The organism is Arthrobacter sp. PGP41 (genome assembly GCF_002953935.1).
Taxonomy (GTDB): domain Bacteria; phylum Actinomycetota; class Actinomycetes; order Actinomycetales; family Micrococcaceae; genus Arthrobacter.
The window spans coordinates 3,768,321-3,825,991 of the sequence record NZ_CP026514.1; the positions used below are offsets into that span (position 1 = coordinate 3,768,321).

The following is a 57,671-nucleotide window of genomic DNA, read 5'->3' on the forward strand; positions in this document are numbered from 1 at the left end:
AAGCACAAGGGCGGCACGTACAAGGAAGAATGCACCGGCATGCCCGCTGCCTTCGCCTACTGGTCCCTTTGGATTAAGAAGGACGCTGGCGCCTGGGAATACGCGCAGGAAGGCCTCGACACCCTGCAGGTCAGCCCGGGCCAGAGCCTGGAACTGCTCTTTACCGTCGACGGCGAACCGGCCGCCCCCGCGGCATGACCTTCCGACCCGCGCCGCTGCGCGCCGGCATTGTTCTCGCCGTCGTGTTCATCGCGGCGCGGGTCATCTACCGCGTCCTTTTCAACGGCGCGGGCCTTGGCTCGCCCGTCCTGCTCGACCTGCCGGCCATGCGGCTGCCGGCCCCCTACGCCCACGTGGTGTTCCTTGGTCCGGTCACAGGACAAGGCCTGTGGGCGGCGGTCCTGTCTGCCCTGCCGATCGCCGGGCTGTTCATTGGGTTCGGTCTGCTCAATGCGTTCGTGGACGTGGCCCGCGGCTTCGTTCACCTGGCCCGCCGCGGCCCCATGCAGGGCCTGGCCCGCACGCTGGTCGTGGCGTGGGCGGCACTCCCGGCGCTGGCCGACGCCGTGACCTCCGTACGCCTGGCGTTCCGGCTGCGGGGCGAACGCTTCGGGCCCCGCGCCCTGGTGCCCGTCCTCGAGCGCACCCTTGAACACGCGGCCCGGGTAGCCGCCGCCCTTGAGCTGCGCGGCTTCGGGAGCCGCGCCGCACACCACCCCGGGAACGACGACGGCGGCCCGCTCCTGGTGCGCGACGCCCGGTTCCGCATCGGTGACGCGCAGGTCCGTGTGGCCGGGTTCACGCCGTCGAGCGGGTCCATCACCGTCATTACGGGACCTACCGGATCCGGCAAGTCCACCATCCTGCGGGGCATCGCCGGCCTGCTCTCCCACGTGGACGGCGGAGAGATTTCCGGCACCGTTCGCGTCGCCGGAGCGGACCGTGCCCCCATGCCGCCCCGCGATACCGCCCGGCTCATCGGCGTCGTCCTGCAGAATCCCCGCGCCGCCTTCGCCAGCACGCGGGTGCGGGACGAAATCTCCCTCGCCCTTGAGCTGCGCGGCATGCCATCGGCCGCCGCCAAGGCCCGGGTGCTGGAGGTTGCCGAGCGCATCGGGGTGACGGCGCTGCTGGACCGGAATATCAGCACCCTTTCCGCCGGGGAGGCAACGCTCGTGGCCATCGCCGCCGCGGTGGTGGAACAGCCTCCCCTGCTCCTGGTGGACGAGCCGCTGGCCGACCTCGACACCACGGCCCGCAGGCACGTCATCTCCGTGCTCAACACCCTCGCGGGCGACGGTGTCTGCGTCATCGTGGCGGAGCACAGGGCGGCAGCGCTCGTCCCGGTTGCCGACTCCTGGTGGACCATTGCCGACGGCGAGCTGGTACCGGGTGCCGCGCCCTCCGCGCCGGTCCCGACGGTTGCGCACCCCACGCCTGTTCCAGATGCCGAATACGCGCCCGTGCTGACAGCGGCCAACCTCGCGGTGCACCGCAAGGGCACGCCACTGGTTCGCGACGCCTCCCTGGCCCTGCACCGCGGCGAAGTGGTGGCCCTGGTGGGGCCGAACGGGGCCGGGAAGTCGTCCCTCCTGGTGGCGCTTGCCCTCGGTGAGGGAGCGGGCGGAGTAGAAACCAACGACGGCGGAACGGCCGACGGCGGCCGCGTCGCCCTGGTGCCGGACGCCTCGGACGACCTCTTCACCAGGGATACGGTCGAGGGAGAGCTCCGCGCGGCCGAGCGGCGCCTTGGGCGCCGAAAGACCGGCGGGCAGCCCGCGCCCGGCTTTGCGGCGTCACGCCTGGCCCGTCTGCGGGGAGACGTCACGATCCCCATCGGTCATGAGCATCCCCGGGACCTTTCTGCAGGAGAACGCAGGATCCTGGCCATTGCGCTGCAGACCATGGACGATCCCCAGGTACTCCTGATCGACGAGCCCACCCGCGGGCTCGATCCGGCCGCGCGCACGGCGGTCTCGGCCGCGCTCCGGTCCGCGGCCGACTCCGGTACCGCTGTCCTGATCGCCACGCACGACCATGACTTTGCCCAGGGCCTCGGTGCCCGGATCCTCCCGATGCGGGACGGCGTCGCACCCTCTTCCGCCCCGGTCGAAGCGTCCGAACCGCCCGTTCTGCTTCCCCGGCAGGTGGGCTCCGGGCCAAAGCCAATCACCGAACCGGACACCCCCGGCGCAGCAAGAAAGCCCCGAATCCGGCTGCCGCGCGGCGTCGAACTCTCCGTCCTGGCAGCCGCAAACCTTGTGGCCCTCGCAGCGTTCTGCTGGCCGCTGCTTGCCGCGGCCCTCCCGCAGGATGCAGCCGCCGCCCTCCCCTACGCAGCGCTGGCAATCGCGCCGCTCGCCGCCGTCGCCATTGTTGTGTCCCTGGACGGTTCTGTCCGTTCGGCACACACGGTGGCGCTGCTCGGCGTCCTGGCAGCAGTCGGCACGGCTGTCCGGGTGGCGAGCACCGGCGTCGGGGGCGTTGAAGCGGTCTTTATCCTGCTGATCCTGGCCGGCCGGGCCTTCGGTGCGCGTTTCGGCATGCTGCTCGGCGCCGCCACCATCGCCCTCTCAAGTGCCCTGTGGGGCGGGATCGGGCCGTGGACTCCGTTCCAGATCTTCGCCTGTGCGTGGGTGGGTGCGGGGGCCGGCCTGCTCCCCCGGCGGGTGCGCGGCAGGGCCGAACTGTGGATGCTGGCCGGCTATGGTGTGGTGGCGTCCTACCTGTTCGGCCTGTTGACCAACCTGTGGTTCTGGCCCTTCGCGGTGGGCGCGGGCACCGGCATCTCCTATGTGCCCGGCGCGCCGCTGGGCACCAACCTGAGCAGCTTCCTGCTGTATTCGCTGGTGACGTCGACGGCGGGCTGGGACACCCTGCGCGCCGTCACCACGGTGATCGGAATCGCCGTGGTGGGGCGGGCCATCCTCGCCGCGCTCCGGCGGGTGAAGCCGGTCTCCAGCGCAGGCGGGTACGCAGGCCAGGCTTCGTCCGCCCAGGCCAGGGACCGGCTACAGCTCAGGGTTTGAACACAGCACTGGGAACCCAACCCTTTCAGCACGCCTGCCTCACGGTACGGTGCATCACGATTTTGTGGGGGCATCGCCTACGACTTCGGGATTCTTTACGAAAACCTCTGAGTGAGAGCGCTGCTGCGCTGGGCAAGGGTCCGGAAAATTCCCGTGTGGTCAAGGGCGCCGTCGCCCCGCGCCACCATATCCTCGAAAAGACCCTGGATTACCGTGCTCAGGGGTAGCTCCAGGTGCGCTGTTCCAGCCGCCCCCAGCACGAAATTGAGGTCCTTCAGCTGGTTTTGGGCGCTGCCGCCACCCGTGAAGTCGCCGTCAATCCATCTGTGCCCCTTTTGGCGCAGCACCTCGGAGTCGGCCAGCCCACCCCGAAGCAGTTCAAGCATCACCGATGGATCCAGTCCCCCGCCGCGCGCGAGAAGCATGGCTTCGGAAACTGCCGTGACCGTGCCGGCGACCACGATCTGGTTGCAGGCCTTGGCCAGTGCGCCCGAACCTCCCGGGCCCATGTACCGGATGGTGCTGCCTATGAACCCGAACACCGGCGCGACCGAGTTAAACGTGTCCTCGTCCCCGCCCACCATGATGCTCAGCGTGCCGTTTTCGGCACCCACGGTGCCGCCACTGACGGGGGCGTCCAAAACCCTGACGTTGTGCTCTCGAAGCATCCGTTCGCCAAAGGCCGCCACTGCCCCCGGCGAGACGGTCCCGTGCACGACGAGTATCGGGCTGGCAATGCCCCGGGCTGTCCATCCGGCTATCATGCCCTCTTCTCCCGGAAGCAACGATTCGACGTGGCTTAGGTCCGGCAACACCGTGAGAACGATGTCAGCGGCCGCCTCAAAAGGTGAGGCGGCAACGCGGGCGCCCAGGCCCGCCAGGGCTTCGGCCTTCGAAGCAGTCCGGTTCCAGACAGTCAGCTCGCGGTAGCCCTTCAGCAGCCGGCGCGCCATGGGTTCCCCCATCGGCCCTAATCCCATCAGGGCAAGCGCTGGGTGGTCAGGTTCAGGCATTGGGATCCTTTAGTGATAAGGGCTGTATGGGATAGCCGACTGGAGCCAGGCGTTACTGATTGGTCAGGAGATCAGACGGCCATAGGATGAGCTGCGGGAAGACGGCCAGCATGACGATGGCAACCACCATGACCACATAGAGCGGCACCGCGGCCTTCACAATCTTCTCCATCGGCAGCCCGCTGACATAGGACGCCGCGAAGAGGCAGACGCCGACAGGCGGTGTGACCAGGCCGACGGCAAGGGCGGCAACGAGGAAGACGACGAAGTGGATGGGATCCACACCGGAAGACACGGCCGCGGGCATGAGCACCGGTGTGCAAAGCAGGATGGCGGCGACTTTGTCCATCACGGTTCCGATGATGATCAGGATAAGGCCGATCAGTAGCATGACGATGGTGGGGTCAGTGCTGACGCTCAGCAGCCAACTGCTGACCTTTGCCGGCAGCCCGTCAATGGTGAAGATGTAAGAGGCGACGCCGGCGATCATGGCGATGAGCAGGATGGTGCCGGTGGTGAGGCCGGCGTCCACGATCATCTTCGGCATCTGGCGCCACTTCATGTCCCGGTAGACGTAGATTCCGACCAACAGGCTGTAGAAGACGGCGACGGCGGCCGCCTCCGTGGGCGTGACGAGCCCGCTGAACATGCCCACCAGGATGATCACCGGGCCGCCCATGGCCGGGATTCCCCCGAGGACGATCCTCAGGCCCTTCTTGAAAGGCGTCTTTGAGACCTCGCCGTAACCGTGGCGTGCCGACAGGAAGAAATTCACCAGCATCAGGACGAGGATCAGGACAATGGACGGTCCAAATCCTCCTGCGAGTGCCGCGCCTACCGAGACGTTCGCGGTCGAGGCGGCGATGATCATGAGGATGCTGGGCGGTATCAGTGAGGACAGGGTAGCGGTGACCATGGTCATCGCTGCCGCATAGGGCCGCGGGTACTTATGGTCAGTCATGGCTTTGATCTCGATCTTGCCAAGGCTGACAATGTCGGCAACCGAGGAACCGGAGATGCCGCCGAAGATCGCGCTCGATGCGATGTTCACTTGGCCAAGGCCGCCACGGAAGCGGCCGAAGATGACTTCGGCGCCACGGAAGATGCGGTCCGAAATACCCCCGCCGGCCATGAGGTTGCCGGCCAGGACGAACAGGGGGACAGCGACCAGCAGGAAGCTGTTCATGGAGCTCATCATGGACTGCGGCAACAGGTCGAGGGGGATGTCGAAGATCAGCAGCGTGGCGATGACGCCAATGCCGAGTGAGATTGAGAGCGGAACGCCCAGCAGCAGCAGGAGGAGGAAAATGCCCAGCAGGGTCAGGCTCATGCGATCATCTCTCCTTTGAGGATTCTCTTACGCATATTCGGGGAGAAGTAGACGGTGGTGATATGGGCGACGATGGCGAGTGCTGCGCTGATCACCAGCGGCAGGGTTACCAGGAACATCTTCAGTCCCAGGGCAGGACTGGACTCTCCGGCGGCGTACTGCTGCAGCATCAGTTCCCACGTCTTGTAGATCAGGACACTGAAGAACACGGTCCCGCAGATGGCGTAGAGATGCATGCTGACTTTCTTAAGCCAGGCTGGTCCCCACGCCACCGCGAAGTTCACCCGCGGGTGCACGGCGGCCCGGAAGCCTGCTGCCATCCCCAGGAAGGTGGTGTCCATGAACAGGAAACGGGTCAGTTCCTCGGTCCATGACAGCGAGGCTCCCATCTGCCGGCTGACCATCTGGGCAGCAAGGCTGAGCAGCATCGCGCAGATTCCGACGAAGAGGAGAGCATCCACGGCCTTCCAGATCAGACCATGAGGTTCCGAGACTTCGCTTACCGGAACCACCTCGATGTTGTCTTCGGCCGCCTGGTGTTCGGCACCCCGGACTGGGGTGGTTCCCTCATCATGCACAGAACTCATCTCCTGCACTGGACCCGCCACCTTACCGTCCAAGGAATTCAAGGCTTGACTGGACGAATTCCTTGCCCACCTTGCCCTCAAGCTCGGGGTAGACCTTCTGCGCTGCCGCCTGGAACTTTGCCCTAGCTTCGGGCGTCAGCTCGTTGATCTTCACGCCTTCGCCCTTCAGCTTGTCGAGGGTTTTGGCGGCTTCGTCGTTGTCGTACTTTGTCTTGAAGTCAGCGGTCAGGTCTGCCGCTTCCTGCAGGACCTTCCGGGTGTCCTCATCAAAGGAGTCCCACTTCTTCTTGCTGAACCCGAGGACGAGGCCGTCGGAGATGTGGCCCGTCAGGGAGAGGTAATCCTGGACTTCAAAGAACTTGTTGTTGACTGGAACTTCCAAAGGGTTTTCCTGGCCATCGATAGTCCCCAGCTGCAAGGCGGTGTAAACCTCTTTGAAGTCCATCGGCGTCGGGTTGGCGCCCAGCGAGCCAAAGAACTTTACCCAGAGGTCATTCTGCGGTACGCGGAGCTTCAGGTCCTTGAAGTCCTCGGGCTGGGTGATGGGACGCACCGAGTTGGTGGTGTGCCGCGGAGTACGGGTCAGCATGGACACGCCCTTAATGCCCAGCTTGTCCAGTGAGCCCAGCAGTTCCTTGCCCGGCTCGCCCTCAAAGTACTTGGTGACCTCCTCCGAGTCCTTGAAGAGGTAGGGAAGGCTGACGGCATTCATCTTCGGCTCGAAGGACGCGTACACCGAGGTGGACATAATGGTGGAGTCCAGCGTGCCGTTTCCAAGCAAGTTGACGGCGGCGTTCTGGTCTCCGCCAAAAAGGGTGCCGTCGGGGAATGTCTCGACCTTGACCTTGCCGTCGCTCAGCTCGGCAACCTTGTCGGCGAAGTGCTTTGCGCTGACGCCCATGGAAGACGTTGCAGGGTCGCCGAGGCCGAGGCGGACGGTGGTGCTAGCCCCGCCGGCGCCGCCGGCGGCGCCCCCGCCGCAACCAGTGAGGGCAGTAGTAACGGTGAGTGCAACGGCCACAGCTACGGTGGCAAGGATGCGTTTTGGCATCTGATTCTCCTTTGAATACTTGCTGGTTCCTGGCCTTTACGGACAGGGGTACTGATGCCTTATGGCGGTGGTTAAAGCGTCCTGGGCTAGGTGGCTATGGGTGAGACCAGCTGCTCTTACTGCTTTCTCATCCCGCTTGCCCAGTGCCTTGCAGACGCGGCGGTGCTGTCGTTTGCTGTCTTTCCGCCGTGAATCATCCCGAAGTGGAACCGGTACACTTTTTTACCACAGCCCGGGACGGCTGTAAACATTGAGGCGCGAATGCCAGCTTGAATTACTTCGAGAACTGGAGCCGGGCGACGCTTGACCGTTCCACTAGTTCGGCGGCTACGCGTATGACGTGGGGTTTTCCCGACGTCTTGCCCTGCGTGTTGGACAAAGCGAGCTGCACGGAGTGCCGGGCGAGCAGATCTATTGGCTGCCTGACGATTGTCAGGGGCGGGGTCACGAGTTCGGTCCAAGGTGAATCTTCGAAGACGATGACGGATAGCGTCCCTGGGATGTCGATTCCGGCGTGGGAGAGGCGCCGCAAAACTTGCGTTACCTGGGCGGTATTTGCCACTACCAAAGCTGTGGGCGGCTCTTCGAGGCCGAGCAACGCCGAGGCGGCATCTCCTCCCGCCGGCCCGCGGAACGCGGCGTGCCGTATAAGGAGCTCATCTTGCTCCAGGCCGGCTGTTTCCAGGGCTTGCCGATAGCCGGCAATCCGCTCCGTTCCGGTGGTGGAGGAAGCCGGCCCGGAGATGATTCCGATCCGGCGGTGCCCATGGGCGGCAAGGAGCGCTGTGGCGGACCGGGCGGATTCAAAGTTGTCGATGCTCACCACATCAACTTCAGGGAGCGAAGGAATTGATCGGTCGACAAAAACCACGTCAGTTCCCAGATCCTGGAGCTGCTTCCAGATTGCCAGGTTGTTGCCGGTCGGGGTCGCGATAATCCCACTGACCCTGCGTTCGATAAGCGTCGCCAGACGTTCTGACTCCAGCTGGTCATCCTCCTGCGTGGTCATCAGCAGCACCTGGATTCCGCGCGAGTGAGCCTCCTGCACCACTTGGTCGGCGAGTCGGGCGAAAAAGGGGTTGGAGACATCTGCGAGCAGCAGCCCCAGTGTTGTAGGCGGGCCATACTTGAGCTCCCTGGCTGCCGTGCGGGGGTGGTACCCGAGGCTCTTCATCACCTCGTTTACTCGGCCGCGGGTAGCTGCGGCAACTGGACCTGACCCCGGGTTTAGCACCCGGGAGACCACCGCAACGGACACCCCGGCTGCCTGGGCAACATCGCGGATGGTCGGTTGTTTCTGCACGCCTACTCCTTGCGTAGCACTTCCTGGACATCTGGAACCTTTTTCAGCCTAGGGCTTGACCTTGGGCCTTGCCCTATGACATAAAAGTGTACCGGTTCCACTTATTTTACCTTAGCTCGTTCCCGCTTGGTCTCGAGCCTCACTACCAACGGCGGCACGCCGCAAGGTCAGGAAGTAGAGCCCCAAAAGCTGCGGTCAATCCCCGACCCGCCCGCATCCCTTCCGGAACAGCGCCGTCTCCCTTGAAAGGCAACCATGAATCTGCACCATCTCCTGTCCCAGCGTGAGGCCGACGGAAAGCCCATCCGAGTCGGCCTGATCGGCGCGGGGCGCTACGGAACGATGTACCTGGCCCAGGCAAACAACATTCCGGGCATCCACGTCGTCGCCATCGCAGACATCAACGTCAAGCGCGCTGAAGGTGCCTTCGAACTCGTTGGGTGGCCCAAAGACCAGATCGCCTCCGACATAGCAACCGCTCTGAGGAACCGCTCAACCGCGATTGTGGCCAACGCTGACGAGCTTTTCGACGTCGATATCGACATCATCGTGGAAGCCACCGGCAACCCCATCGTTGGTGTCAAGCACGCTCTGCGTGCCATTGAAACGAAAAAGCACATCATCATGGTCACGGTTGAAGCCGACGCGTTGGCAGGGCCCGCTCTTGCCAAGCGGGCAGAAGCAGCCGGTGTTGTCTACTCGATGGCGTACGGCGACCAGCCGGCCCTCATCATGGAACTTGTCGATTGGGCCCGCACCAGCGGGTTCGACGTCGTGTGCGCCGGCAAAGGCGCCAAATTCCTTGAGCACTACCACGAGATGAACCCTGACAATGTCTGGGAAAACTGGGAATTCTCCAAGGAACTCACCGACTCCGGGCAGCTGAACCCCAACATGCACACCTCCTTCCGCGACGGCACCAAGGCCGCCATCGAGATGGCTGCCGTCGCCAACGGGGCAGGACTGGTTCCCTCTGACACCGGGCTGACGTTCACGCCGGGAGACGTTGAGGAAATTGCCTCAATTTGCCGGCCCGCCGACGTCGGAGGAGCCCTGGCACACGAAGGCACCGTCGACGTCATGTCCAGTGTCAAGCGCGACGGCACCTGGATCCCCCACAACACGCAGGAAGGCGTTTTCGTCGTCGTGAAGGCAACGAACGCCTACGTCTCCGGCTGCTTCAACGAATACCCCTGGCACCCGGACCCCACCGGCCAGTACGCGGCACTATACCGCCCCTACCACTACGTCGGCCTGGAACTGAACGTATCCATCGCCAACGCCGTCCTGCGCGGGATCCCCACGGGTTCACCCATCGGGTTCTTCGGCGACGTTGTCGCCACCGCCAAGAAAGACCTCAAAGCCGGTGAATTCCTTGACGGCGAAGGCGGATACACCGTCTGGGGCCAACTCGTTTCCGCGACGCACTCCGTCACTACCGGTGCGCTGCCGGTCGCGCTGGCCCACCACGTGGAACTGCGCAATGACGTCGCCAAGGGCGGGATCGTCCGCTGGGACGACGTCATCATGGACGACTCGCTCGCCCAGGCCCTCGAACTGCGTCGCGAAACCGAGGCCCTTGCCCTCGAGGAAAGCCTCACCGCTCGCAGCTAAGCCTGAAGAACACCCTGCGGATGTCCGTCGCGGACCGACAGACTTCAGCCGTCGGTCCGCGCCGCGTCCCCAGGAACCCTCCCACGCCCCTCAAGGGCACCATAAAGCAAGGAGAACCTCACCATGACCATCGTCGTCACCGCTGCTTTCAGCCCGAAGGAAGGCGCCTTCGACCAGGTCGTCGCCGCCCTCTCCCCCGCAATCAGCGAAGTACACCAGGAACCCGGCTGCCTGCTCTACGCGATCCACGAAGCCCCAAACAACCAGATTCTCATGATCGAGAAATGGGAATCAGCTGCGCTGCTCGACGCCCACGGTCAAGGTGAACCGGTCAAACGCCTGAACGCCTCCCTCGAAGGCCTGCTCGAAAAGCCTGTCGAAGTGACCCGGATGGTTCCGATTCCCGCAGGAACAGCGCAACAGGGAGCGCTGTAGTGCACAGCCCCATCGTCATCATGGGCGTATCAGGCGCAGGCAAAACAGCACTGGGCACCGCCCTGGCAGCCCGGCTCGGCGCCACCTTCAAGGATGCCGACCACCTGCACCCCTTGCCGAACGTCGAAAAAATGACAGCTGGCGTACCGCTCACTGATGAAGACAGGTGGCCCTGGCTTCGCCTGGTCGGCGCAGAACTCGCGGCCGAACACCCCCATGGGATCGTGGTTGCCTGTTCGGCCCTCAAACGCGCCTACCGTGACGCTATCCGCGCGGCCGCTCCTTCCACCAGGTTCATCCTCTTGAAGGTCGACCCTTCGGTACTGAAGGACCGGTTGGTCCAGCGTCCAGGACACTTCATGCCTCCATCTCTCCTCACCTCACAGCTGGAGACACTAGAGGCCCTGGAACCAGCCGAAGCCGGAATGACAGTGACATCCGAAGGCGGCATCGAAGCACTCACCGATCAGATTCTCGCTAATCTGCGCCAAGGACATCTCGCAGTACCGGCCGGTACCGATCAGAACGCAAGATGAGTTTCTAATCATCGGCTCGGGCTTCGGCAGCTCCGTCACCTTGCGGCGGTCCTCCATGTCCGGGCGCGCAGGGTAGCCGCGCGAGAACCGCGCACCGTGGTAGTCGAGCTTGAAATAGCCTGCAGTGTTCTTCCGCTCCCCGGTCGCTAAGCCCAGCTTCTTGCGGATGCGTGCATTTGAGCCCGGCGCCAGGTCTCCAGCGCGGGCGGAAGCACTGGCGGGCACGCCGCGCAGGCCCACTCCGACAAGGCCAGGGACCGGTGCAACTCGGGGCCTGAGGAGACCGCTAGGAAGTCAACCCGCACGCTGCGCGACACTCGAGGCGCTACTCGCGAACCTCAATGCTGGGATGGCCTGCGACTTCGGGGATGCTTCACGAAAGATCCATTATCGGCCTTTCAAAATATGCGGAGGAAACCTGCGGTGCGTCCACTAAAGGCAGCTTTACTGGCAGTCCTCAGCACAGAGAAGCCAAGCCTCCCCAAGGTCATCCCTGGTCAGGATACTGATGGGATTCCGGCGCTTTTCGATTGGTGCTTGGCCAGAGTCGATATTTCTGGCAGGGTCCCGTGCACGAACGCCTGTATTGCGAGGACGGCCGCCCCGCGGCACCATTGCACGTTATCCTTCGATGCCAGCACGATGGGAGGGGTGGTGGCTCGGGGGTCGCGGTCCAAGGCAATGCCCGCGTCGAGGGCGGGGCGGGCTACTGCTGCAAGCCGAACTCCTTCTCCGGCGATGATAATGCGCTGTGGCATTGTCAGGTTGCAGATGGCTGCGATGAGCCTGCCTAAGCCGCGTCCGGCGTCGTCGACGACTCGTCTCGCTACGGGATCGCCTTGTATGGCCAGGTCCAAGGCGCCCTCGTAGTCCACCTCACGCCCCAAGGCGTTTGAAACGTGTCGGGCGATGGAATCAGAATTCAAAACACTTGTCGCACAACCTCGATGGCCGGCAAAGCACAGCGGTCCTGTGGGGTCGAGCGGCCAGTGTCCGACGCGGCCGATGCCGATCCCGCTGATATCTTTCTCCTGCCTCAAACGTGCATCTATTCCGCATGGTTATCTTCAAAATCTTGCGCTTTTGTTGCAGCTCTTGTGACCCTAATCTCATTACAAGCTCTTCGAACCTTCAGATTCATACTTGTCCGATTAAGCGCCGGGCAGGCAGCATCGGGATGCTGTTCCACTGGACACGGCATCCCACTGACAGCCTTCGCCCTCGCGAAGGAAGAGCTGTCCCGTGTCCGTGAAGGGTGCTTCGGTGGCCTAAAACCTGGGGAGGTATCCCCATCGAAGCACCGCTTTCGGGCCACGGGGCAGCGCCTGCAACTTTGCCGGACCAGTGCAGGGCCATCCGAACGGAAGGCCTGGCACCAAATCCCTACCAAAAGGAGTGTCCATGTCAGGAAACAGAGCCGTTGCCTACAAAGAACCCGGTGTCGTGGAAATCATCAACACCGACTACCCGACGTTCGAGCTCAAAGATGGGCCCGGCGTTAATCGCGCCAATGTGGGCCGAAAAGTGCCCCACGGCGCGATCCTGCGCACGGTGACCACCAATATCTGCGGCTCGGACCAGCACATGGTTAGGGGCCGGACCACGGCCCCTAAGGACCTCGTCCTTGGCCATGAAATCACCGGCGAAGTGGTGGAGGTCGGTCCGGACGTGGAGTTCATCAAGGTGGGAGACATTGTCTCTGTACCTTTCAATATCTCCTGCGGCCGTTGCCGGAACTGCAAGGAGCGCAAGACGGGCATCTGCCTGAACGTCAACCCTGACCGCCCGGGCAGCGCCTATGGTTATGTGGATATGGGCGGATGGGTGGGCGGCCAAGCCGAATACGTGCTGGTCCCCTATGCTGACTGGAACCTGCTCAGGTTCCCGGACCGCGACCAGGCCCTGGAAAAGATCATGGACCTGACCATGCTTTCCGATATCTTCCCCACCGGCTTCCACGGCGCCGTCACTGCCGGAGTGGGCGTCGGATCCACCGTCTACATTGCCGGTGCAGGACCTGTGGGCCTCGCGGCCGCCGTCGGCGCGCAGCTGCTCGGTGCAGCCGTCGTGATTGTCGGCGACATGAACGAAGACCGCCTGGCTCAGGCCCGCTCCTTCGGCTGCGAAACGGTGAACGTCTCCAACGGCGATCCGAAAGACCAGATCGAGCAAATCCTCGGCGTCCCCGAAGTGGATTGCGGCGTGGACGCCGTAGGGTTCGAGGCCCGCGGTCACGGCAAGGACGCCTCCCACGAGGCCCCCGCCACCGTGCTGAACTCCCTCATGGACATCACCGCTGCAGGCGGGGCCCTTGGCATTCCCGGCCTGTATGTCACCGGCGACCCGGGTGGAATCGACGAGGCCGCAAAGCACGGCTCCCTGTCCCTGTCCCTGGGCACCGGATGGGCGAAGTCCCTGTCCTTCACCACCGGCCAGTGCCCCGTCATGTCGTACAACCGGCAGCTGATGATGGCGATCCTGCACGACAAGGTCCAGATCGCCAAGGCCGTAAACGCCACAGCGATCCCGCTTGAGGATGCACCGCGCGGCTACGCCGAATTCGACGCCGGTTCGGCAACGAAGTTCGTGCTGAATCCGAACGGATACGTCAAGGCATAGAACCGCAGCTGGTGGGCCCGGAGATTGCGACGCAAACACCACCTGGTGCAAGCCTCACGGTCTCTGGGCCTTCCCAGCCCGCGCCACCGGCGCGCATCCACTCTCCCTGCATCAGCAAAGGTAAAAACATGGCCCATCGCACCGACCAAGAATCAATTCTCCGCCTTAGCAGCAACGGGAAGGAGCATGTTGACATCCGGCTCGAAGCATCGAGTCCGGTGACCGTTCGGCTGCAGCTGGATGGTGGCTGCAATTGCCAGCATGGCACTGAAAATCGCCCCGGTTCGTATGTCGACAGCGACCTCGGCGTCCGCTGACACTGGCTGCACCGGCCACCGGCAACAGCCCTAAGGCCGGGACCACACCCAACTCACACCTTGAAGTACTTCGCCTCCGGGTGGTGGAACACGAACGCGTCGGTGGACTGTTCGGGGTGCAGCATCAGCTCGTCGCTGAGCACCACGCCCATCCGCTCGGGCTTCAGCAGTTCCGTTACCTTGCGGCGGTCCTCCATGTCCGGGCAGGCGGGGTAGCCGAGCGAGAACCGGGCACCGCGGTAGTCGAGCTTGAAATACCCTGCCGTGTCCTTCGGCTCCTCGGCGGCGAAACCCAGCTCCTTGCGGATCCGTGCGTGCCAGAACTCGGCCAGCGCTTCGGTGAGCTGCATGACCAGGCCGTTGAGCTCGTAGTAGTCGCGGTACTGGTTGGCGGCGAACATCTTGGAGGTGAACTCCTCGATCTTCGAGCCGGCCGTGACGAGCTGCACCGGAAGGACGTCCACCTGCCCGGATTCGCGGGACTTCACAAAGTCGGCCAGGCACAGATGCCGGTCGCGGCGCTGGCGCGGGAAGTCGAAGCGCAGCCGGTCGCTGCCGATCGGGCCGCCGGAACCACCGTCCGGGGCGAGGAGCCCCGCGGTGCCCAGGACGCCGTCGCGATCCTCCCCGTGGTGCAGCACCACCACCTGCTCCCCCTCGGAAACCACCGGGAAGTAGCCGTAGGCGACGGACGCATCGAGCATTCCCTCGCCGAGGATGCGGTCCAGCCAGTAGCGCAGGCGCGGCCGGCCCTCGCGTTCCACCAGTTCCTCGTAGGAGGCGCCGTCCTCGCCGCGGCCGGGCTTGAGGCCCCACTGCCCCATGAAGGTGGCGCGCTCGTCGAGGAACGCCGAGTAGTCGTGGAGCGAAACGCCGCGGACAATGCGCGTGCCCCAGAACGGCGGGGCGGGCACGGGATTGTCGCTAGCGACGTCGGACCGGCCGGGCATCGCTTCCGGCTCGGTCACCGTGAACTTCGCGCCTCCCTTGTGGATGCGCTTCTTCAGGGGCGGCAGGCCGACGTCGTCCGGCGATTCGCCGCGGGCCACGCGGACCAGCGGCTCCATGAGGGAAAGGCCCTCGAAGGCGTCCTTGGCGTACCGGACCACGCCGTCAAACTGCTCCGCCAGGTCCTGCTCCACGTAGGCGCGGGTCAGGGCTGCGCCACCGAGGATCACCGGCCACTTCTTGGCCAGGCCGCGGGACTGCAGCTCAGCAAGGTTTTCCTTCATCACCACGGTGGACTTCACCAGCAGCCCGGACATGCCGATCACGTCGGCGTTGTGCTGCTCGGCTGCGGCGATGATCTCGGCGATGCCCTGCTTGATGCCGATGTTGACCACTTTGTAGCCGTTGTTGGTGAGGATGATGTCCACCAGGTTCTTGCCGATGTCATGCACGTCGCCGCGGACGGTGGCGATCACCATGGTGCCCTTGCCGGAGGAATCGGACTTCTCCATGTGCGGCTCGAGCAGGGCGACGGCGTTCTTCATCACCTCGGCGGACTGCAGCACGAACGGCAGCTGCATCTCACCGGCGCCGAAGCGCTCGCCCACCACCTTCATGCCCTCGAGCAGGTGGTCGTTGATGATGCCGAGCGGGGTCATGCCCTCGCTGCGGGCCAGGTCCAGGTCATCTTCGAGGCCCTTGCCTTCGCCGTCGATGATGCGCCGCTCCAGGCGGGCGCCCGTGGGCAGCGCGGCAAGTTCGGCGGCGCGCTGGTCCTTGAGCGCTGCGGTGTCGACGCCGGCGAACATGTCCAGCATGATGGCCAGGGGGTCGTACGTGGTGTTGCCCTCGGCGTCGTATTCGCGCTTGTCCCAGACGAGGTCCAGGGCCACTTTGCGCTGCTCTTCCGGGAGGGAGGCGAGCGGCACGATCTTGGCGGCGTCGATGATGCCGCTGGTGAGGCCCGCCTGCACGGCCTCGTGCAGGAACACGGAGTTCAGGACGATGCGCGCCGCCGGGTTGAGGCCGAAGGACACGTTGGAGACGCCGAGCGTGGTGTTGATGCCGGGGTACTTGGCGGTGATCTGGCGGATGGCCTCGATGGTTTCGATGCCGTCGCGGCGGGTCTCTTCCTGGCCGGTGGCGACGGGGAAGGTCAGGGCGTCGACGATGATGTCCTCGACGCGCATCCCCCATTCGCCCACCAGGGCGTCGACGAGGCGGGAGGCGATGGCCACCTTGCCCTCGGTGGTGCGGGCCTGGCCTTCTTCATTGATGGTCAGGGCGATCACGGCGGTGCCGTGTTCCTTGACGAGCGGCATGATGCGGGCGAAGCGGCTGTCCGGGCCGTCGCCGTCCTCGTAGTTGACGGAGTTGACCACCGGGCGGCCGCCGATGAGTTCCAGGCCAGCCTGCAGCACGGGCGGTTCGGTGGAGTCGATGACGAGCGGGAGGGTGGAGGCCGACGCGAAACGCGAGACGACCTCTTTGATGTCAGCGACGCCGTCGCGCCCCACATAGTCGATGCAGACATCGAGCAGGTGCGCGCCGACGCGGATCTGCTCGCGGGCGATGTCCACGCAGTCGTCCCAGCGCTCTTCGAGCATGGCCTGGCGGAACGCCTTGGAGCCGTTGGCGTTGGTGCGCTCACCGATGGCGAGGTAGGAGGCGTCCTGGTCGAAGTTCACGTGCTGGTAGAGGGACGCGACGCCGGCTTCGCGCTCGGTGGGGACGCGGGCTGGGCCGGTGCCGGCTTTCGTCTCCCGGTTGCGGAAGGGCGCAAGGCGTTCGACGACGGCGGCCATGTGTTCCGGCGTCGTACCGCAGCAGCCGCCCACCAGGCCGAGGCCGAATTCGCGGACGAACTGCTCGTGTGCGGTGGCGAGTTCGGTGGGGGTGAGCGGGTAGTGCGCGCCGTTGGCGCCGAGGATGGGCAGGCCGGCGTTGGGCATGCAGGCGATGGCCACGGAGGACTGCTTGGAGAGGTGGCGCAGGTGCTCGCTCATCTCGTCCGGGCCGGTGGCGCAGTTCAGGCCGATGGCGTCGACGCCGAGCGGTTCCAGGGCGGTGAGCGCGGCGCCGATTTCGGAGCCCATGAGCATGGTTCCGGTGGTCTCGACCGTTACCTCGACGAAGATGGGGAGGCGGATGCCGCGGGTGACGATGGCCTGCTTGCAGCCGTTGACCGCGGCCTTGGTCTGCAGGAGGTCCTGGCTGGTTTCGATGAGGAAGGCGTCCGCGCCGCCGTCGATGAGGCCCTCGGCCTGGAGGGCGAAGGTCTGCTTGAGGTAGTCGTAGCTGGTGTGGCCGAGGCTGGGGAGCTTGGTGCCGGGGCCCATGGAGCCGAGGACCCAGCGCATGCGGCCGTCTGTTTCTTCCGCGGCCTCGGCGCGTTCGCGGGCGATCTTGGCGCCCTTGAGGGCCAGTTCTGCGATGCGGTCGTCAATGCCGTAGTCCGAGAGGTTGGACCAGTTGGCGCCGAAGGTGTTGGTTTCCACGGCGTCGATGCCGGTGGCGAAGTAGGCGTCGTGGATGTCCGCGAGGACGTCCGGGCGCGTGTCGTTGAGGATCTCGTTGCAGCCTTCGAGGCCCTGGAAGTCCTTCTCGAGCGAGAGGTCCCGGCCCTGCAGCATGGTGCCCATCGCGCCGTCGGCAATGACCACGGAGTGGTTCACGGCGTCCAGGAGCTCCTGCGAACGGGCAGGGCGGGGCACGGACTCAATATCAAGTGCAAAACGAGGCATCTAAACAGGTTACGGGCGACACGCCGAAACATTGCTTCGTATGTCAGTGTGCTACGACGGCGGGTGGGCTACCGGGTGTGGTTGGGCCGGACTGCGGCGTCGTTGCCTTTGGCGGCAAACGCCGCCCCTGCCCGGTCCGGTAACGCCGCGGCTCCGAATCCGTAGTAGACATCAGCAACGGAAGGCGGATATTGGGCGTTCGGCAGGAGCCCGCGGCGTGGCCGGCCACGCTGCGGCGGCACACCATTCCAACGGAGCTGGGCCTGTGTACCGTGCGTGTCCAAGATGGCTTCGGAAGCGGATCTCCAGCGGAGGTGTACCTGCACGGCGCCGCGGGATCCTGGACCACCTTTCGGCCGCTGCTTTCCGAAGCGTCGCCCCGCGACCGTGTCCTGATTGATCTGCCGGGCTGGGGCGAGTCCACCAGGGATGCCCGGCTGGAACACCTCAGCATCGAGACGATGGCGCGGGCAGTAGCCGACGTCCTGAACTCGCTCAACTACCGTCGTTGGAACCTCGTGGGCCACTCCATGGGAGGCTTCCTGGCTTTGCATATTGCCGCGGCGTGGCCGGAGCAAGCTGCCAGCGTCGCGGCCATTTCGCCCACGACATTCGGCGTGTCTGAGGCCGCCCGCGAGCCACTGCGCAGCGTCCCCCGATTCCCGGCTTTTGTGGGCATGATGCTGATCATGCGCTCGCTGGCGGCCGTGGGTCCAGCAGGGCCGGCACTGGTTCGTGTACTCGGTGCCACGCCCCTGATGGGACTGTTAATGGCGCCCTTCTTCGCAGATCCCCGGGCCATCTCCGCCGGGGTGATCCGTATGCTCGGCCGTGATGTCCGTCCGGGCTGCTTCTCCGCCGCTGCCAGGGCAGTGGCGCACTACGACTTTGACCAGTGGCGCGGCATCGGCTGTGCCGTGCTGGCCACGCGCGGGGAAAGTGACGTGTTCACATCACCGTCCGACTTGGACCGGCTGGCCGCCGTCATTCCAAATGTCCAGGCTGTGGCGATCCCCCGTTGCGGCCACTTCGCCAACGTCGAGCAGCCGGAAAAGGTGCGGCGGCTGCTCGAGGACCTGTGGTCACAGTGATCGAGCAGCCGCCAATCCAGGAAGGTCCAGCTCCGCGGTCTCCTAGAGGATCTCGCGCAGCACCTGGGGGTAGTTGGTGATGACCCCGTCGACGCCCCAGTTGATGGCGCGGCGCATGTCCTGGCCGCCGTTCACGGTCCAGGTGTATGTCTTCAGCCCGTAACGGTGGATCATTTCCACGGTGCCCTGAGTCATGTTGCCGAGGGCCGGGTTGGCGGCCTCCGCCCAGGTGGCGGCATCGGCGAGCTGCGCCTCGGACGGTGCGCCGCCGAAGAGCAGGCCCACGGGTACGTCCACCGCGAGCGTGTCGAAGGCGCGCAGCCACAGGTGGTTGAAGGACTGCATCATCAGCCGGCCGTGCCGCTGGGCGTAAATGAATTCGGGAAGGGCCTGCAGTTCCCTGTCAACATCGGTCTCGATGCCCGGGTAGAGCTCGGGTGACTTGACCTCCAGCAGCATGCCGGCCTTTTGGCCCACTGCCTGCGCCCACTCTGCAAGGGTCGGCACCCGCTGGCCGGCGAACTCGGGCGCGAACCATGAGCCGGCGTCGAGCTGCTTGATCTCGGCGAGGGTGAAGTCGCGGACGTTCCACGGCGCCCGGTCGGGGAAGACCTGCTCGACGTCGGTGGTGCGGGCCAGCGTGAGGTCGTGAACGACTACCAGGGCGCCGTCGGCGGTGCGATGGATGTCGTTCTCCACCACGTCTGCGCCCTGCTTAAGGGCGAGCTGCACGGCGGCGACGGTGTTCTCCGGGGCTGCCCCGCTCGAACCCCTGTGGGCGATGACCTGGACGCCTGAATTAGCCTTGTCCTGGAACGTGCTCTGGGCGGCCTGCGCGGCCGGTGCGATTAGCCCACTGAGGGTGGCGATAACGGCCAAACCCGTGACGATGCCTAGCCCGCGTTCTTTACGGCGCATGAATAGCCTCTTTCTGTTTCCAAACCGGCCTGTGCAGGTTTCTCCACCTACGCTCTCGAAACCCTGTGGACTCAAATCGAACCGCCCATGACCGGCAGGTGAACTGTGCCGCACAGCTGCCGCGTTCAGCTTTGCTATGACGGTTGGCAGGGCTGAGTGGACGACGGCGGGACCTCCCGCCGTCGTCCACTTCCGGTTGTCAGGCGTCGGTCAGGGCAGAACCGCAAAGAGCAAGCGGACGACGGCGAGTCCCTCCCACCCACATTTTGCTTGATTTTAGTGCCGCGCCCGATAGCGCCGATCAGCCGCCGTCGGACGCGAGGATGCCATGACGTTGATGCCGTCATCGCTGAGGAGGAAGATGACGCACGCGGCCGCCGGGCCGCAACGGCAGGGCGCAAGCGTCGGCGCCCCGAGGCGCTCCCATAAAATGCATCCGCAGTTGGTCAAAACAGCGGTGCTAGCTGGACCTGGAGCCATGACGCTGAAGCGCGGGGCTTTAGCGTCATGGCTGAACCCCTACCCCAAGGAGCACGCGCTTCAGTGATCGTGATTGGGCGGTTCCGCTCCCCTTGGTCGCTTAGGTAATGAAAGCAGCAATCGCCACCGTGGCTGCGAGAGCCAGACAGCGCCGATAAAGTGTTCCGGTGAAATACGAAAGCACCAACACAAATACGTCCTCTACCAAGCCCCTGGCTTGGCGACATACTCTGGTCTTGACGCTTACAGGCCTCGCGGTTTTCACCGTCGCAGTGCTGCCTAACGAAACGTGGTCTTCAGCGTGGGGCAACTTCTTTGGTGCAGCTGCTGTTGCAATCGGCGGATTGCTTGCAACTCTTCACGCTTATGACGTTGGAAAAAAGGAAACTGGGGCAGCATCTTGGGCCTTTATTGTCGTAGGTGGCTTCGCCATTGCCGGCGCTTCGTTGCAATCCGCGTTAGCACCACCCTGCTGCTAACCGACTAATTCGCACTGATTCAGGTCATTCACCACTGCTGGGCTCTGAGCCATTACGATCAATGGATGAGCAATCCTGCCGGCCAACTTCGGGAGCTATTCGAAGCTTGGAGCCAACCTAACGATAAGTCCCCTTATGAGGCCCGCGAGTTTCACTCAAACCCTGCTGTTGCGTTTCAGCGACACGAAACAGCCATCCGGGCCCTTGCGGACATCTCTCGGGCGCTCGACGCGTTGGAAGCCGAAGGCCACAAAGTGACTCACTATCGCCGGTCGATGCAGCTGTTCATCACAGCACTACTGCACTACCCCCATTCCTGGGTGGAACAGGGAAAGCTGCCACAAACCCTCACGCCTCACATGTTTGACATGCTTGAGGCCTTGGAAGGGTTCCTCGATAGCAATCAGCCAAGGCTTAGTCACTCGGGCCGGGCCAGCATCGAGGAACTGCTAGATGATGTCACACTGGCTCTTGAGGATGACGACGAGCTGACCGAGCTGCTCCGCGAACACGTCGCCCGCGTAGTGCAGACGCTAAGGAGCTGCCTCGAGGACTTTGGAGTCACTGGTAAGGCTGACTTGAGGATGGGCCTCTACGACCTCTGGGTCTCCCTTTACGCTGCTTCCGGCGCGACCACAGGCGCAAATCAGTCGAAATGGAAGAACTTCGCAGAAAAGATGGGGTACCCCACGGCATCCAGTCTTCTGGGTTCACTCCCTGGCGTCGCCGTGTCAGTGCTTCAGCTCACAGGCGGCAACTGACCTCGAGTCCCGCTGGCCGCCTCAGCGGCTGAACGTCGGCTGCACGCTGCGCGGAACCGGCAGCGATATTAGAGATCAACCGAGGAAGTTCAGTCGACGTGTTACTCGCAATTGGCTAACCACACCACGCCAACGACACTGTGTTCGCGGCGTAAATGCCATCACGTCGCTTGACGCCCCACGACCCGCGGGTGCGGCAAAACGCTGTTTATGGTTGCCGATACGGCCTTCCGCTAGGGAAATCAAGGCCCTGGGGATTAGATTGCTTTTGCGATCTTCAAGGGCTGGCCTTCCGTTGGAACTTCTATCGCGTCTATGTCAGGGCCGCTTCGATCCCAACCATTGAAACGAACCAGCAGGGTTTTTGAACCTTCCCTTACCGGGCGCAGTTTTCGACAGAGAAGTGAAGCAAAAGCTTGGTCATGTGTAGTGACGAGCAGCTGGCGATGGGGCGTCACCTTACGCAGTAGGTCTACCAAGCCTAGAAGGTGAATATCATCCAGATTTTGTAAGGGATCATCGAGAATCATGGACTCGATAGCGCTCGAGGAAAAGCCCATATTGAAAGACATGAAAAGAGCTACAGCAAGCGCGTTTGCTTGCGATGTAGACAATGTTTTCCCCGGGTCGTCTATCGTGAGGCTAAGCTCCTCGTCACGGACAACGGGGTTTAGTCTATGTTTCCCATTGAACATACGCGTTGCCATTTCCACACTACGAAAAGTGGGATGAGGGTCGATTGCGGCGTAGAACTGGTCCAGGATTGGTTGCAGAGACGATATGCGACCGCCGACAAAGCTCTCTGAATCGCGCTTTAAAACCTTCAATAACGCGTCGGCCCTACTCCCAATCTGTTGCCGTGCAACCAATTCACGTTCTGCCTTGTGTAGCTGGACCTCTGCTTCAGCAATTTCTAGATCTAAGCGTGTTATGCGGCGCTGTGATTTGATCAGGGCAACTACCGGCTCGAAGCTTTGAGCCATCTGTTCAATGTCATCTAATTCGCTACGACGCTGCAAAAGCATCGAGTTCTCGCTGTTGATTTGCTGCAACACTTGCGCTGTAAGGGCTTCATCATCAGCATCGCGGGAGACAGTAACACCGAGTTCTGCGGCACGTTCCATCCGTCTCGAACGCGCTGACTGTGACGCTGCTTGCTTCTCTTGGTCCAGCAGCACCAAACGCTGCATCCGATGTTTCTTTTCCCGCGTGGCCCGCAGGGTAGTTTCGCAAGCTTCCAAAGCTTCTAGGGTTTTGCCGAGCGCCACAGTTCCGACCGTAGAATTAGACGACTCCACATACTGTCGAAGTCGGCCCTCAAGCGCCAAGGGGTCCACGGACTGACCGCAGGTTGGACAGGACTCACCCACATGGCGAAGCGCGATTTGGGCCAACGACGACAAATCGTCGCGCAATGACTTTTGTTGACTAACTTCAATTTGAATTTCATTTAGCTGCAGCTGAATCTGTTGCAACTTCTGTTCGGTGTGGAGTTGCTGCTCCTCGAACTTCCTAAGCTCCGTCTTGTTTAGCGCGATAGTTCGAGGCGAGGGAGAGTCGGGGAGGGGAACGCTAAATTCGGCTGCAAGGTTCCTCAACTCTCCCTCTTGGTGACGTAATTCGCGTTGTCGCAACGATATTGCAGAAAGTGTCGCATCCAGCGATGCTTCGGAGAGGTCCGGGGCCAAAGTTAGTGCATTGCCAGTAGCTTCCATGGCGCGCATCCACCACTTTTTCCACCTATTGGATACCTCGGAAGTTCTCGCCTGGGCAACTTCTTCGCGCAACGAGGTCCTCGCTTGGAGAAGCTCCAGAAGTTGATCACGTTGTTGCTGAAGATCGTTGCTTGACTTATTTGTAGATCGAACCCAAGCATTCTTTTCTGACTCAAATTGACTAACAAAGGAAGTTAACTTTCCCGCGCCCACCATTTGAGAAATCGAGGAGAAGCGCTCCACGTCACTTCTTTCGACCAGAAAGTCGCGAAGAGACTCCTGCTTCATGTAAATAGACTCAACAGCCGTATGCATAGCGGCTTCAAAATCATCACGAGAGTCAGCATTGGCTACGTTCACCTTGAGCCAATCCTCAGCTCGCGATCCACTCAAGATTGACTCGCCATCTTGAATTATCAAGGACCATTCGTTTCTGCGTGGGTCCAGTTCGTCAGGATTGACCAGCGTGCGACGGATGGTCTTTATCGAAGAAGCATTGTCACCAATGGTGAGGGCAACAGAAGTAGAGCCGGACCTGCTGTAGGCGTTGCGCGGGTCAGCGCCAGATGGGTGCTTCCCAGTCAGTACCCAAGATATAGCGTTGCAAATAGTAGTCTTGCCATGTCCATTCGACCCTGCGACGACAATGACATCGGCATCGAGCGGGACTTTCACTTGACCCGCAACCCCACCAAACCCCTCTATCTGTATCGCATTAAGCCTCAAGCGACTCACCCGCATTTCGATAGTAGTCATGTCGAAGAACTTCCATGGTAGGAATTCCGAGCTTATATGCAGTGACGGTCGCTTTCAGGTCACTTAGTAACTGGTCCGACTCCGCAGCCAGTCTTTGGGTTAGCGTTTCAAGGGGATCTTGGCTGTCGTCTGACCTGCGAAAACTTATGTCGACAACAGGGGCGAGAGCCCGCCTGATACTTTTCAGCACGCCATCGTTAGCGACCCCGGACTGCAGATCTTCGGCTGTGACAACTAGCTTCCTTAGTCGACGAGTGTCGAAACGGATTCTATGAAGCTCTCCAGCGAGGTGCGCGGGGACGGGTGCACCAGTAGTCAGAATTAGATATCCATCCCACGCCTTGGAGTCAGTTCCTAGGACATTGGAGCTAACGAGTTGGATCATGGAGTCCTGGGCGACCATCCAATTTTCCGCCAGGTCCTCGAAGCTCTCGTAGGTCCAGACACCAACGATGGTGTAAGGATCTTCGAAAGCTCTCGCTCCAGTTGGCCAGTCTTTATAATAAGATCGCGGAATCAAATGAGATCCAGAATTAATGAGTAAATAATCAATGCGATCTGAAAGAGTTTCGGAACTTATCTGCGCCCTTTTCATATTCCCAGCCTTTCACGCAGCTTATCGCCTTTACTGTCAAATGCGTGGCGGACTTCATCCACACCAAGCGGAAGAATAATGTCGGCACCGCGAATAAGGTCATTAGGGTCATCTCGCCCCAACAGATCATATGGTGTGGTGTCGAGTGACTGTCTGACACCCGCAACTAGGACATGACGAGGTCGCCTAGTCGGCGGGAGAGCCGTAGTTCTCTGTTCCAGCCGCGTCTGAAGCTGACTCCATGGTTGAATCCCGCCTCCGTGCACCGCGTACAGCCCCGTCCGCTGGCCTGAATCCTCAACGATCTCAGCCCGACCCGTCTCGCTGAACTCAATCGATGTGCCGCCTAATGCTGTCTGGACGTGCCCTAATCCCAAGACAAGGTCTGCAATCTGCTCGATTTGTATTTCGACGCCTTCAGGACAGTACGGCTTGCCATGCAGCAACCATGCTCCCCGCACCTTGCCTAAGGTCACCAGATCGAGCTCGGCCATGCCCTCAAGAGGCAGGTTGCCGAGCGACTCATCCCCATCGTCCAGACGCGTTGCTAAGTTCACTACACGGTCTTTAAGCCTGGCGAGTTGTTCTTGGGTTGCACGTTTCGCAAGCTGGCTCATGAAGGCACCCCAGTACATCGGAATGGCGGGTTGAACGTTGTCACCTAACGCATCGGCAAAGCTACTGTCCGGATTAGGATCTACGAGATAGAACTCCGATTTCGTTGCCTGTGCCACCCGGCTGACACTCTCAGTTAAGACTGCCGCCGGACTCCCTAAGCCCACAAATACCGTGATCGGAGCGGAGAGATTTGCACTAGCAACTACTTCCTCCCAATTACCCTTCCAGGCATCCTCTAAGTCAGATTTTCGAAGGACCCACGTTTCCTCGTCTGATTCGACGCTTCGGTGCAGGTATATCAGTGCACGCATTCCGCCGTTGTCGTGTTCCTCGGGGCCTTTGATGATTGCCACATCCTGCGGGACACCGAGCACTCCCAAGGCATTTTGCAGCGCTAGATCGTAGTTGAGCGTGATTATATGCCGCAGGGCCCCCTCCACTAGTAGGGCAGCAGCCAAGAAATGGCCATGGTTCGGACTTGCTGACCGCCAAGAGTCTTTCGGCAGTCGACTCGTGAGTTCACGTTGCGACCCTCCGCAAACCGAACTGACTGCATCGGCTAACTGCGACAGATCGCTTGGGTCTGAACAAGCATCTTGCTCAAGGACTCCATCTAAGACCAGCCTCCGAAAGGCCTCCTGTGAGTAAGCAGCACCAGTCTTCAACCCGGTGGGGAATTCGATGGATCCACCAGCTCCAACCACCAAAACCACTCCGCCGCCTCCGGATCTTGAGATCTGTTGAAGCAGTCGCGTCGGTAAAGCCATCTACATACCCCCACGGATATTTGTCCTGCTGCGTGTCGAAAGTTCACCTAAATCTGGGCTCAATTCTTGCATGGGCAAGGAGACTTTCGAGCTGAGACCGAAGGGAAAGGCGAGCATGAACTCAAGGCGGGGCCCTGACATCGCCGCACCCCTAAACCTCCGCCGCTGGAGCCGCAAACTGGGCTTCATACAACCGTGCATAGGCCCCGCCGGCGGCCAGCAGCGAAGCATGCGTCCCCTGCTCCACGATCTGGCCGGCTTCCATCACCAGGATGAGGTCGGCGTCACGGATCGTGGACAGGCGGTGCGCGATCACGAAGGAAGTCCGGTCGGACCGCAGTGCACTCATCGCCTTCTGCACCAGCACCTCGGTCCGGGTATCCACCGAAGACGTCGCCTCATCCAGGATCAGCACAGAGGGCCGCGCCAGGAACGCCCGCGCAATCGTCAGCAGCTGCTTCTCCCCCGCCGACACGTTGGCGCCCTCGTCGTCCAGCACGGTGTCATACCCGTCGGGCAGCGACCGCACGAACCGGTCCACGTACGTCGCCCGCGCCGCCTCAAGAATTTCGGCTTCAGTAGCCGAAGGCCGCCCGTACGCAATGTTGTCCCGGATGGTCCCGCCGAACAGCCACGTATCCTGCAGCACCATCCCCAGCCGCGAGCGCAGCTCGCGCCGCGGCACCGAGGTGACGTCCACGCCGTCGAGCGTTATCCGCCCCGCATCCAGCTCGTAGAACCGCATCATCAGGTTCACCAGCGTCGTCTTCCCCGCCCCGGTGGGCCCCACAATCGCCACCGTCTGCCCCGGCTCCGCCACCAAGGAAAGCCCGGAGATCAGCGGCTTGTCCGGCGAATACGAAAAGGACACCTCCTCGAACACCAGCCGCCCCCGCCCGAACACCGGCCCGGCAGACGGAGCCGGCTCCACAGACTCCTCAGATTCATCCAGCAGCTCAAACACCCGCTCCGCCGACGCCACCCCGGACTGCAGCACGTTCGCCATGGACCCCAGCTGAGCCAGCGGCATGGTGAACTGCCGCGAGTACTGGATAAACGCCTGCACGTCGCCCAGCTGCATCGCCCCGGACGCCACCTGCAGCCCGCCCACCACGGCAATCCCCACGTACACCAGGTTCCCGATGAACGTCATGGCCGGCATGATCAGCCCGGAAATGAACTGCGCCCCGAAACTCGCCTCATAAAGCTCCGCGTTCTTCTGCCGGAACCGCTCCTCCACCTCGCGCTGCCGGCCGAACACCTTCACCAGCGCATGCCCGGTGTACGTCTCCTCGATCTGCCCATTTAACTCACCTGTGTTCTTCCACTGCGCCACAAACAGCTTCTGCGACCGCTTGGCGATCAGCGCCGTGATCCCCAGCGTCAGCGGAATGGTCACCAGCGCGATCAGCGCCAGCGTGGGCGAAAGGATCACCATCATCACCAGTACGCCCAGCACCGTCAGCACGGACGTGACCGCCTGGCTGATGGTCTGCTGCAGGCTCTGGGAGATGTTGTCCACGTCGTTCGTCACCCGGCTGAGCAGCTCACCACGCTGGATCGAGTCAAAGTACCGCAGCGGCAGCCGGTGGATCTTCGCCTCGATCTCCCCGCGCAGCCCGAACACCGTCCGCTGCACCACCCCGTTCAGCACATACGCCTGCACCCACATAAACGCCGAGGACAGCACATACAGCACCAGCGCCCACGTCAGCACGTTCCCCAGCGCGGCGAAGTCGATCCCCTGCCCCGGCACCAGGTCCATGGCACTGAGCATGTCCGCGCGCTGCCCCTCCCCGGACGCCCGCAGCTGCGCGATCAGCTGCTCCTTGGTCAACCCGGCGGGCAGCTCCCGGGCCACCACCCCGGCGAAGATCAAGTTGGTGCCCTCCCCCAGCAGCCGCGGCCCGGTCACCGAAAACGCCACCCCGGCCACCGCCGTCACGAACACCAGCAGCAGCCACGCCCGCTCCGGCTGGAGCTTGCCGAGCAGCCGTTTGGCCGACGGCCAGAAGTTCATCGCCTTCTCCGCCGGGACGTTCATCCCCGCGAACGGCCCGCCGCGCCCCGGCCCGCCCATCGGACGGGGAATGCGCACGACGGCGGCGCCGCCGGTCGCAGAGGCGGGTGCGGCTTGGGTGCCGGCTGCGGGAGAGGGCTGGCGGCTCATACCGTCTCCTCCGCCGCGAGCTGGGACGAAACGATCTCGCGGTATGTCTCCGACGTCTCCAGCAGCTCACTGTGCGTTCCGCGCCCCACGATCCTGCCGCCGTCGAGCACTAAAATCTGGTCCGCGTCCACGATGCTGGAGACGCGCTGGGCGATGATCACCAGCGTGGCGCCGGCGGTGCTGCGCTTGAGTGCCTGGCGGAGCCGGGCGTCGGTGCCGGTGTCCAGCGAGGAGAACGAGTCGTCAAAGATGTACAGCTCGGGCCGCTTCACCAGGGCCCGGGCAATGGCCAGCCGCTGCCGCTGCCCGCCGGAAACGTTGGTGCCGCCCTGGCTGATGGGCCCGTCCAGCCCCTCGTCCATCCGCTCCACGAAGTCCCGCGCCTGGGCGATTTCCAGGGCGGTCCAGAGCTCGTCCTCGGTGGCGTTCGGCTTGCCGTAGAGCAGGTTGCTGCGCACGGTGCCGCTGAACAGGTAGGGCCGCTGCGGGACCAGGCCGATGTGCCCCCAGAGCAGGTCCGGGTGCAGCTCGCGCACGTCCACGCCGTCCATCCGGACCGAGCCGCTGGTGGCGTCGAACAGCCGGGGCATGAGGTTCACCAGGGTGGTCTTGCCGGACCCGGTGCTGCCGATGATCGCCGTCGTCTGCCCTGCCCTGGCGGTGAAGCTGATGCCGGAGAGGACGGGCTGGTCGGCACCCGGGTAGGCGAATCCGACGTCGCGCATTTCCAGCTCGCCGCGCCGGACCTCGCTGCTGAGCGGGCGGGCAGGCGGCCGGACGCTCGACTCGGTGCGCAGCACCTCGCCGATCCGGTCGGCCGAGACGGCCGCGCGCGGGATCATCACGGCCATGAACGTGGCCATCATGACGGACATCAGGATCTGGATCAGGTAGCTCAGGAACGCGATGAGCGTGCCCACCTGTATGGAGCCGTCCTGGATGCGGAACGAGCCGAACCAGATCACGGCCACGCTGGAGACGTTCAGCACCAGCATTACCACCGGGAACGCGAGGGCCATGAGCCGGCCGGCACGGAGGGCGGTGTCCGTGACGTCGTCGTTGGCCTGGGCGAAGCGCGCGGTCTCGATGTCCTCGCGGACGAACGCGCGGACCACGCGGATGCCGGTGAGCTGCTCGCGGAGGACGCGGTTCACGGTGTCGATCCGCTTCTGCATCTTGCGGAACAGCGGCACCATCCGGGCGGTAAGCAGGCCGACGGCGATGAGCAGCACCGGGACGGCGACGGCGATCAGCCAGGACAGCTGCACGTCCTGCCGCACGGCCATGATCACGCCGCCGATGCTGAGCATGGGCGCGGTGACCAGCATGGTGGCGGACATGAGGACCAGCTGCTGGACCTGCTGGACGTCGTTCGTGGACCGTGTGATCAGGCTTGGCGCGCCGAACTTGGTGACTTCCTGCTCGGAGAACTCCCCCACCCGTTTGAAGATCGCGCCCCGAAGGTCCCGGCCGACGCCCATGGCTGCCTTCGCCGCGAAGTACACCGCAATGACGGCGCAGACGATCTGCAGCAGGGTGATCGCCAGCATCACGCCGCCCAGGCTGAGGATGTAGCCGATGTTCGCCTTGGCCACACCCTCGTCGATGATGTCCGCGTTCAGGGTGGGCAGGTATAGGGACGCGATGGACTGCGCCAGCTGGAAAACCACGACGACGGCCAGCAGCGGCCGGTGCGGCCGCAGGTATTCAACAAGCAGCTTCCAGAGCATGGGCGGCTCCTGACACAGTGTCCACAAGAGGTGGTGCGAAGGTCAGTTTACGTCCGGAGGCTGGGAAGAGGGCCGGCTGTTGCTGGATAAACCGGCCGGTTCTCGGACAGCGTACGCGCCGCGACCGGAAGGTGCTCAGTGAATAAGGAACCCTTGCGGGCTCACGTTCAGGGCGCGTACGTTTAGAGAACGACAAGTTCTCTATATCCAGACCACCCTCCGTCCCCGAGGAGCCCCCGATGGCTGAGAAATTTACGGGTATGCTCGCCGACTTCGGCGCCGCTGACCTGGCCTCGGCTGGCGGAAAGGGCGCCAATCTCGGCGAACTCGTGCGGCAGGGTTTCCCCGTTCCAGCAGGCTTTGTGGTCACCACCGCCGCCTACGGCACCCTGATGGCAGACACCGGCCTGGGCGCCGAACTGGAAGGGTTACTGAAAGCCGGAGATGCCGGAGCACAAATCCGGGCATTGTTCGCCCAGGCCCGGATTCCGTCGCGCGTCATCGCTGACATCGCGGCAGCCTATGCCGCCCTGGGCGGCGGTCCGGTGGCGGTGCGATCCAGTGCCACCGCCGAAGACCTGCCGGGCGCCGCGTTTGCAGGGCAACAGGACACCTTCCTGAACGTTGTGGGCGAGCAGGCGGTGATCCGCGCCGTGGCGGACTGCTGGGCTTCGTTGTGGACGGAGCGCGCCGTCGCCTACCGGCAGCGACAGGGGATCGACCCGCGCGAGGTGTCCATCGCCGTCGTCGTCCAGGACATGGTGCCGGCGGACATCGCGGGGGTCCTGTTCAGCGCCAACCCGGTGACGGGCGAACGCAGTGAAATCGTGGTGGATGCCAGCCCCGGCCTGGGCGAGGCCGTGGTTTCCGGACGGGTCACGCCGGAGCACTACGTGCTGGACCGCGCTGGCCGGACCAGGTCGTACAGCCCGGGCGCCCACGAGGTGGTGATCCGGGCCCTTGCAGGAGGAGGCACGCAGGAGAGCGCCGGTACGGGCACCCGGCGGGCTGCCCTCGACACGGAACAGCTGGCGGAACTGGCGCGGCTGGCCGTGCGCGCCCAGGACCACTTCGGACGGCCGCAGGACATGGAATGGGCCGTCGCCGGCGGGCATGTGTACGTGCTCCAGGCGCGGCCGATGACGGCACTGCCGCCGCAGCCGCTGCGCCTTAACCCGTTCCAGCGGTTGATGGGCCCGTTCTTCGCCGAGATGTTCCAAGTCCGCCCCTATCCGCTGGACGTTTCTGGATGGATGCAGCGCGGCATCCTGGCGATGCTTCACGGCATGGCCGGAAGCGTCGGCGTTGTCTTCCCCGCGGTGGAGGAGTTGCTGCCGGAGGAGGACGGCGTGGTGGTCCGGCTGGTCCCGCCGGTTCCCCACCCGACGGTTCGCACGCTCGGCGCACCTGTTTCCGTGGCACGCCGTGCCCGCCGGTTCAATCCAGCCCTGTGGACGCAGGACAGCAGGTTCACCACGTACCTGGCGGACATCCGGCGGCTTAACGCGCAGGACCCCAGGGCCTTGACCTGGAAAGGGGTCATCGGGCTCGCGGAGGAAACCTTCGCCGCGATGCGCGGGATCACCGAGCTGCGGATCTCGTACCTGCCGGGAGCCTTTGTTCCCCAGCTGAAGCTGCGCCTGCTGCTCCTGCTGCTGGGCAAGAGGCACCTAGGCTCGGCACTCATCGCCGGCGCGGAAACCCGCACCAGCCAGGCCAACCGCGCACTGGAGGAGCTGGCCGATTACGTCCGGTCCCAGGGCGAGCTGGCCCGGGCCTTCACGGAGTTGGAACCGCGGGGCCTGCTCTCCCGCGTGGAGCACCACCCGGATTTCCAGGAGTTCAGCACACGCTTCCAGGCCTTCCTGTCCGAATACGGACACCGCGAAACCGTCAGCGTGGTGCTGAGCAGTACGCCAACCTGGTCCGATGCCCCCGAGGTGGTTCTCGGGCTGATCAGGTCAATGACGGGTGAGCGGCGGCAGGCTGCAGACCAGACAGGCCAGGCGCTCGAGGAGCTAAAACGTCATCCCGCCCTGCGGATCGCGGCCCTGCGGCGGCACCTGCTGTCCGCCGTCGGCGCCGCAAAGGCCGGGACCGCCTTCCGCGAGGACAGCCACTTCTACGCCACCATGGTGCTGCCGCCGCTCCGGCGCGCGCTGTCGGAACTGGGCCGGCGGCTGTCCGACGGCGGGGTGCTGGCTGATGCGGCCGAGGTCCAGCACCTGCGCTTTGAGGAACTGGCAGGAATGGACGACGGCGGCGCGCTGCCGGTTGCCGAGAGGGAACGCTACCGCCGGCTGGTGCTGGCCAGGGCCGCGAAACGCCGGGAACTGGAGGGCATCCCGCTGCTGGATCCGGCACTGTTCGCACACAAACGCCCGGCGCCCGGGACGCTGGTGTCCGGCATGCCCGCCAGCCGCGGCCAGGCAACCGGAAGGGTAAGGATCATTCGGAGGCCGGACGAATTCGGACTGCTCCGCAGCGGCGAGGTCTTGGTCTGCCCCTACACCAACCCATCCTGGACTCCGCTGTTCCAGCGTGCGGCCGCCGTCGTGGTTGACGCCGGCGGGATCGCATCCCATGCAGCCATCGTCGCCCGGGAGTACGGGATCCCCGCCGTCATGGCCACCGGGTCGGGGACCCGTGACCTGCAGACCGGCCAGCTGGTCCTTGTGGACGGCACCCGCGGACAGGTCACGGCGGCTGTTGCGGAGCCGTCGTCGTGACCGCCGGGGCGCGCCCGGACCATCGGAAGCTGCCGCGCCGCCGCGGCGCGGCCCTGAACAGCGCGATCTTCGACGCCGTCCTGGCCGAGATCGCCGAATCCGGCTACACTGCGCTGACCATGGACCGGGTAGCCGAACGCGCGCGCGCCAGCAAAGCCTCGCTCTACCGCCGGTGGTCCGGACGCGCAGCCCTGGTATTGGACGCCGCCTACGCGTCGATGCATGGCCCGGACGCGGTCCCGGATACCGGCAGCCTGCGCCTGGATACGTTGACCGTCATGCGGCAGGCTGCCCGGCTGCTGGAGGGGACGGTTGGGCAGGCAGTCCGCGGGGTGCTGGGTGAGGCCCTGCAGAACCCCGACGTTGCCGCCGAAGTCCGGGTGTTCACGCACGGCAACGCCAGCAGGATGATGCATGAAATCCTTGCCAACGCCGTCAAACGCGGCGAGTGCGATCCGGCCCTCGTGAGCGATTTGAAGATCGAGGCCGGCCCCGCCCTGCTGCGGCACCGGTTCATCTTCGGCTCCGGACCTATTGAAGATGAGTTCCTGGTGGGGATTGTGGACGAAGTGGTGCTGCCGCTGTTCGGGGTTGACCCGAAGGACAACTCCGCGGGCACCTGAGACTGTTGGGCGGGAGCGTCACCTTGGAATAGGCCAGGCCTTCCGCATAATGCTTTTCGGTGCCCGCATTGACGTAACCCACGTCACCAGCCTATCCTTGATGAAACGATTCAAGGGAAAGGGCTTTCCAGTCACAACCCTTCAAGGTCCCCGTCGACCATCCGGAACAATAGTTCCGGTTCCTTGCCAATGACGACGAAGGAATTCACCAGAATGAGCAGCAACCCCGGGGAAACCCGCCCTATCCCGGAAGCCGGCGTTGGCCAGCGGGACCCGAAGAAAGCCGCGATGAGCGGCTGGATCGGGAGCGCACTCGAATACTACGACTTCGCACTGTACTCGCTGGCAGCGACGCTCATCTTCCCCGCCATCTTCTTCCCCACCGAGAACCCGACCGTGGGGATCATCGCCTCGCTCGCCACCTACGCGGTGGGCTACGTCTCCCGCCCGGTTGGCGCGGTGGTACTGGGAGCATACGGTGACCGGCACGGCCGCAAGCAGGTGCTCGTCTTCGCCATGCTGCTGATGGGCTTCGCCACCTTCGCCGTCGGGCTCCTGCCCACGTACGGGCAGGCGGGCATCCTGGCGCCGATCCTGCTGGTGATCCTCCGCCTCATCCAGGGCTTCGCCGTCGCAGGAGAACTGGGCGGCGCCAGCGCGATGATCGTGGAGCACTCCCCCGATGCCAGGCGCGGCTTCTTCGCAAGCTTCAGCCTGCAGGGCACCCAGGTGGGCTCCATCCTGGCCACCGCCGTGCTGCTCCCGCTTGCCGCCATCCTCCCCGCCGACCAGTTCCAGGCCTGGGGCTGGCGCATCCCGTTCCTGCTCAGCGCCTTCGTGATCCTGGCCGGCTACGTAATCCGCCGCCGCGTGCAGGAGCCGCCGGCGTATGCGGCGCAGTCCCAGGCCGGCAAGGCCAAGCAGCGGTTCCCCCTCGTTGACTTGGTCCGCAGCTATCCCTGGGTCCTGGTCCGTTGCATCCTGATGACGTTCACCAACGTGATCGGCATGGCAACGCTCATCTTCGGCGTCTCCTACGCCACCCAGAAGGGCTACGGCAACGGCTTCTCCAGCAGCGACTTCCTGTGGGTGACCCTCGTGGCCAACATCGCCGCCGTCGTCACCATTCCGCTGTTCGGTGCACTCTCCGACAAGATCGGCCGGCGGATGCTGATGGTCGCGGGCGGCCTGGGCGGCGGCGCACTGGCCGGCGGCTACCTCTGGGCCATTGAACAGGGAAGCCTGGCGCTGGTCTTCGTCTGCATCGTCATTGTGCAGGGCCTCTTCTTCCAAATGTGGAACGCCACCTTCGCCACGTTCTTCCAGGAGCAGTTCCCCATGCGGATCCGTGTGACCGGCTTCGCGGTGTCGCAGAACGTGGGCCTCATGATCGCATCATTCTTCCCAAGCATCTTCACCGCAGTCGCTCCCCCGGGATCCACCAACGTCCCCTTGGTCATCGGGCTGACCACGCTGGGTATCTGCGCCGTCGCAGCGCTCGCTGCCCTCCTGTCCCCCGACACCAAGGGCAAATCGCTCGACGACCTCGAGACCCGCAAGAACGAAATTGAAGCGTCAGAGCCGGCTCTTGCCCGTGAAAGCGTGGCGGCGGGGTAACTGATGCCGCCCTGGTGCGGGCTAACGCGCGTGGCACCAAGAACCAAGCGGTCGACGGCGGGACTTTCCCGCCGTCGGCCTCTTTCGTTAAGAACGTCCTCGACGTCTTCAGCAGGATTATCAGGGACGTGGTGAGCCGGGAAAGTTATGCCTTTGGCTTACTCAGCGCCACCGCTGTCCAGGAGACAGGCGGCAGCGTCACTGTGAGGACGCCGTTGGCCAAACTCGCAGTTGGGTTCGACTTGAGCCTCACACGGTCCGGGACGTCCTTCGTGTTCCTTGCGTATACGTCAGGATCAGAAATCATGTGTGATTCCAGTAGCGAGAGATTGCCGAGCGCTCCCACATTCACGGTGACCGTAATCTCCTCAGCGAGCGAACGGTTGACGAGGAACACCGCGGCACGTCCGCCCTCGGCATCATGTGTGGCCACGGCATCCACCAACGGCACACTGCCGAGTTCTTCAGTGCTGTACTGGCCGCTCTCCACCCGGACGTCAAGGGCGACGCCGGCAGCGAGCCTGGAGGTGACAGCGAACGGATAGTAGGTGGTTTGCCGCCACGCTGGACCGCCAGGTTCGGTGGTGATAGGTGCGATGACGTTCACGAGCATCGACATGGAGGCGGACGTGACGCGGTCTGCGTGCCGAAGCAGGGAAATAAGCAGACCACCAACCACCACGGCATCGGCCACCGAGTAGACGTCTTCGGCAAGCCGTGGGGCCTCCGGCCAATCGTTGCCCTCGATCTCATCGGTCCGGTAGAACCGGTCCGCCTGGCGCGGAAACTGCCGGAGATTATCGCCGAGGTACCAGACGTTCCATTCATCGAAGGAGATGTTGAGCGTCTTTTCGCTGCGCTTGGCGGCTTTGACGTAATCAGCAGTTGCAATGACAGTGTCGAGGTACCGGTCCATCTTCACGGGTGCGGCCAGGAAGGATCCGAGGTCGCCGTTCTTCTCCTCGTAGTAGCCGTGGCAGGAAATGTAGTCCACGTCGTCGTACGTGTGCTCAAGGACCACACGGTCCCAATACGGAAAGGTCGGCATCGTCGGGTGCGAGGAGCCGGATGCGACGAGTTCGACCTGGGGGTCCAACTGCCGGAGTGCTTTGGCCGTGCGTGAGGCCTTCTTTGCGTAGTCATCAGCCGGTGAGTGCCCGAGCTGCCACGGGCCGTCCATCTCGTTGCCGAGGTACCACATTTTGATGCCGAAGGGACTCGTCCGTCCGTTTGCGATCCGCTCGTCAGCCAGGGTGGACCCCTTGGGGATGTTTGCGTACTCGACCACCTGGAGGCTGTCCCTAGTGTCCGCGGTGCCAAGGTTGACCGCATACATGAGCTCGCCGTCCACCTTCTGCACCCAGGAAGCGAATTCGTGCAGACCTACCTGGTTCGTCTCGGTGGCCCGCCATGCCAGGCTGAGCCGGCGGGGCCGCTGGTCCTTCGGACCGATGCCATCCCTCCAGTGGAAGCCCGAAACGAAGTTGCCGCCCGGGTAACGGATGCCGGTCACGCCGAGTTCCTTGACGAGCTCGATGACGTCCTGCCGGAAGCCTTCCTCATCCGCGGTGGGATGTTCAGGCTCGTATATCCCGGTATAAACGGCGCGCCCCATATGCTCAATGAACGAGCCGAAGAGCCTGCGGTTGATGGGGCCGACCACGAAGCTTGGATCGGCAGTCACACGTGCGGTGGGCACTTTGCTCCTTCAATGTTGGTGCCGGGACGTTCCAGCGGTGCGGGCGCTACTTGAGGCTGCCGACGGACAGCCCGCCCTGCCAGTACTTCTGCAGCATCAGGAAGGCAATGATGAGCGGTATTACAGAGATCAGCGATCCGCTCGTTACCAGGTTCCAGATGAGGCTGTTTGCGGTGGCGGAGTTCGACTGAACCTGCCAGGCATTGAGCCCCACGGTGACGGGAAGCAATGTGGGATCCGAAATCATCGCGAGCGGCAGGAAGTAGTTGTTCCATCCGCCAACCACCGAGAGCAGCAGCACGGTCACCACCGCAGGACGCATCAGCGGCAGCGCAATCGTGGCAAACGTCCTGAACTCCCCGGAGCCGTCCACGCGGGCAGCATCGAGCAGTTCGTCCGGAATTGCATCCTGGACGTAGACGCGCATCAGGTACACGCCGAACGGGCTCAGCAACGACGGGAGGATCACCGCCCAGATTGTGTTCGTGAGGCCAAGGTTGTTGAACAGCACGTACGTCGGAATGACAAGTGCCGTCGCCGGAACCATCACGGACGCCAGGAGAATCATGAAGCTGACGGCGCGGCCCCGGAAGCGGTATTTAGCAAAGGCATAACCCGCCAGTACGGCGAGAATCGTGGCCCCGACCCCTCCGGCCATCGCGTAAAGGAACGAGTTTCCGAGCCAGCGCAGGTAGATGCCGTTGTTGTATGTCACCAGCTGGGCAATGTTGTCGAACAGGGCAAAGTCGCGATCGAACCAAAGCGGCCCTCCCGTTCCGGCAAACAGCCCCTGCGTGCTTTTGGTTCCCGCAACGATCAGCCACCACATCGGAAGGAGGAAATAGAGGGAGACGGCAGCGAGAAGTATGTGCGTGCCGACCGACTTGCCGTGCCGCCCCGTGCCGGGTTTCCCGCCTTTCTTCCGGGAGCTCGTTGGGGGTGCCTGGTCGAGGAGTAGTGCAGGTGAAGTTGTCATCAGCGGAGTCCGCTCTTTTTGCGAGTGGCGATCAGGAAAATGATGGAGGCGAGGAAGACCATCAGTCCAAGCGCGAAGGAGATGGCCGACGCGTAGTTGAACTGCTGATAGGAGAACGCCAGGTTGTAGGCGTACAGGTTCGGGGTGTAGGCAGCGTCAATGGCATTGCCGGCAAGGGGTGCGAGAACCTGCGGTTCGGTAAAGAACTGTAGCGTCCCGATCAGCGCGAAAACTATTGTCAACACGAGCGAGGAAGCAATGATCGGAACCTTGATTTGCAGGGCGGTCTGCAGCTTGGAGGCGCCATCGATCCGCGCCGCTTCATAGATGGACGAGTCGATGGACTGCAGCGAAGCGTAAATGATGATCATGTAGTAGCCCGTCCACTGCCACGTCACGATATTGGTCAAGGACCAGAAGATGGAATCCCGGCTGAGAAGGTCCGGTGCCTGCACGTTCAGGAAATCGAAGAACGACACCAACGGTCCGAAGGAGGGGCTGTACAGGAAGCCCCACATCAGGGCGCCAATCACTCCGGGGATAGCGTACGGCGCAAAAATCAGCAGCCGGGTGAAACGTGAGAACCGGGTTTTGACTTCATCGAGGAGGAGGGCGAAGATGAGCGCCAGCCCGATTTGCAGTGGCACGAAGACGAGCGCAAATGCCCCTACCCGCGCCATTCCCGACAGGAAGCGTTGGTCCTTAAAGGCGGCGATGTAGTTCGTCAGCCCCGCGAACTTCTCGCCCGCCGCAAGGGTGTTGGTATGCAGGCTCATCCAGAACGCGTAGACGAGCGGCAGGACGAGGAATACCAAAAACACAATGGCAAAGGGGGCCAGAAACACCCAGCCGAACCTCGCGTGTTTTCGTTCCAGGGTGACTCCCCTTTTGAGAACGGCAGGGGGGCGGGCTGGAGTCTGAAGTTGAGGGGTGGTGGACATCGGTCACTTCCTTGGGACGCAAAATGGGAGGACTTTCTGTGCGGGCGGGGTGTTCCCCCGCCCGCACAGGGTCAAACTCACTTCAGGGTGAATCCCTGTTCAGTGGCATAGGTCTCGAGCGACTTCTGGAGCTGGTCCGCCGCCTCGGATGCCGAGACGTTGCCTGCGATCGCCTCCGAAAGCAGGCGCTGCGACTCGTCGTAGTAGTACTGCGAGAACGGCGAGAACGTCACACCTTCGTACTCGATGGCGGCTTTGCCGAAGACGTCCTTGTTGAGCTTCTGGCCGCCGTAAAACTCGTACGGACGTTCCTGGAAGTACTCGGACTCAATCATCTCCGGGTAGGCCAGGAACAGCCCGCCCACTTCGACTCCGAGCTTCTTGTTCTCCTCGGTTGCATAGAGCTCAGCAGCCGCCTTTGTGGCCAGTGCCGCGTCGTCGGCCTGGGTGGTGACAGCCAACGTGCTGCCACCCCAGTTCACCTGCTTGGGTTTAGCTGAGTCCCACTGAGGGATTGGAGCGGCGCGCCACACAGCGTCCGGGTCCCCGTCCTGGAAGGCGGAAATGTGGATGCTGTACCACGCGGGGTAGATGGCAGTAGCGTACCGGCCGCCACCAAGTCCGGTGCTGAACTCGGGCGTCCACGCCTGGTCAGTACCCACGAGACCCTTGTCGACCAAGCCGAGCCAGTACTCGTAGACCTTCTTGGTTGCGTCGTCGTTGTGGTTGATGCTGATTTCGGTCGGAGTCCCGTTGTCGAACTCGAAGGGCACGGCACCGGCCTGGTCGAGGAATGCATAGTGCTGGCCCGAGCCGTTGGGGGCGAAGTTGCCAATAAGGGTCTCGCCTCCTGTCGCCTTATTCAGTTGCTCGGCTGCGGCTGCATATTCGTCCCATGTGGTCGGAACCTTAATGCCGTGCTTGTCGAAGATGTCCTGCCTGTACCACATTCCGACCGGTCCCAGGTCGACCGGAACCGCGTAGACGCCGTCGCCGCTCGAAACGTCGCGCCATGCCCCTTCAGTGAACTTGTCTTTGTACTTATCGATGCCGTGCTCGGCCATGTTGACCAGGCCGCCCTGGATAAGGAAACTGTTCAGCCAGTCGTATTCAACCTGGACGATGTCGGGCGCACCCGACTTGGACTGGAGCGATGTGGACAGCTTGGTATAGGCATCCGCACCCTGGCCGGCGTTTGTCCAGCAAATCTGTACGTCTTTGTGGCTCTCGTTGAAGTTGTCCACCGTTTGTGCGGTGTCTTCGAACCAGCCCCAGTACGTCACCACCGGGACGTCCTTGACCTTGATCTCGTTGCTGCAGTTCGTTTTGCTCGCTCCGGCTCCACCGCCGCCGCCACCATTGTTACCGGTGCAGCCAATCAGAGTTACAGCGAGTGCCGTGGTCATCCCCGCTGCAAGCAGGGCTTTTCTCTTAATCATTGTGTTGCTGGTCCTTTCGCGGTGCAAAGACACCGTCGTCGGCGGCATGTGAGCCGCAGTTGCTGCGAGAGAGATGATCTACTTCTGAGGCGTTACATCCTCCTGGTCCACTTGGAAAGGTGCGCAGGCGGCTGGACCACCCGTCCTGTAGCTGCGATTGAAGTTTTCGAAAATTTTTGCGAAACACGTTCACTAAATACTGGTTGTTAGCGCTAACCATGTCAAGGCTTTTGATGAAAACTAGTCGAAACCAAGAAAGACTTCGCCGCCACGATGGTGTCCCGCCACCTGTTACGGTTTCATCAGGAGTTTTCGAAAAATGAGGACCAGGACGAGAACAAGGACTCGACGCATGTCATCCGAAGGATCGCGAAAGAGGCGCGCACCAAATGGTCGGCCGACGATTACCGAGATCGCTGCAAAAATTGGCGTCTCCGCCCCCTCCATTTCCAAGGTGCTCAACGGACGCTCGGACGTCGCTCCGGCGACCAGAGCGAAGATTGAGAAGGCGCTTCAGGAACACAACTATCAGCGCCACGTGAGCCAGACCGGAACACCTTCCGCGCCCCTTGTGGACCTGGTGTTCCATGAGCTCGACTCAGCATGGTCCATCGAGATCATCCGCGGCGTGGAGAACGCCGCCCGGCGGAACGGGCTAGGAGTGGTGCTGTCCGACCTCGGCGGGCGGCGTAGCCCTCATTCAGACTGGATGGAAGAAGTCCTTGCCCGGCGCCCGCTCGGCGTGATACTGGTTCTTTCAACACTTACACCCGAACAGCGGCGCCAACTCGACACTCGAGGCATCCGTTATGTTGTGCTCGATACAAATGGTGAGCCCCCCAGCGATGTTCCAGCTGTCGGATCCAATAACTGGTACGGCGGCCTCTCGGCCACGCGACATCTACTGTCACTGGGTCACCGCCGAATCGCAATCATTTCCGGACCAGAAGACGTGCTGTGCTCGCGTGCCCGGGTTGACGGCTACCGGGCGGCCCATGCGGAAGCAGGCGTGCCACTGCTTGAGGACGCCATCCGGTGGAGCGACTTCTCGGTGGCCGGCGGATTTGAGCACGGCGCCGCCCTCCTCGCCCGCGCCGAAAGGCCTACGGCCATCTTCGCCGGCTCCGACATGCAGGCGCTCGGGGTGCTGCGGGCCGCCCGCGACAAGAACATCGAGGTCCCGTGCGACCTGTCCGTTGTCGGATACGACGATCTCCCCCTCGCCGCGTGGGTCGCCCCGTCCCTGACTACCATCAACCAGCCGCTCGGCGAGATGGCAGAAGTTGCTGTCCGAATGGTTCTCGACATAGCGCGCGGCACCGACCCGCACCCGCGCAGCATCGAACTGGCCACGGAACTCGTTGCCCGCGAGAGCAGTGGCCCCGCACCCCAAGAAACCCTAGGCCGCCGGTCTGTCAGCGCCGCCCCGCGTTGACGTAACCGGTGTCACGGCCATTTCTTCGACGAAACGATTCGAGAGAAAGGGCTTTCCCCGCCGGGTTCGCCGTCGCCGGCGAAATGGGCGGAGCCAGCGCGATGATCGTGGAGCACTCCCCCGATGCGAGGCGCGGCTTCTTCGCAAGCTTCAGCCTGCAGGCACACAGGTGGGTTCCATCCTTGCCACGGCCGCTGCTTCCCCTCGCAGCCATCCTCGCCGCCGACCAGCTCAAGTCCTGGGCGCTGGCGCATCCCGTTCCTGCTCGGCGCCCTCGTGATCGTGGCACCCAAAGCCGAGCGGCCGGCGGGACTTTCCCGCCGTCGGCCTCTTTCGTTAAGCACCGGCAACCACGGGGCGGGCCTCTCCCCGCGCAAAAGTCGACCGTTCTCGAACGGCGGATGCGGCACTCGACAGGTGAACGTCCCTTGGTGTCTTCAGCAGGAAACACTGCGGTTTACAGAGAATTTTGCCCTTTAGTCCGTCACACTTATGAAGGCTATGGATTCTGGGGGATGCCGTCGTTGACTGCCGCCGCCCGGTCACCTGGGGCCGCATCATCATTCTCCGGAAGGCATCAACCATGACCCAGCAACACCCCGACGCGAACTCGGCCTCACAGGAAAATTACGGCCCGCCTGTGCCCCCTCCTTACAACGGCGCCCAAGCTCCAACCCCGCCGCCCTTCCCCGGCCCGCAGTACTCTGCGCAGCCGCCCATGCCGCAGCCGCCCCAGTACTCTGGCCAGCCGCCCATGCCCCAGCCACCGCAGTACTCTGCGCAGCCGCCCATGCCCCAGCCGGGTTACGGTTACCCGCAGTCCAAGTCCAAGATTGCGGCAGGCTTGTTGGGCATATTCCTGGGTGGCCTCGGTATCCACCGCTTTTACCTTGGATATACAAAGATCGGCATCATCCAGCTCGTGCTCGCGATCGTCTTGAGTGTGCTGGGCTTGGGATTCCTCGCCTTGTGGGGCCTTATTGAGGGCATCATGATCCTCGCGGGCGCCGTCTACTTCCAGCGGGACGCCCACGGCGTTCCGCTCCGCAACTAGGCCGAAGGAGACTGCACTTTGACTGAGATCATTCACGACAAGTATGAACAGCTCGAGCAAATCAGGGCCGGGCTCCTGCAGGGAGAAATCGTTTACGCCGTTTACGACTGCATCGGGGTCGGTACCGGCTTCGTGGGCATCACCAACATGCGCGTAATCCTCCAGGACAAGAGCTTCGTCGGAAACAAACTTGCCGTCGTGTCCGTGCCCTACAAGAACATCCGCTCCGTTTCCATGCTGTCCAACAAGTCGATGATGGGCAGGTTCGCGTCAACCTCCAGCATCGGAATCGACACCGGTGGCAGCATCAAGGAAGCGGACTTCCGCGGCGATGACAAAGCCAAGCACGCACATGACTTGATTCTCTGGAACATGCTGAACACGAAATAGCAGTCAGCACGTAGAAGGGCGATCGGATGCTCCGGCCGCCCTTCTACGGCGAGGGAACTGCCTGGTTACCGGCAGTAGGTGTGGCCCTCACAGCATTAGCAACCCTGTCTGCGATGACCTGGGCGTCACTTCCGGAATCAAGGATGGTGTTCCGGGCTGATGCGGGATCGACCATCACGGCCGTCACGGCGAGGCCGTCCGACGCCCCGGTTGCCAGCAGCGCGTCCACCTGCGCCGAGAAGCAGGAGTCGCTTGACTTGGCATGGACGTCCATCGCCACCACGTGGTTGTTGGAGACGAAGTTGCCCGCCCCCGCCTGCAGCCTTATGATGACGGGCGTGGCGCCTGCCGGCTGGATGCCCTGTGAGTCGATGACCTCGGAGAAGTGGTTGCCGATCACGGAGTTGTTGTTGCCGCTGACGCAGAGAAGTCCCGTGAGGTCGTCCAGTCCGTTGTCCACCCCCAGGAAGGGCGTCCAGGGCTCATGGTCCCGCAGGAAGTGGTTCGTGGCCACGAGGTTTTCCGAGCTGTTCCCCGCGAGGACCACCATCCCGGGGTAGAAGGAATGCAGCCGGTTGTTGGTGACGCTCGAACGCGTGACGCCGTCGAAATGGACACTGCTTGCACCGCGTGGGAAGACGTTGTTCCCGGTGACCAGGAGCCCGCCGTGGTTCTGGGCATAGATGGAGTGGCCCTTGAAGCCTGCTCCGATCAGGTTGTCGGTAATCTTTGACGCCTGCCCCCACCCGCGCAGCCCGATGCAGCTTCCGCATTCAGCGATGAAGTTGCCGTGGATGGACAGCGCGTCCGCGTTGTGGATGGTGAGCGCGTTCTCGAGGTAGATGAAGCCCATGCCGGTGACGCGGAAGGAGTCATTGGCGCTCGCCACATAAATGCCGGTCTTGCCGTTGACGTAGGTGTTCTCCGCAGGCAGCCCCGAGCCGTCCGGGGTGAAGTGCAGCCCGTCGATGCAGAAGTTGGAGAACTCCACCGAGCTGATCCGCGGGCTCCCGCTCCGCTCAATGTAGAAAGCGGCGCCCTTGGATTCTTCCCCGTCGCCGGCGGGCGGAAGGTCAACGATAATCCGGCTCCCGCCGGGCCACAGCTCATGCAGGTCCGGCCATTCGTCCTCGGGAACGTTGAACCGGATGCTCGACGACGTAAACCCGTGTCCCGAGCCCTCGATTCGAAGGAAGCTGACGTCGATCACCACCTGCGTGCGAAGGTGGTAGTCCCCCGGCGGAATGTAGATAGCCGCGCCTGGCTTTCCGCCATTGTCCACATCCGTGGCGGCCTGCCGGTCCTTGATGTCAGCGATGATGCTGTTGATGACCTCGCCGACGTCCTTGGAAGGATTGCCTACGGGCCAGGTGGTCACGTCGTAGTAGTTGTTGCTTGGCATGGGTTCTTCCCTGTCGAGTTGCGGTTAGGCGAGTGTTGAGACGGCGAGCTTCAGCATTGCTGCCGGGCCCCCCTCGGCCGACAGCCAGTTCTCCTGGTGTCCGGCTTCCGGAAAGATAAGGTCAGTCAGGACCGCCTTCCCGCCTTGGGCGAATACCTCCACCGAACAATGGTCGACGACGATCTGCAGCTTGAGCACGCCGTCCTCCAGGTCAACGGGTGCTGACTCGATCGAAGCGAATTTCGCGTGGAAGGAGGTGTCGCCTGATTGCCGGCGGTCCAGGATGAGCCGTGCGCTGGTGGTGTCGTAGCTGAGAATGGCGCCCTTGCTCCCGTCACTGCTTCCGAAGAGCCGGAAAACAAGGCGCTCGGCGCTTCCGGGCCGTATCTGCGCCTCGATGACCTGGGCGCTGCCCGGTACCGCATCCGGCAACCGGAGGGGTGGATTTCCCAGTTCAAAGGGCCCCGCGTTCAGCTGGTCCCTGGCAACAGGAAGTTCCTTTCCAGCAGGGTGGCCGGCGAGGACCGGCTGCTGGGTCAGGCGCGCAGAGCCGTTGACTGCTGTGAGGCGCACTTCCCGGGCGAGGGTCATCGAGGACCGCCAGGGGGCGGTGGGCAGATCATTGGCGTAGTCCCAGTTGCTCATCCAGCCGATGATGATGCGCCGTCCATCCGGGACGTTGCTGAACGACACGGAGGCATAGCAGTCGCGCCCCCAGTCCAGCCACAGGCATTGCTGCAGGGCTGCAGCGGACGCGGCGGAGTCACCCAGGGCGCCGATCCCGGCCGGCGCCGCGACGGAAGTGGCGTCCGGGAGGAACCGGACGCCGTCGAAATGCCCTATGAAGTACTGGCCGCCGGATCCTCCCGCCACCGCACCGGGGTTGATGTTCACGATCAGTATCCATTTGATGTTGTCCGGGTCCCCGTCCACCGGCAGGGGAAAGAGATCGGGGCATTCCCATTCGCCCTGGTCGGCATTCATCGGGCCGAAGTCGCTGAGGAAGTCCCAGGTCTTGAGGTCGTCCGACCGGTAGAAGACCACCTTCTGGTGCTGCGCTTCGACGGCCACCATGACCCAGCAGCTGTCATGCCCGTCCTGGTAACGGAAGACTTTGGGGTCCCGAAAGTGCGCTGAGTTCCGCGCGAGGACAGGGTTGCCTCCGTATTTCCTCCAGGTCATGCCGGCGTCGGTGCTGTAGGCCAGGGACTGCGCCTGCGTGCCCCTGTGTTCGGACGCGGCCTTGTAGGCGCTGGTGTAAACGGCTACCAGGGCGGGTGCATCCGCCGTGCCGAAACCGGACGTGTTGCCGTGGTCCACTACGACGCTTCCCGAAAAGATGTCCTCTGCCTCATCGCAGGCGATGGCAACGGGGTGTTCGGTCCAGTGCAGCAAATCGCGGGACGTGGCGTGGCCCCAGGACATGTTGCCCCACACGTTGCCGTAGGGGTTGTTCTGGAAGAAGAGGTGGTAGAGGCCGTCATGGAAAACCAGGCCGTTGGGATCGTTCAGCCAGGTATCCCGTGCCGTGAAGTGGATGGCAGGCCGGAACCTGGAGGTTTCCGTCGTGACTGTTTCAGGGTGTGCGGCATCAAGGAAGGTCGACATGTTCGTGCGGTCCTTTTGGAAAGTGGAAGGGGCTGGCTGCTACGGCCGGGGAGCCGCGATGGAGTCACGGCGCACCAGGGGGCAGCCCAGGATGGTCGGGTGAAGTGCCATGAGGGTGAGGTCGGTCTTCCCCTCCACGGCGTCAATCAGGTGTTCGGTGGCCCAGGCACCCATCTCGTAGTGGGGCAGGGCCACGGTGGTAAGTCCCGGGTGGAGGTTGGCGGCGATCAGTTCCTGGTCATCGAAGCCGACGACTGAAAGGTCACCGGGGATGCTGAGTCCCAGCTCCGCGGCAGCGCGGTAGGCTCCCATCGCCATCCGGTCGTTGTAGCAGAACAGTGCCGTAGGCATGTCGGCGCGGTCCCCTCGTGCCAGGATCCGCCGGGCCGCCTCGTAGCCGCCATGCACTTCCGAGACCTCGGACTCGACAGGTGCCGCGTCGCCGTCGAGCCCTGCTTCAGTCAGCATCGCCCGGAAGGCCTGGAGCCGCTGGCGGGTTGCGGGGACGTCATCGGTGTTGTTGATGAAGCCCACCCGGGTGTGGCCCGCTTCGAGGAGCGCGCCCACCGCGGCGCGTGCACCGCCGTCTTCATCCGGGATCACGGCGGTGATGTTTCCGCCGCGGGCCACCGAGTCCACCAGGACGGACGGCACGCTGCCAAGGTTGGCCGGCAGCTCCACGTTGCGGTGGTACATGGTGGCGTAGAGGATGCCGTCCACCCGGCGTTCCAAAAGGGCCTCGACGTCGGCCTGCCGGGATTCGAGGCTCGCCGAGCCGGAGGTGTTGATGATCATGAGCCCGTACCCCCTGGCCTTGGCGGCCTCGTCGGCGCCCAGGATGATCCGGCCGGCGTGGGGCGTCGTCGCGATGTCCTCGCTCACCAGCCCCAGCATGCCGGTCCGTTGCGTGCGCAGGGCCTGGGCCAGGCGGTTGGGTCCGTAGCCCAGTTGCTCGGCGGCCGTCTTCACCTTGTCCCTGGTTTCGGGGCTGATCCGGGCGTAGGAAACATCGTTGAGGACATGGGAGACAGTTGTCACGGACACCCCCGCGGCCACGGCCACATCCTTGATGCCGATGTTCTTGTTGCTCATCTGTTTCCCACGTCCTCATGGTTGGTGATGCCCCTGGGGGTTACCAGTAGGCTACTCGTTGATGGTGGCCTAGCCCTTGACGGCGCCCAGCGTCATGCCCGCCACGATCCTGCGCTGCAGCAGAAGCGTGAGGAGGATGACCGGAATGGAGTACACGGCGGCCAGCGCCGTCATGGATCCCCAGTCCAGGCCGAACTGGGTCTGGAAGTTCGCGATCACCACCGGCGTTGTCTGCGATCGGATGGCGGTCATCAGGAGCGCGAAGAGGAACTCGTTCCAGGAGGCCAGGAAGGCGAAGATCGCGGTGACGGCGATGCCGCCGGAGACCACCGGCATCACCACCCGCCAGAGGGCGCCGAGCCTGCTGCACCCGTCCACTGTGGCCGCTTCCTCCAGGTCTTTCGGCACCGCTTCGAAGAAGCTGGACATCAGCCAGATGGAGAGCGGCAGCGAGATGGTGGTGTGGGCGATGGACAGGGCAATTGGCGTATCCGACAGGCCCATGGCTGCCATCATTGAGGCCAGCGGAATGCCGATCGCCACCGGCGGGACCATGCGCGTCACCAGGGCGGCCATGATGAAGATCCGGCCGCTGAGGGTCTTGTACCGGGTGATGCCATAGGCGGCCGGAACCGCCAGGACCAGCGAAAGCAGGGTGCTGATCACGGCCGTCTGGATGCTGTTGATGAAGGAGGCAAGGACTCCGTTCCGGCCCAGCGCGTTGGCGTAGTTCTCCAGCGTCCACTCCCGGGGCAGGATGGTGGGCGGCACCGCAATGGTGTCGATCGGGGTCTTGAAGGATGTGAACAGCAGGTACAGGAACGGGAATCCGTACAGCACCATGGCGGCGGCGAGCAGGACCCACAGCAGCGTGCGGGTGCTGCGCCGTCCGGCCTCCAACCCTTCCCGGTTGACGCCGCGGCGCCTCCGCGGAGGGACGACGGCGGGCGGTTCGGAAGGTGCCGCGGCCGCCTTGGCCGGGCCCACGCCGTCGTGCTTAATGCGTTCGGCGACGCGCATCAGGTGTCCTTTCCTGGCCGCCAGATGGTGGCCACCGCGAAGAACGCGACGGCGAGCATCGCCAGCAGGTAGATGGTGCCCATGGCGCTGGCCAGCCCGGGATCGCCGAAGCGGATCATGGTGCGGTAGATCAGCAGGCTCATGGTTTCCGAAGCGGACTGGGGCCCGCCGTTGGTTTGGATGAGGATGGTGTCGAAGGCCCGGGCCGCGTCAATGCCGCGGACCACCAGGGCGACGGCGATGACCGGCCTCAGCAAGGGCAGGATGATGCGGAACAGCATGGCCGGTGCGCGGGCACCGTCCAGGCGTGCCGCTTCGATCAGGTCCCCGGGGATATTCTGCAGCCCGGCGAACAGCACCAGGCACATGAACGAGGTGGTGAGCCAGATGTCCGGGATGGCCACCGAGTAGAGCACGATGCCCGGATCGGACAGCCAGCCGATTTGGTTGGGGTTTTGCAGGATGCCTGCCTGGTGCAGGAGCGTTCCGATGAGGCCGAAGTTGTCGATCATCAGGAACTTCCAGAGCAGGCCTGCCACAATTGGGGCGATCATGAGCGGGTACATGAACACCGTCCGCCAGATCTGGGAACTGCGGCCCAGCATGGTGAACACCAGGGCCATGCCCAGGCCCAGGGCGAACTCAAGCGTGACCACCACCAGGGTGTAGGCCAGGGTCCGCCAGCCCGCGCCCGTGAAAGCCTCGGAGGCGAAGGCTCGGAAGTAGTTGTCCAGGCCCACGAAGTCGCGGGGGCCGCCGGCAATTGGAGAGATCTTGAAGAAGCTGTCCGCCACCAGGCGGAACAGCGGGAAGGCCACGAATACTGCGAGGAACAGCGCCGCTGGCGCCATCAGGAACATTGCGAAGCGGCGATCGGAGATGCGCACGGTTTTCTCTTCCGCTGGTTGGGGCCGCGGCCGGCACCGTACTTGCTGTGCCTCTTCGGCAGATGCCGGCCGCGGGGGTTTTACTTGAGGAGGTCCTCGATCTGCTTCTTGGCGTCGGCGAGGAGGGTGGTGGAATCACCGCCGGCCACGGCCTTCTGCAGCATGGGGACAAGGACAGTCTCGACGATCTGCTGCCACTTCTCGGTTGCCGGGCGGGTGGCCGTGGCCTCGCCGTTGAGGGTTTCGATCAGCGGTCCGAAGCTCTCGTAGCCTTCCTTGTCCTGGTACTTCTCGAAGGCGGAGATGCGCGAGGCCAGGCCGAGGCTGGATTCGATGCCCATGCTGTTGTGGTCGTAGGCGCACTTGATAAACTTCTTGGCCGCATCAGCGTTCTTGGTGGCCTTCGGGACAGTGAGGTACCACGGGCCGGGGACGCCACCGATGCCGGCTGATCCGGCGATCATGGGAGCGGCTCCCACCTTGCCTGCCACCGGGGAGTCCTTGGGAATCTGGCGGTAGGCGTGGGCCCAGAAACGGGTCATGGCGGTTTTGCCCTGGTTGAACAGGTTCTGCGCCGCTGCCCAGTCCACCTGTGCTGCGCCGGAGGGGGCGGACTTGGCGAGGCCAACGTAGAAGTCCAGTGCTTCCTTGTGCGCGGCGTTGTCGATGACCACCTTGTTGTTTTCGTCCAGGATCATCGGCCCGCCGGCCTGCAGGACGTGGGCCAGCCATTCGGTTTCGACGCCGCCCTTGACGTCGGTGCCGTACATGCCGTTCTTGGTGAAGAACTCGGAGATGTCCTGGTACTGCTTCCAGGTGGTGGGGGCGGTGAGTTCATAGCCGTACTTGGCCTGGAAGTCGGCCTTGTTCTTGGCGTCCTCGAACAGGTCTTTGCGGTAGAGGATGATCTCCGCGTTGGTCCAGGCGGGCAGGCCGATGAAGTGCCCGTCCACGTTGGCTTCCTTGACGAGGGAGGGGAAGATGTCCTTCTTGGCCTCGTCGGTAAAGATCTCGTCGATGGGCTGGACTGCGTCCTTGAAGCTCGGAAGCCAGACGGAGTCCAGCGCCGCCACGTCGAAGGAGACGTTGCCGGAGGAGAATTCGCTGGAGAGCCGGTTGAACATGCCGTCATAGGGCAGTTCGACGAAGTTGACGTCCACGCCGGCATCTTTCTTGCACTGTTCGGCAACGCCGGACAGTTCGGCGTGGCCGCCGGCTTCGACGAGGACGTTGACGGTGTTGGTGCCGGCGCTTCCCGACGTTGCGGACGGGCCCCCTGCGCCGCAGGCCGAGGCGGCCAATGCAGCGGCGGTGCAGATGCCGCCGATGGCGAGCCTGCTGATGAATTTACGAGTGGACATCGCTGTCGACTCACTTTCTCTCGAACGGAAATGGCGAGACAGTACTTGGGGTGAAAAATCGTTTTGCTAAAACGACTTGGCATCAAGGTATTGGCATCGCCGCGAAAGTGTCAAGCATCACTTTTGAGCCATGGCCGCTTATTGACGGTCCGCAATAGGAACCCCTAGGGTGAATTGCACCTACGTGACAAATCGTTTTGTCATTGGCAGATCCCACTCATTCATCCAAAGGAGTTTCCGGCGCCATCAATCTCGGCAATGACGCAGGTTCCGCTCACGCACATGTCCTGCTGATCGAACTGGGCGCAGCACATTAGCCGAAAACCGGCCCCACCCCAGAGGCCCGGCTGTCCCGCACGTGGAATTAACTCCGGCTCGTGAAGTTTGCAAGACTTGCCGGGTGATTACTGAACACGCCCTGCTGCCTGTTGTTCCCGGCCAGGAAGAGGCATTCGAGGTGGCGTTCGCCCGCGCCCGGCCCATCATCGCCTCCATGCCCGGGTTCCTTTCCTTGTCCCTCTCGCGGTCGGTCGAGTCCCCCAGCACGTACCTTCTGCTCGTGGAGTGGGACACGCTGGAGGACCACACCGTTGGTTTCCGGGGATCCCCTGACTACCAGCGGTGGCGCGCCCTCCTGCACCGGTTCTATGAGCCGTTTCCCGTGGTTGAGCACTACAGCGTGGTCAGTTCGGTCCCCTGCCAGGGCCGCTCCCCGGCCGTGTGACCCGATCTCGGTTGTATGGGTTGCTGCCAACCGGGCAAGGCGCATTCCTGCTGCAGGGAGCAGGCCTTTGCCTCTCCTCTTACGGCTGTCCCCGTGGTCAAATGGGAAGGTTGAACCGGCCGCCCGAGTCCGCTCCACGGCCTCGGCCACATGGAAGGAAACAGATGACCGATCGTCCGGAACACCCCCCGATTCCCACTCCCGGAAGCGCCCAAGGCCTGGACCAAAAGGTCGAAGGCGGCTGCCCGGTGGACCATGGCAGCGTGACCTCGCACGGCAGCGAGAGCGAAAACCCGGCGATCGACTCGCCGCAGCCCAAGGGTCACCGGCCGCGCACGGTCGCTGACTGGTGGCCCAACCAGCTGGACCTCTCCGTCCTCCACTCCCACCATCCCAAGGGCAACCCGCTCGGCCCGGACTTCAGCTACCGGGAAGAGTTCCAGAAGCTCGACGTCGAGGCCCTCAAGCAGGACATTACCCAGGTCCTCACCACGTCCCAGGACTGGTGGCCCGCTGACTTCGGCCACTACGGCGGCCTGATGATCCGGTTGAGCTGGCACGCCGCCGGCACCTACCGTGTCCACGACGGCCGCGGCGGCGCGGGCGATGGCAGCCAGCGGTTCGCGCCACTCAACAGCTGGCCGGACAACGCCAACCTGGACAAGGCCCGGCGCCTCCTGTGGCCCGTCAAGCAAAAGTACGGCCGGAAGCTTTCCTGGGCGGACCTGCTGGTCCTCGCCGGCAACGTGGCCCTCGAGTCCATGGGCTTCAAGACTTTCGGCTTCGCCTTCGGCCGTGAAGACGTGTGGGAGCCCGAGGAGATTTTCTGGGGCCCGGAGGACACGTGGCTCGGCGACGAACGCTACATCGGCGAAGGCCAGATGGCGGAGGACGTCGGCTCCACGGAGATGGGCCTGATCTACGTCAACCCGGAGGGGCCCATGGGCAACCCGGATCCCAAACTCGCGGCAGCATTCATCCGCGAGACCTTCAAACGGATGGCGATGAACGACGAGGAGACGTTCGCGCTGATCGCGGGCGGCCACACGTTCGGCAAAACCCACGGAGCCGGTGACGCCGACGCGCACGTCGGGCCCGAACCGGAGGGCGCCAACCTTGAGGCGCAGGGGCTGGGCTGGCTCAGCACCTATGGCAGCGGCAAGGGCGGCGACACGATCACCTCCGGCCTCGAGGTCACCTGGACGGACCGGCCCACCCAGTGGAGCAGCCGTTTCCTCGAGATCCTCTTTGAGTACGAGTGGGAGCTGGTCAAGAGCCCCGCCGGCGCCCACCAGTGGGTGGCCAATGATGCCCCGGAGATCATCCCCGACGCCCACGATCCCGGGAAAAAGCACCGGCCCACCATGCTGACCACGGACCTGTCGCTGCGCTTTGACCCCGTCTATGAGGAAATCGGGCGCCGCTTCCTGGAGAACCCGGACGAATTCCAGCTCGCGTTCGCCAAGGCCTGGTACAAGCTGCTGCACCGCGACATGGGCCCGGTCGGCCCGCACATGCTGGGCCCCTGGGTCCCGGAAGCCCAGCTCTGGCAGGACCCCGTTCCCGCCGTCGACCACGAGCTGATCGGCCAGGAGGACATCGCCTCCCTGAAGGCCCGGCTCCTGGACTCGGGCTTGTCCGTCTCGCAGCTGGCCACCACGGCCTGGGCCGCGGCCTCCACCTTCCGCAAGACGGACAAGCGCGGTGGCGCCAACGGGGCCCGGATCCGCCTGGAGCCCCAGCGCGGCTGGGAGGTCAACGAACCTGAGCAGCTTTCGACGGCGGTGCAGGCCATTGAGCGCGTGCAGCAGCAGTTCAATTCCGCCCAGTCCAACGGCAAGAAGGTTTCGCTGGCCGACCTGATCGTCCTCGGCGGCTGCGCGGCGGTGGAGAAGGCGGCAAATGACGCCGGTTTCGGCGTCACCGTGCCGTTCCGGCCCGGACGCACCGATGCCGCCCAGGAACAGACCGACGTCGAGTCCTTCCAGTACCTGCAGCCGCGGGCTGACGGGTTCCGCAACTACGTGCGCCCCGGCGAGAAGCTCCAGCCGGAGACGCTCCTGCTGGACAATGCGTACCTGCTGGATCTTTCAGCGCCGGAAATGACGGCGCTGGTCGGCGGTATGCGTGCCCTGGGCACCAACGTGGGCGGTTCCGCCCACGGCGTCCTGACGGACAGTCCCGGGGTACTGACGAACGATTTCTTCGTCAACCTGCTCTCCCCCGGCACCAAGTGGAAGGCCTCGGAGACGGAGGAGAACGTCTATGAGATCACCGACGTCGCCACCGGCGAGCTGAAGTGGACCGCCACACCGGTGGACCTGGTGTTCGGCTCCAACTCCCAGCTCAGGGCGATGGCCGAGGTTTACGCGAGCGACGACGCCAGGGAGAAGTTCGTCGACGACTTCGTGGCGGCGTGGGTGAAGGTCATGGAGCTGGACCGCTTCGACCTGAAGTAACGGCTGTGTAGTGACGTGTCAGGTCCGGCTGCAGTTGCAGCCGGGCCTGACGATCCGCCGCAGCGTATTCGCCTACAGCCCTGGCGCCTGGCCAAGCTCCGCACGCAGCTGCGAAAGCCGGGCATAGGCGTTGTCCCGGTAGGCGAGGAGGGCAGCCTGGTTGGCAGGGTCGATGTCGAGGAAACCGCGCCCGCTCTTTAGACCGATGTTTCCTTCATTGACCGTGGTGACGAGGGCCTCCGGGACGGTGAACCGCTCGCCGTAGGCCTTTTCAAGGGTGCGATACGCAGATTCATACACGTCCAGCCCTGCCATGTCGCCGATGGCGAAGGGGCCGAACAAGGCCAGGCGGAATCCGAACGTGCTGCTCACTACCGCGTCGATTTGTTCCGGCGTTGCGACGCCTTCCTCAACGATCCGGGCTGCTTCCTTGTACAGGGCGAATTGAAGCCTGTTCGCCACGAACCCCGGCGTGTCCGCCACCCGGGCCGGCGTCTTGCCCAGGCTGCGGATGAGCTCCTCGGAGCGGTCGAGGACGGCCGGGTCAGTCTCTTCCCCGGGGATAAGTTCGACGCCGGGGATGAACGGGGCCGGATTCATCCAATGGACGCCCAGGAACCGCTCCGGGCCGGTCAGTGACGCGGCCAGTTCACTGATGGGGATGGCCGAGGTGTTCGTTCCGATGATCGCGTGGGGCGGCGCGGCGGCCGAGACCCTGCGGAGGATCGCGGCTTTCAGGTCGGGCTTTTCCGGGACTGCTTCGGCGATGTAGTCCGCAGCCGCAACTGCCTCCTCGATGCTCGCGGCCGCGAGGAGGTTCCCCTCAATTGTCTTTGAGGCCCCCTCAGGCAGGAGGCCGCGGGCCTCAAAGTCCCGGGCCTGCTGCACAAGCCGGACTCGGGCGCGTTCCGCTGTTTCGCCGTCGACATCACCCAGCATGACTTTGTAGCCGTGCATTGCCAGCACCTGGGCTATCCCGCCGCCCATGTAACCGGACCCGACGACGGCGGTGGTTGAGATGGTGTCTTTGATGGTCATGAAAGTGCTCCTCAAGGATGGTGGCGGAACTCAGAATCGCGGCGGTCAGCGGATGGTGTAGCCGCCGTCGATGGCCAGGGTGTGCCCGGTGATCAGCGAAGCGGCGTCGCTCAGCAGAAACGCCACTGCTCCGGCGATGTCCTCCGGCTCCCCGAAGCGGCCGATGGGGATCCGGGACAACAGCTCGGCGGCCCAGTCGGGGCGGCTGAGGGTTGATGCGGTCAGTTCCGTGCGCACGAAGGTGGGTGCGACGGCGTTGACGCGGATTCCGGCCTGGGCCCATTCCAGGGCCAGGATCTTGGTGAGGTGGATCAGGCCGGCCTTGCTTGTGCCGTAGGCGGCGCGTTCCTCGATTCCTACGATTCCCGCCTGCGAGGCCACGTTGACGATTGCCCCGCGCGTTCCGTTTTCAATCCAGTGCCGTGCCAGTGCCGTGGTCAGGAAAAAGCTGCCCTTGAGATTGGTGTCAAAGACGGTGTCCCAGTCTTCCGTCGTCAGTTCGAGCGCCGGTTTGGGTACGTTGACGCCGGCATTGTTAACGAGCAGGTCGATGCCGCCGCTTTCCTGCACCAGGTCGTCGGCGAATTGGCGTATTTGGGTGGATTCCGTGATGTCAACGGGAAAGGCCGGCGTCCCGTAGCGTTCACTGATGAGGCGTGCGCTTTCGGCGTCACGGCTGGTTCCGTAGACAGTCGCGCCGGACTCGGCAAGGCCATCGGCGATGGCCTTGCCGAGTCCGCGGGCTGCTCCGGTGACCAATGCTTTCTTGCCGTCTAGGCGGAAGTCGGGCACCGGCTTTTCCTAGTTGTCGAAGTTGTGGTCCGACCAGGGCAGGGTGGTGCCGCGGTACTTCGCCGCACGGACATCGCCGGACCGTGCATGCCCTTCGAATCGTTCCACGCGGGAGGCGCGTCCGCAGAGTTCGCCGAAGAAGGCGCTTGATTCGGTGTTGGTGACTTCCTGGTAGGTGACGGTCCGCAGGTATTTGCCCACCCAAAGGCCGCCCGTGTAGCGTGCGGCGCCGCGGGTTGGCAGCACATGGTTGGTGCCGATGACCTTGTCCCCGTAGGAGACGCAGGTTCCTTCGCCCAGGAACAGCGCACCATAGTCGTGCATCTTTTCCAGTGCTTCGCGGGGGTTCTCGGTGAGGATCTGCACGTGCTCGTAGGCGTACTCGTCCGCCAGGACGTAGGCGTCGTCGAGGGTTTCAACAACGTGGACCGCACCCCAGTCGCGCCACGCCGCACCTGCGTAGTCCCGGGTCGGCATGTCCACGAGGATCGTATCGATGTGCTCGATGACCTTCCGGCCCAGCTCTTCGCTGGTGGTGATCAGGACTGCGGGTGAATCAGGACCGTGTTCAGCCTGGGAGAGAAGGTCGACGGCGACGATGAACGGATCTGCGTGCTCGTCGGCAACAATCAGGACTTCGGTGGGCCCGGCGAAGAGGTCGATGCCGACTTCACCGAAGAGCTGGCGCTTGGCTTCCGCGACGAAGGCGTTGCCGGGTCCGGCCAGCATGTTGACCGGCTTGATGGTTTCAGTGCCGATGGCCAGCGCCGCTACGGCCTGGATGCCGCCGAGGAGGTAGATCTCGTCGGCGCCGGCCAGGTACATGGCGGCGACCGTGGCGTCGGGGACCTCCCCCTGGATCAGCGGGGTGCAGGCGGCCACGCGTTCGACGCCGGCAACCTTGGCAGTAACGATGGTCATGTGCGCGCTGGCCAGAAGCGGGTACTTTCCGCCGGGAATGTAGGCGCCGGCAGCCTGGACGGGAACGTTCTTCTGGCCGAGGAATACACCCGGAAGGGTTTCAATCTCGAAATCGCTCAGTGACTCAAGCTGTTTCTGCGCCATGACCCGGACCTGCTCCTGGACAAACTTGATGTCCTCAATGGTCTGCTCGGGAACGCGGGCGAGGATCTCCTCCAACTGCTCCTTGGTGAGCAGGAATGACTCGGGGGCGTATTTATCGAACTTCTCGGAATACTCCCGCACTGCCGCGTCGCCGCGTTCACGGATGTCCGCGATGACGCCTTCCACGGTGGCGCGCACCTCCGGCGTGCTGCCCCGGTTCACGCTGTTCCGGGCCGGCTCCTTCAACATCACGGAATTCACGGCCGAGCTGGTTGCTGTTGTAACGGTCATGAGCAATACCTTCCATCTTCATCGATGGGCGACCTATGGAGCGCCCCGGACCAGGCCAGCGGGCCTGCTTGTGGATCGAGTGTATACGTATACATTTTGCCCTGCAAGACGTTGATTCTCACAAATGTTTACGTATACACTCCTTGTCACGAGGTAGCTGATGTGGCTGCCGTCACTGTCCGGTCGAAGACAAAGGAGTCTCATAGTGAGCACCCCCACGACAACCGCAGCGCCACCCGCCATTGATCCGAAGATGCGCCGCAAGGCACTGGTTTCATCAGTCCTCGGCAGTTGTATCGAGTGGTACGACTTTTACGTTTACGGCGTCGCGGCTGCCATCATCCTGAACAGCCAGTTCTTCCCGAACGCGAGCCCCTTTGTGGGCATCCTGCTCTCCTTCAGCACCTACGCCATCGGCTTCGCAGCCCGCCCCATCGGCGGCTTCGTCTTCGCCCACTACGGCGACCGCCTGGGCCGGAAAAAGATGCTCATGATGACGCTTGGCCTCATGGGCGGCGGCACCTTCCTCATCGGCTGCCTGCCCAACTTCGCCACCATCGGCATCGCGGCACCGATCCTTCTGGTGCTGCTGCGCATTGTCCAAGGCATCGGCGTCGGAGGCGAATGGGGCGGAGCGGCGCTCATGGCCACCGAGTTCGCCCCGGCGAAGCGTCGAGGCTTCTTTGGCTCCTGGCCGCAGATCGGCGTGCCGGCAGGGACCCTGCTGGCCAACGGAGCCTTCTACGTGATGGGCTACCTGATCTCACCGGAGGCCTTTGCGTCCTGGGGATGGCGCATCCCGTTCCTCGTATCAATCCTGTTGGTGGTGCTTTCCTTCTACATCCGCAGCAAGGTGGACGAATCCCCCGCCTTCGAGGAAATCAAGCGCAAGGGTGAAATCGAGAAGATGCCGGTGGTCAAGGTCATCAAGACCCGGCCCGTGACCATCCTCAAGGTCATCATGATGCGATTTGCCGAAAACGCGAACTACTACATCTACACCACCTTCCTGCTCGCCTACGGTCCTGCTGTACTGCTGGAAAAGAACACCATCCTGCTGGCAACCATGATCATGGCCGGCCTGGGCGTCTTTTCCATCCCGTTCTGGGGCTGGGTGTCAGACCGCTGGGGCCGCCGCTACACGGTCATCGCCGGCGCCGCAACGATGCTCGTGATGGCATTCCCCTTCTTCTGGGCAGTCCAGACCGGTGACTTCTTCATGGTCCTGCTCGTCCTGATCCTGACCTGCAACGTGGGACGCGACCTCTGCTACTCCGTGGAACCGGCCTACTTCACCGAGCTCTTCGAACCCAAGCTCCGCTACTCCGGTGCATCAGTCGGCCCGCAGGTGGCTGCCGTCTTCGCCGGAGGGTTCGCTCCCCTGATTGCCACGGCACTCATCGGCCCCGAGTTCGACCGCTAC

42 protein-coding genes and 2 pseudogenes (2 of these 44 cut by a window edge) are annotated in these 57,671 nt (G+C 63.4%); 18 read left to right on the forward strand and 26 right to left on the reverse strand.

Going from position 1 to position 57,671, the window contains the following annotated elements; translation table 11 throughout:
* Positions 1 to 198, forward strand: the 3' end of a protein-coding gene (locus C3B78_RS17280; protein WP_234005449.1) for a hypothetical protein. It extends 354 nt beyond the left edge of the window; only the last 198 of its 552 coding nucleotides appear in the window; its start codon lies beyond the left edge, outside the window; the stop codon is at positions 196 to 198.
* Positions 195 to 3,029: an ATP-binding cassette domain-containing protein gene (locus C3B78_RS17285; RefSeq protein WP_104999152.1), complete on the forward strand. Its 2,835-nt coding sequence runs from the start codon at positions 195 to 197 to the stop codon at positions 3,027 to 3,029. The genes C3B78_RS17280 and C3B78_RS17285 overlap by 4 nt, the downstream gene beginning before the upstream one ends.
* Before the next feature lie 95 nt (positions 3,030 to 3,124).
* Here C3B78_RS17285 and C3B78_RS17290 read toward each other — a convergent pair whose 3' ends face one another.
* The 5 genes from C3B78_RS17290 to C3B78_RS17310 all read right to left on the reverse strand — a co-directional run bounded on the left by C3B78_RS17290 (position 3,125) and on the right by C3B78_RS17310 (position 8,313).
* Entirely contained in the window at positions 3,125 to 4,042 is a 918-nt protein-coding gene (locus C3B78_RS17290) for an NAD(P)-dependent oxidoreductase (RefSeq protein ID WP_104999153.1), read from the reverse strand.
* Positions 4,043 to 4,094: 52 nt separating this feature from the next.
* Positions 4,095 to 5,372, reverse strand: coding sequence for a TRAP transporter large permease (locus tag C3B78_RS17295; protein ID WP_104999154.1), 1,278 nt, complete (start codon positions 5,370 to 5,372; stop codon positions 4,095 to 4,097).
* Positions 5,369 to 5,959 (reverse strand): TRAP transporter small permease, encoded by a 591-nt coding sequence (locus C3B78_RS17300; protein WP_158677282.1) that lies wholly within the window; start codon positions 5,957 to 5,959, stop codon positions 5,369 to 5,371. Before C3B78_RS17300 ends, C3B78_RS17295 begins: the two co-directional genes overlap by 4 nt.
* 22 nt (positions 5,960 to 5,981) lie before the next feature.
* On the reverse strand, positions 5,982 to 7,010 hold the full coding sequence (locus C3B78_RS17305; RefSeq protein ID WP_104999156.1) for a DctP family TRAP transporter solute-binding subunit: 1,029 nt from the start codon (positions 7,008 to 7,010) through the stop codon (positions 5,982 to 5,984).
* Positions 7,011 to 7,284: 274 nt separating this feature from the next.
* On the reverse strand, positions 7,285 to 8,313 hold the full coding sequence (locus C3B78_RS17310; protein WP_104999157.1) for a LacI family DNA-binding transcriptional regulator: 1,029 nt from the start codon (positions 8,311 to 8,313) through the stop codon (positions 7,285 to 7,287).
* Between the two features lie 255 nt (positions 8,314 to 8,568).
* Here C3B78_RS17310 and C3B78_RS17315 point away from each other — a divergent pair, with 255 nt between their 5' ends.
* The 3 genes from C3B78_RS17315 (at position 8,569) to C3B78_RS17325 (ending at position 10,898) form a co-directional block, all read left to right on the forward strand.
* Complete coding sequence (locus C3B78_RS17315) at positions 8,569 to 9,927, forward strand: NAD(P)H-dependent oxidoreductase (RefSeq protein WP_104999158.1); 1,359 nt, start codon at positions 8,569 to 8,571, stop codon at positions 9,925 to 9,927.
* 123 nt (positions 9,928 to 10,050) lie between these two features.
* Positions 10,051 to 10,362, forward strand: coding sequence for a putative quinol monooxygenase (locus tag C3B78_RS17320; RefSeq protein WP_104999159.1), 312 nt, complete (start codon positions 10,051 to 10,053; stop codon positions 10,360 to 10,362).
* Complete coding sequence (locus C3B78_RS17325) at positions 10,362 to 10,898, forward strand: gluconokinase (RefSeq protein ID WP_104999160.1); 537 nt, start codon at positions 10,362 to 10,364, stop codon at positions 10,896 to 10,898. Before C3B78_RS17320 ends, C3B78_RS17325 begins: the two co-directional genes overlap by 1 nt.
* Before the next feature lie 9 nt (positions 10,899 to 10,907).
* Here C3B78_RS17325 and C3B78_RS20420 read toward each other — a convergent pair.
* A pseudogene (locus tag C3B78_RS20420) lies at positions 10,908 to 11,090 on the reverse strand (hypothetical protein); the annotation flags it as partial.
* A 305-nt stretch (positions 11,091 to 11,395) separates the two neighbouring features.
* Positions 11,396 to 11,938, reverse strand: coding sequence for an ROK family protein (locus tag C3B78_RS20425; protein ID WP_158677283.1), 543 nt, complete (start codon positions 11,936 to 11,938; stop codon positions 11,396 to 11,398).
* 361 nt (positions 11,939 to 12,299) lie between these two features.
* Between C3B78_RS20425 and fdhA the strand changes: the two genes are divergently transcribed.
* Positions 12,300 to 13,517 carry a formaldehyde dehydrogenase, glutathione-independent gene (gene fdhA / locus C3B78_RS17335; protein ID WP_104999162.1) on the forward strand — a complete coding sequence of 406 codons (1,218 nt, stop codon included), beginning with the start codon at positions 12,300 to 12,302 and terminating at the stop codon, positions 13,515 to 13,517.
* Positions 13,518 to 13,887: 370 nt separating this feature from the next.
* Here the strand turns inward: fdhA and metH are convergent, their stop codons facing one another.
* Positions 13,888 to 17,526, reverse strand: a complete 3,639-nt coding sequence (gene metH / locus C3B78_RS17340) for a methionine synthase (RefSeq protein WP_104999163.1) — start codon at positions 17,524 to 17,526, stop codon at positions 13,888 to 13,890.
* Positions 17,527 to 17,798: 272 nt separating this feature from the next.
* Between metH and C3B78_RS17345 the strand changes: the two genes are divergently transcribed.
* On the forward strand, positions 17,799 to 18,617 hold the full coding sequence (locus C3B78_RS17345) for an alpha/beta fold hydrolase (protein ID WP_234005450.1): 819 nt from the start codon (positions 17,799 to 17,801) through the stop codon (positions 18,615 to 18,617).
* Positions 18,618 to 18,659: 42 nt separating this feature from the next.
* Here the strand turns inward: C3B78_RS17345 and C3B78_RS17350 are convergent, their stop codons facing one another.
* Positions 18,660 to 19,535, reverse strand: coding sequence for a glycerophosphodiester phosphodiesterase (locus C3B78_RS17350; RefSeq protein WP_104999165.1), 876 nt, complete (start codon positions 19,533 to 19,535; stop codon positions 18,660 to 18,662).
* A 1,024-nt stretch (positions 19,536 to 20,559) separates the two neighbouring features.
* On the opposite strand from C3B78_RS17350, the gene C3B78_RS17360 reads away from it, so the two are divergent.
* Positions 20,560 to 21,255 (forward strand): hypothetical protein, encoded by a 696-nt coding sequence (locus C3B78_RS17360; RefSeq protein ID WP_158677284.1) that lies wholly within the window; start codon positions 20,560 to 20,562, stop codon positions 21,253 to 21,255.
* A 257-nt stretch (positions 21,256 to 21,512) separates the two neighbouring features.
* On the opposite strand, the gene C3B78_RS17365 is transcribed toward C3B78_RS17360, so the two are convergent.
* From C3B78_RS17365 to C3B78_RS17380, 4 genes are all read right to left on the reverse strand, one after another.
* Entirely contained in the window at positions 21,513 to 23,726 is a 2,214-nt protein-coding gene (locus C3B78_RS17365) for an AAA family ATPase (RefSeq protein ID WP_104999168.1), read from the reverse strand.
* A gap of 591 nt (positions 23,727 to 24,317) precedes the next feature.
* Positions 24,318 to 25,292, reverse strand: coding sequence for a hypothetical protein (locus C3B78_RS17370; protein WP_158677285.1), 975 nt, complete (start codon positions 25,290 to 25,292; stop codon positions 24,318 to 24,320).
* 565 nt (positions 25,293 to 25,857) lie between these two features.
* Positions 25,858 to 27,876, reverse strand: coding sequence for an ABC transporter ATP-binding protein (locus C3B78_RS17375; protein ID WP_104999170.1), 2,019 nt, complete (start codon positions 27,874 to 27,876; stop codon positions 25,858 to 25,860).
* Positions 27,873 to 29,606, reverse strand: coding sequence for an ABC transporter ATP-binding protein (locus C3B78_RS17380; RefSeq protein ID WP_104999171.1), 1,734 nt, complete (start codon positions 29,604 to 29,606; stop codon positions 27,873 to 27,875). The genes C3B78_RS17375 and C3B78_RS17380 overlap by 4 nt, the downstream gene beginning before the upstream one ends.
* A gap of 239 nt (positions 29,607 to 29,845) precedes the next feature.
* On the opposite strand from C3B78_RS17380, the gene C3B78_RS17385 reads away from it, so the two are divergent.
* From C3B78_RS17385 to C3B78_RS17395, 3 genes are all read left to right on the forward strand, one after another.
* The gene (locus C3B78_RS17385; protein WP_199775277.1) at positions 29,846 to 32,335 is read left to right on the forward strand and encodes a PEP/pyruvate-binding domain-containing protein; all 2,490 of its coding nucleotides are present in this window, start codon (positions 29,846 to 29,848) and stop codon (positions 32,333 to 32,335) included.
* Complete coding sequence (locus C3B78_RS17390; protein ID WP_104999173.1) at positions 32,332 to 32,958, forward strand: TetR/AcrR family transcriptional regulator; 627 nt, start codon at positions 32,332 to 32,334, stop codon at positions 32,956 to 32,958. Before C3B78_RS17385 ends, C3B78_RS17390 begins: the two co-directional genes overlap by 4 nt.
* Before the next feature lie 213 nt (positions 32,959 to 33,171).
* Positions 33,172 to 34,575, forward strand: a complete 1,404-nt coding sequence (locus C3B78_RS17395) for an MFS transporter (RefSeq protein WP_104999174.1) — start codon at positions 33,172 to 33,174, stop codon at positions 34,573 to 34,575.
* Positions 34,576 to 34,720: 145 nt separating this feature from the next.
* Here the strand turns inward: C3B78_RS17395 and arfA are convergent, their stop codons facing one another.
* The 4 genes from arfA to C3B78_RS17415 form a co-directional block, all read right to left on the reverse strand.
* Positions 34,721 to 36,274, reverse strand: coding sequence for an arabinosylfuranosidase ArfA (arfA, locus tag C3B78_RS17400; protein WP_104999175.1), 1,554 nt, complete (start codon positions 36,272 to 36,274; stop codon positions 34,721 to 34,723).
* Between the two features lie 46 nt (positions 36,275 to 36,320).
* Complete coding sequence (locus C3B78_RS17405; RefSeq protein ID WP_104999176.1) at positions 36,321 to 37,250, reverse strand: carbohydrate ABC transporter permease; 930 nt, start codon at positions 37,248 to 37,250, stop codon at positions 36,321 to 36,323.
* The gene (locus C3B78_RS17410; RefSeq protein ID WP_104999177.1) at positions 37,250 to 38,191 is read right to left on the reverse strand and encodes a carbohydrate ABC transporter permease; all 942 of its coding nucleotides are present in this window, start codon (positions 38,189 to 38,191) and stop codon (positions 37,250 to 37,252) included. Before C3B78_RS17410 ends, C3B78_RS17405 begins: the two co-directional genes overlap by 1 nt.
* A gap of 77 nt (positions 38,192 to 38,268) precedes the next feature.
* On the reverse strand, positions 38,269 to 39,630 hold the full coding sequence (locus C3B78_RS17415) for an ABC transporter substrate-binding protein (RefSeq protein ID WP_158677286.1): 1,362 nt from the start codon (positions 39,628 to 39,630) through the stop codon (positions 38,269 to 38,271).
* A 352-nt stretch (positions 39,631 to 39,982) separates the two neighbouring features.
* On the opposite strand from C3B78_RS17415, the gene C3B78_RS17420 reads away from it, so the two are divergent.
* The 4 genes and pseudogenes from C3B78_RS17420 (at position 39,983) to C3B78_RS17435 (ending at position 42,509) form a co-directional block, all read left to right on the forward strand.
* Positions 39,983 to 41,065, forward strand: a complete 1,083-nt coding sequence (locus tag C3B78_RS17420; RefSeq protein ID WP_104999179.1) for a LacI family DNA-binding transcriptional regulator — start codon at positions 39,983 to 39,985, stop codon at positions 41,063 to 41,065.
* A gap of 62 nt (positions 41,066 to 41,127) precedes the next feature.
* Positions 41,128 to 41,353 (forward strand): annotated as a pseudogene (locus tag C3B78_RS20315) (MFS transporter); the annotation flags it as partial.
* 466 nt (positions 41,354 to 41,819) lie between these two features.
* The gene (locus tag C3B78_RS19900) at positions 41,820 to 42,119 is read left to right on the forward strand and encodes an NINE protein (protein ID WP_199775279.1); all 300 of its coding nucleotides are present in this window, start codon (positions 41,820 to 41,822) and stop codon (positions 42,117 to 42,119) included.
* 18 nt (positions 42,120 to 42,137) lie between these two features.
* Complete coding sequence (locus C3B78_RS17435; RefSeq protein ID WP_104999181.1) at positions 42,138 to 42,509, forward strand: PH domain-containing protein; 372 nt, start codon at positions 42,138 to 42,140, stop codon at positions 42,507 to 42,509.
* 43 nt (positions 42,510 to 42,552) lie between these two features.
* On the opposite strand, the gene C3B78_RS17440 is transcribed toward C3B78_RS17435, so the two are convergent.
* The 6 genes from C3B78_RS17440 to C3B78_RS17465 form a co-directional block, all read right to left on the reverse strand.
* Positions 42,553 to 43,911 (reverse strand): NosD domain-containing protein, encoded by a 1,359-nt coding sequence (locus C3B78_RS17440; protein WP_104999182.1) that lies wholly within the window; start codon positions 43,909 to 43,911, stop codon positions 42,553 to 42,555.
* Positions 43,912 to 43,935: 24 nt separating this feature from the next.
* Positions 43,936 to 45,519 (reverse strand): glycoside hydrolase family 32 protein, encoded by a 1,584-nt coding sequence (locus C3B78_RS17445; protein WP_104999183.1) that lies wholly within the window; start codon positions 45,517 to 45,519, stop codon positions 43,936 to 43,938.
* A 39-nt stretch (positions 45,520 to 45,558) separates the two neighbouring features.
* Positions 45,559 to 46,611 carry a LacI family DNA-binding transcriptional regulator gene (locus C3B78_RS17450; RefSeq protein WP_104999184.1) on the reverse strand — a complete coding sequence of 351 codons (1,053 nt, stop codon included), beginning with the start codon at positions 46,609 to 46,611 and terminating at the stop codon, positions 45,559 to 45,561.
* A 69-nt stretch (positions 46,612 to 46,680) separates the two neighbouring features.
* On the reverse strand, positions 46,681 to 47,631 hold the full coding sequence (locus C3B78_RS17455; protein WP_104999185.1) for a carbohydrate ABC transporter permease: 951 nt from the start codon (positions 47,629 to 47,631) through the stop codon (positions 46,681 to 46,683).
* Complete coding sequence (locus C3B78_RS17460; protein ID WP_104999186.1) at positions 47,631 to 48,518, reverse strand: carbohydrate ABC transporter permease; 888 nt, start codon at positions 48,516 to 48,518, stop codon at positions 47,631 to 47,633. Before C3B78_RS17460 ends, C3B78_RS17455 begins: the two co-directional genes overlap by 1 nt.
* Positions 48,519 to 48,598: 80 nt before the next feature.
* The gene (locus C3B78_RS17465) at positions 48,599 to 49,879 is read right to left on the reverse strand and encodes an ABC transporter substrate-binding protein (RefSeq protein WP_104999187.1); all 1,281 of its coding nucleotides are present in this window, start codon (positions 49,877 to 49,879) and stop codon (positions 48,599 to 48,601) included.
* Positions 49,880 to 50,279: 400 nt separating this feature from the next.
* Here C3B78_RS17465 and C3B78_RS17470 point away from each other — a divergent pair, with 400 nt between their 5' ends.
* Positions 50,280 to 50,603 carry an antibiotic biosynthesis monooxygenase family protein gene (locus tag C3B78_RS17470; RefSeq protein ID WP_104999188.1) on the forward strand — a complete coding sequence of 108 codons (324 nt, stop codon included), beginning with the start codon at positions 50,280 to 50,282 and terminating at the stop codon, positions 50,601 to 50,603.
* Between the two features lie 164 nt (positions 50,604 to 50,767).
* Entirely contained in the window at positions 50,768 to 53,062 is a 2,295-nt protein-coding gene (gene katG / locus C3B78_RS17475) for a catalase/peroxidase HPI (RefSeq protein ID WP_104999189.1), read from the forward strand.
* Between the two features lie 72 nt (positions 53,063 to 53,134).
* Here katG and C3B78_RS17480 read toward each other — a convergent pair whose 3' ends face one another.
* The 3 genes from C3B78_RS17480 to hisD are packed head-to-tail and all read right to left on the reverse strand — an operon-like array spanning position 53,135 to position 56,248.
* On the reverse strand, positions 53,135 to 54,100 hold the full coding sequence (locus C3B78_RS17480) for a 3-hydroxyacyl-CoA dehydrogenase family protein (protein WP_104999190.1): 966 nt from the start codon (positions 54,098 to 54,100) through the stop codon (positions 53,135 to 53,137).
* Positions 54,101 to 54,145: 45 nt separating this feature from the next.
* Complete coding sequence (locus tag C3B78_RS17485; protein WP_104999191.1) at positions 54,146 to 54,892, reverse strand: SDR family NAD(P)-dependent oxidoreductase; 747 nt, start codon at positions 54,890 to 54,892, stop codon at positions 54,146 to 54,148.
* Positions 54,893 to 54,901: 9 nt separating this feature from the next.
* Positions 54,902 to 56,248: a histidinol dehydrogenase gene (gene hisD, locus C3B78_RS17490; RefSeq protein WP_234005451.1), complete on the reverse strand. Its 1,347-nt coding sequence runs from the start codon at positions 56,246 to 56,248 to the stop codon at positions 54,902 to 54,904.
* Positions 56,249 to 56,453: 205 nt separating this feature from the next.
* Between hisD and C3B78_RS17495 the strand changes: the two genes are divergently transcribed.
* On the forward strand, positions 56,454 to 57,671 hold the 5' portion of the coding sequence (locus C3B78_RS17495) for an MFS transporter (protein WP_199775280.1). The gene runs 135 nt beyond the window's last position; 1,218 of the gene's 1,353 nt are visible here — the first part of the coding sequence; the start codon lies at positions 56,454 to 56,456; its stop codon lies beyond the right edge, outside the window.

Bases quoted from the DNA above. Each gene is read 5' to 3' on its own strand.
- C3B78_RS17285 (WP_104999152.1), top strand. From the start codon at position 195: ATGACCTTCCGACCCGCGCCGCTGCGCGCCGGCATTGTTCTCGCCGTC.
- C3B78_RS17290 (WP_104999153.1), bottom strand. From the start codon at position 4,042: ATGCCTGAACCTGACCACCCAGCGCTTGCCCTGATGGGATTAGGGCCG.
- C3B78_RS17295 (WP_104999154.1), bottom strand. From the start codon at position 5,372: ATGAGCCTGACCCTGCTGGGCATTTTCCTCCTCCTGCTGCTGCTGGGC.
- C3B78_RS17300 (WP_158677282.1), bottom strand. From the start codon at position 5,959: ATGAGTTCTGTGCATGATGAGGGAACCACCCCAGTCCGGGGTGCCGAA.
- C3B78_RS17305 (WP_104999156.1), bottom strand. From the start codon at position 7,010: ATGCCAAAACGCATCCTTGCCACCGTAGCTGTGGCCGTTGCACTCACC.
- C3B78_RS17315 (WP_104999158.1), top strand. From the start codon at position 8,569: ATGAATCTGCACCATCTCCTGTCCCAGCGTGAGGCCGACGGAAAGCCC.
- C3B78_RS17320 (WP_104999159.1), top strand. From the start codon at position 10,051: ATGACCATCGTCGTCACCGCTGCTTTCAGCCCGAAGGAAGGCGCCTTC.
- fdhA (WP_104999162.1), top strand. From the start codon at position 12,300: ATGTCAGGAAACAGAGCCGTTGCCTACAAAGAACCCGGTGTCGTGGAA.
- metH (WP_104999163.1), bottom strand. From the start codon at position 17,526: ATGCCTCGTTTTGCACTTGATATTGAGTCCGTGCCCCGCCCTGCCCGT.
- C3B78_RS17350 (WP_104999165.1), bottom strand. From the start codon at position 19,535: ATGCGCCGTAAAGAACGCGGGCTAGGCATCGTCACGGGTTTGGCCGTT.
- C3B78_RS17360 (WP_158677284.1), top strand. From the start codon at position 20,560: ATGAGCAATCCTGCCGGCCAACTTCGGGAGCTATTCGAAGCTTGGAGC.
- C3B78_RS17365 (WP_104999168.1), bottom strand. From the start codon at position 23,726: ATGACTACTATCGAAATGCGGGTGAGTCGCTTGAGGCTTAATGCGATA.
- C3B78_RS17375 (WP_104999170.1), bottom strand. From the start codon at position 27,876: ATGAGCCGCCAGCCCTCTCCCGCAGCCGGCACCCAAGCCGCACCCGCC.
- C3B78_RS17380 (WP_104999171.1), bottom strand. From the start codon at position 29,606: ATGCTCTGGAAGCTGCTTGTTGAATACCTGCGGCCGCACCGGCCGCTG.
- C3B78_RS17385 (WP_199775277.1), top strand. From the start codon at position 29,846: ATGGCTGAGAAATTTACGGGTATGCTCGCCGACTTCGGCGCCGCTGAC.
- C3B78_RS17395 (WP_104999174.1), top strand. From the start codon at position 33,172: ATGAGCAGCAACCCCGGGGAAACCCGCCCTATCCCGGAAGCCGGCGTT.
- C3B78_RS17405 (WP_104999176.1), bottom strand. From the start codon at position 37,250: ATGACAACTTCACCTGCACTACTCCTCGACCAGGCACCCCCAACGAGC.
- C3B78_RS17410 (WP_104999177.1), bottom strand. From the start codon at position 38,191: ATGTCCACCACCCCTCAACTTCAGACTCCAGCCCGCCCCCCTGCCGTT.
- C3B78_RS17415 (WP_158677286.1), bottom strand. From the start codon at position 39,630: ATGATTAAGAGAAAAGCCCTGCTTGCAGCGGGGATGACCACGGCACTC.
- C3B78_RS17420 (WP_104999179.1), top strand. From the start codon at position 39,983: ATGTCATCCGAAGGATCGCGAAAGAGGCGCGCACCAAATGGTCGGCCG.
- C3B78_RS19900 (WP_199775279.1), top strand. From the start codon at position 41,820: ATGCCCCAGCCACCGCAGTACTCTGCGCAGCCGCCCATGCCCCAGCCG.
- C3B78_RS17440 (WP_104999182.1), bottom strand. From the start codon at position 43,911: ATGCCAAGCAACAACTACTACGACGTGACCACCTGGCCCGTAGGCAAT.
- C3B78_RS17445 (WP_104999183.1), bottom strand. From the start codon at position 45,519: ATGTCGACCTTCCTTGATGCCGCACACCCTGAAACAGTCACGACGGAA.
- C3B78_RS17450 (WP_104999184.1), bottom strand. From the start codon at position 46,611: ATGAGCAACAAGAACATCGGCATCAAGGATGTGGCCGTGGCCGCGGGG.
- C3B78_RS17455 (WP_104999185.1), bottom strand. From the start codon at position 47,631: ATGCGCGTCGCCGAACGCATTAAGCACGACGGCGTGGGCCCGGCCAAG.
- C3B78_RS17465 (WP_104999187.1), bottom strand. From the start codon at position 49,879: ATGTCCACTCGTAAATTCATCAGCAGGCTCGCCATCGGCGGCATCTGC.
- katG (WP_104999189.1), top strand. From the start codon at position 50,768: ATGACCGATCGTCCGGAACACCCCCCGATTCCCACTCCCGGAAGCGCC.
- C3B78_RS17480 (WP_104999190.1), bottom strand. From the start codon at position 54,100: ATGACCATCAAAGACACCATCTCAACCACCGCCGTCGTCGGGTCCGGT.
- hisD (WP_234005451.1), bottom strand. From the start codon at position 56,248: ATGACCGTTACAACAGCAACCAGCTCGGCCGTGAATTCCGTGATGTTG.